Annotated in this window: 34 protein-coding genes (1 of these 34 running past the window's edge); 18 read left to right on the forward strand and 16 right to left on the reverse strand. The window is 64.7% G+C overall.

Features of this window, described 5'->3' with window-relative positions:
• Both GEV06_05770 and GEV06_05775 read left to right on the forward strand, forming a co-directional pair.
• On the forward strand, positions 1-1689 hold a 1689-nt coding region (locus GEV06_05770; protein MPZ17401.1), incomplete at its 5' end, for a prolyl oligopeptidase family serine peptidase.
• Positions 1690-2117: 428 nt separating this feature from the next.
• Positions 2118-4556, forward strand: a complete 2439-nt coding sequence (locus GEV06_05775; protein ID MPZ17402.1) for a TonB-dependent receptor — start codon at positions 2118-2120, stop codon at positions 4554-4556.
• Between the two features lie 66 nt (positions 4557-4622).
• Here the strand turns inward: GEV06_05775 and GEV06_05780 are convergent, their stop codons facing one another.
• The gene (locus GEV06_05780) at positions 4623-6032 is read right to left on the reverse strand and encodes a DUF839 domain-containing protein (protein MPZ17403.1); all 1410 of its coding nucleotides are present in this window, start codon (positions 6030-6032) and stop codon (positions 4623-4625) included.
• Positions 6033-6242: 210 nt separating this feature from the next.
• Between GEV06_05780 and GEV06_05785 the strand changes: the two genes are divergently transcribed.
• Positions 6243-7556: an amidohydrolase family protein gene (locus GEV06_05785; GenBank protein ID MPZ17404.1), complete on the forward strand. Its 1314-nt coding sequence runs from the start codon at positions 6243-6245 to the stop codon at positions 7554-7556.
• Positions 7557-7626: 70 nt separating this feature from the next.
• Here the strand turns inward: GEV06_05785 and GEV06_05790 are convergent, their stop codons facing one another.
• From GEV06_05790 to GEV06_05815, 6 genes are all read right to left on the reverse strand, one after another.
• A complete protein-coding gene (locus tag GEV06_05790) occupies positions 7627-8595 on the reverse strand; it encodes an ABC transporter permease (GenBank protein MPZ17405.1) in 969 nt (322 codons plus the stop codon).
• A gap of 202 nt (positions 8596-8797) precedes the next feature.
• Positions 8798-10282: an ATP-binding cassette domain-containing protein gene (locus tag GEV06_05795; GenBank protein ID MPZ17406.1), complete on the reverse strand. Its 1485-nt coding sequence runs from the start codon at positions 10280-10282 to the stop codon at positions 8798-8800.
• A 97-nt stretch (positions 10283-10379) separates the two neighbouring features.
• A complete protein-coding gene (locus GEV06_05800) occupies positions 10380-11375 on the reverse strand; it encodes a substrate-binding domain-containing protein (protein ID MPZ17407.1) in 996 nt (331 codons plus the stop codon).
• A 13-nt stretch (positions 11376-11388) separates the two neighbouring features.
• Positions 11389-12537, reverse strand: coding sequence for an alcohol dehydrogenase catalytic domain-containing protein (locus tag GEV06_05805; protein ID MPZ17408.1), 1149 nt, complete (start codon positions 12535-12537; stop codon positions 11389-11391).
• A gap of 5 nt (positions 12538-12542) precedes the next feature.
• A complete protein-coding gene (locus tag GEV06_05810; protein MPZ17409.1) occupies positions 12543-14150 on the reverse strand; it encodes an altronate dehydratase in 1608 nt (535 codons plus the stop codon).
• Positions 14119-15147 (reverse strand): NAD-dependent epimerase/dehydratase family protein, encoded by a 1029-nt coding sequence (locus GEV06_05815; GenBank protein ID MPZ17410.1) that lies wholly within the window; start codon positions 15145-15147, stop codon positions 14119-14121. Before GEV06_05815 ends, GEV06_05810 begins: the two co-directional genes overlap by 32 nt.
• A 365-nt stretch (positions 15148-15512) precedes the next feature.
• Here GEV06_05815 and GEV06_05820 point away from each other — a divergent pair, with 365 nt between their 5' ends.
• Positions 15513-18809 (forward strand): TonB-dependent receptor, encoded by a 3297-nt coding sequence (locus GEV06_05820; protein ID MPZ17411.1) that lies wholly within the window; start codon positions 15513-15515, stop codon positions 18807-18809.
• Between the two features lie 380 nt (positions 18810-19189).
• Here GEV06_05820 and GEV06_05825 read toward each other — a convergent pair whose 3' ends face one another.
• Positions 19190-19729 carry a transposase gene (locus GEV06_05825; protein ID MPZ17412.1) on the reverse strand — a complete coding sequence of 180 codons (540 nt, stop codon included), beginning with the start codon at positions 19727-19729 and terminating at the stop codon, positions 19190-19192.
• A 10-nt stretch (positions 19730-19739) separates the two neighbouring features.
• Here GEV06_05825 and GEV06_05830 point away from each other — a divergent pair, with 10 nt between their 5' ends.
• From GEV06_05830 to GEV06_05890, 13 genes are all read left to right on the forward strand, one after another.
• Positions 19740-21281 carry a hypothetical protein gene (locus tag GEV06_05830; protein MPZ17413.1) on the forward strand — a complete coding sequence of 514 codons (1542 nt, stop codon included), beginning with the start codon at positions 19740-19742 and terminating at the stop codon, positions 21279-21281.
• 17 nt (positions 21282-21298) lie between these two features.
• Positions 21299-21478, forward strand: a complete 180-nt coding sequence (locus tag GEV06_05835) for a hypothetical protein (protein MPZ17414.1) — start codon at positions 21299-21301, stop codon at positions 21476-21478.
• 152 nt (positions 21479-21630) lie between these two features.
• Complete coding sequence (locus GEV06_05840; protein ID MPZ17415.1) at positions 21631-23007, forward strand: gfo/Idh/MocA family oxidoreductase; 1377 nt, start codon at positions 21631-21633, stop codon at positions 23005-23007.
• Between the two features lie 45 nt (positions 23008-23052).
• Entirely contained in the window at positions 23053-24489 is a 1437-nt protein-coding gene (locus tag GEV06_05845) for an NADH:flavin oxidoreductase (GenBank protein MPZ17416.1), read from the forward strand.
• On the forward strand, positions 24486-25763 hold the full coding sequence (locus tag GEV06_05850; protein ID MPZ17417.1) for an MFS transporter: 1278 nt from the start codon (positions 24486-24488) through the stop codon (positions 25761-25763). The genes GEV06_05845 and GEV06_05850 overlap by 4 nt, the downstream gene beginning before the upstream one ends.
• Positions 25764-26103: 340 nt before the next feature.
• Entirely contained in the window at positions 26104-29664 is a 3561-nt protein-coding gene (locus tag GEV06_05855; protein MPZ17418.1) for a hypothetical protein, read from the forward strand.
• 295 nt (positions 29665-29959) lie between these two features.
• Entirely contained in the window at positions 29960-33358 is a 3399-nt protein-coding gene (locus GEV06_05860; GenBank protein ID MPZ17419.1) for a hypothetical protein, read from the forward strand.
• Between the two features lie 142 nt (positions 33359-33500).
• Positions 33501-34142 (forward strand): hypothetical protein, encoded by a 642-nt coding sequence (locus GEV06_05865; GenBank protein ID MPZ17420.1) that lies wholly within the window; start codon positions 33501-33503, stop codon positions 34140-34142.
• Positions 34139-34951 (forward strand): hypothetical protein, encoded by an 813-nt coding sequence (locus GEV06_05870; GenBank protein ID MPZ17421.1) that lies wholly within the window; start codon positions 34139-34141, stop codon positions 34949-34951. The genes GEV06_05865 and GEV06_05870 overlap by 4 nt, the downstream gene beginning before the upstream one ends.
• Before the next feature lie 175 nt (positions 34952-35126).
• Positions 35127-38528 carry a hypothetical protein gene (locus GEV06_05875; protein MPZ17422.1) on the forward strand — a complete coding sequence of 1134 codons (3402 nt, stop codon included), beginning with the start codon at positions 35127-35129 and terminating at the stop codon, positions 38526-38528.
• A 101-nt stretch (positions 38529-38629) separates the two neighbouring features.
• The gene (locus GEV06_05880) at positions 38630-40030 is read left to right on the forward strand and encodes a tetratricopeptide repeat protein (protein MPZ17423.1); all 1401 of its coding nucleotides are present in this window, start codon (positions 38630-38632) and stop codon (positions 40028-40030) included.
• Positions 39940-41709, forward strand: a complete 1770-nt coding sequence (locus GEV06_05885; protein ID MPZ17424.1) for a hypothetical protein — start codon at positions 39940-39942, stop codon at positions 41707-41709. The genes GEV06_05880 and GEV06_05885 overlap by 91 nt, the downstream gene beginning before the upstream one ends.
• Positions 41710-41820: 111 nt before the next feature.
• Positions 41821-43329, forward strand: coding sequence for a M20/M25/M40 family metallo-hydrolase (locus tag GEV06_05890; GenBank protein ID MPZ17425.1), 1509 nt, complete (start codon positions 41821-41823; stop codon positions 43327-43329).
• 181 nt (positions 43330-43510) lie between these two features.
• Here GEV06_05890 and GEV06_05895 read toward each other — a convergent pair whose 3' ends face one another.
• The 8 genes from GEV06_05895 to GEV06_05930 form a co-directional block, all read right to left on the reverse strand.
• A complete protein-coding gene (locus GEV06_05895; protein ID MPZ17426.1) occupies positions 43511-45037 on the reverse strand; it encodes a peptidase S10 in 1527 nt (508 codons plus the stop codon).
• A gap of 108 nt (positions 45038-45145) precedes the next feature.
• Complete coding sequence (locus GEV06_05900; GenBank protein MPZ17427.1) at positions 45146-46294, reverse strand: aminotransferase class V-fold PLP-dependent enzyme; 1149 nt, start codon at positions 46292-46294, stop codon at positions 45146-45148.
• Between the two features lie 31 nt (positions 46295-46325).
• Positions 46326-47204 carry a DUF1080 domain-containing protein gene (locus GEV06_05905; protein MPZ17428.1) on the reverse strand — a complete coding sequence of 293 codons (879 nt, stop codon included), beginning with the start codon at positions 47202-47204 and terminating at the stop codon, positions 46326-46328.
• Positions 47205-47368: 164 nt separating this feature from the next.
• Positions 47369-48649 (reverse strand): gfo/Idh/MocA family oxidoreductase, encoded by a 1281-nt coding sequence (locus GEV06_05910; GenBank protein MPZ17429.1) that lies wholly within the window; start codon positions 48647-48649, stop codon positions 47369-47371.
• Between the two features lie 11 nt (positions 48650-48660).
• Positions 48661-49719: an SUMF1/EgtB/PvdO family nonheme iron enzyme gene (locus GEV06_05915; protein ID MPZ17430.1), complete on the reverse strand. Its 1059-nt coding sequence runs from the start codon at positions 49717-49719 to the stop codon at positions 48661-48663.
• A gap of 98 nt (positions 49720-49817) precedes the next feature.
• Positions 49818-53222 carry a TonB-dependent receptor gene (locus tag GEV06_05920; protein ID MPZ17431.1) on the reverse strand — a complete coding sequence of 1135 codons (3405 nt, stop codon included), beginning with the start codon at positions 53220-53222 and terminating at the stop codon, positions 49818-49820.
• Between the two features lie 441 nt (positions 53223-53663).
• Complete coding sequence (locus GEV06_05925; GenBank protein ID MPZ17432.1) at positions 53664-54506, reverse strand: TIM barrel protein; 843 nt, start codon at positions 54504-54506, stop codon at positions 53664-53666.
• A gap of 8 nt (positions 54507-54514) precedes the next feature.
• Positions 54515-55954 carry a twin-arginine translocation signal domain-containing protein gene (locus GEV06_05930; GenBank protein ID MPZ17433.1) on the reverse strand — a complete coding sequence of 480 codons (1440 nt, stop codon included), beginning with the start codon at positions 55952-55954 and terminating at the stop codon, positions 54515-54517.
• A gap of 415 nt (positions 55955-56369) precedes the next feature.
• On the opposite strand from GEV06_05930, the gene GEV06_05935 reads away from it, so the two are divergent.
• Positions 56370-57671, forward strand: partial view of a gfo/Idh/MocA family oxidoreductase gene (locus tag GEV06_05935; GenBank protein MPZ17434.1) — the 5' portion only. 48 nt of this gene lie beyond the right edge of the window; 1302 of the gene's 1350 nt are visible here — the first part of the coding sequence; it begins with the start codon at positions 56370-56372; the stop codon falls past the right edge of the window.

Here is a 57671-nt window from a genome sequence, read left to right on the forward strand (position 1 = left end):
GGCACACGCGTCGCGTTCACACGCGAGAGCGACCTGTGGGTGCGATCGCTCGCCGATGGCCGTGAGACGCGTCTGACGACGTCGGCGGCGGCCGAGTCATCGCCGGTGTGGTCGCCGGACGACCAGCGCTTGGCGTTTTTGGTCAGGGTCAGTGAGCGGCAATCGGAGGCCCCTGCGTATTCCGGGGCAAAGCTCGTGTTTGCGCGGTTCGACCGGCAGCCGCCGGATGTGGGCATCGTGAGCGTCAACGGAGGGCCACCGTCGATGGCTGCATCGCCCGGGTGGGAAGGCGCACCGCATTGGCTCGACCCCTCGCGCCTTTTACTTCAGCGCGTCACCGAAAATTTGAAGACGCGCGAGGTGGTGGTCGCCGAGGCGGAGACCGGCCGCACCGAGACGCTGCACCGCGACGTGGACGAAAAGTGGTGGAGCGTGACGTATCTCAGCCCGGAGCCAATCCCTTCGCCAGACGGACGCCGCATTGCATTCATCAGCGACCGCGACGGCTGGGATCACCTATACGTGATGTCCAGCGGCGGTGGACCGCCGGTTCAAGTGACGCAAGGCCAGTACGAAATCAGTCGAATCGCCTGGTCGCCTGATGGCACACGTGTGGCTTTCGACACGAACGAAGGGGGACATCCCGGCACGCGCCACATCGCGGTTGCGGCGCTCGGCGACGATCCGTCGGCGGCGACGATTACACAGCTCACCGATGGCCGAGGCACGAACACCGAGCCACGATGGTCGCCCGATGGCACTCGCCTGCTCTACCAGCACACTGATCCGAGCAACTCGGCCGATCTCTATGTCGTGGCAGCAAATGACACGGGTGCGCCGCCAGTCCGGCTCTCGAGCTCGATGCCCGCGTCGATCGCGCGCGATGGGCTCGTCGAGCCGGAGCTCGTGCGATATCGCGCGCCGGACGGCCAGCAGGTTCCCGCGTATCTCTTCGTCTCCTCCCGCCTCGACCGCTCTCATCGCCACCCGGCGATCGTCTGGGTGCACGGGGACGGCGTCACCCAGAGCTACGACGGATGGCACGTGCGGCGTGACTACGCCGTCTACTACAGCTTTCACCAATACCTCGCGCAACAGGGCTATGTGGTGCTGGCGGTCGACTACCGCGGAAGCATCGGCTACGGCAAGGCTTGGCGCCAGGGGCACTTCCGGGATCTTGGAGGCAAGGACTACGAGGACGTCGCGGCGGGTGTCGACTATCTCCGGAGTCTCGGTTACGTCGACGTGGGCCGCATCGGCATCTGGGGCCTCAGCTATGGCGGCTTCATGACGCTACAGGCGCTGACGGTCACGCCCGAGCTCTTCAAGTGCGGCATCAACGTGGCGGGCGTCGTGGACTGGCGTGACTGGTACAAAGATCCCGACGGTCCCTGGATCGAAGGACGAATGGGCCCGCCGTCGCAGAATGCAGCACTCTACGAGCGCACCGCCCCGATCGAGCGCATCGATCGCATCGTCCGGCCGCTGATGGTGCTGCACGGCACAGCCGACGTCAACGTTCCGTTTCTCGAATCAGTTCGCCTCATCGACGTGGCAACGAAGCTCGACAAGGACGTCGAGCTCATGATGTACCCTGGTGAGTTCCACTACTTCCATCGAGAGCACGTATTGAGAGACGCGTGGCAGCGCGTCGCCCGCTTCTTCGACCAGCATCTGGCAGAAGACTGAGGAAAACGGGGACAGCCCTCGTTATCGTGGTGAGAGTATGAACTACATGTCCGACCTGTCAAGTCCTATTTAACAGTCCCATTCAACACCGCGTCTCGCCAGACCGCTGTTCCGTCTCGGCCTCGGCTCGGGATCGACATATAGGTCTTGAAGCCGTGATCCGATACGACGATAAACGCGGTCGTCGCCGTGATGCCCGCGCGGCGGTAGGGCATCGACCTCCTGGCCAACCCTGGCATCCGCGAGCGCGAGCGCTGCGTGACCAGCGAGTTGATGGACCATCCTGCACTCTGGCAGCCGTGGCCGTCCACCACGCGAGCACGCCGACCAAGACGAGGAGTCTTCTCCACGTCTGCGAGGTCCTTTTCGCGTTTATACTAAAGCCCAGTACTCATCTAGTCAGGGCAACCTCAGAAGAGTGTAGCCATATGACGACAACGCAACGAGATTCGGGCGATCTTCAACCGTGCCTGCTCCCAACGACGCTCCACGCGATAGTGCTCGCTGGCGCACTCTTGTGTCTCGTAGGGCCCGCGCAGGCTCAACCCGACGACGCGGCGATCTCTGGGACCGTCGTTGACGCCTCCGGATGGGTCGTGCCCGGCGCCTCGGTCATCCTGCGGCGTCCCGCGGCCGGCTTCGAGCGAGTCCAAACGACCGACAGCGAGGGGCGCTATCGCTTCGACCGCGTGCCGGATGGCACCTATAGCCTCACGGCGCGGCTGCCCGGCTTCTCCGTCGCGCGAAGAGAGCTGGTGCTGGGCCGAGAGCCCACGGTCGTCGACTTCACGCTGCGGACCGGTTCCTTTACCGAGGATCTCACGTCGATCGACTCGCGGCTCGTCGGCTCCGAAGAAGCGCTGCGCCAGACGCCGGGATCGGTCGACATCCTGATTCGAGACGCGCTGACAGCCTCTTACGTCTTCACGAGCAACGAGGCGCTTCGCAAGGTGCCCGGTGTGTACTCCCGTGACGAAGAAGGGCTTGGGCTGCGCCCGCACATCGGGATCCGCGGCTTGAACCCTGGGGCCTCGACCAAAGCCCTGCTGCTCGAGGACGGCGTCCCGACCTCCTATGCTCCCTACGGCGACAATGCCAGCACCTATCACCCTCCCATCGAGCGACTGTCGCGAGTGGAGGTCCTCAAGGGCTCTGGACAGATCGCCCATGGGCCCGTGACGGTCGGCGGCGTGATCAACTACATCACGCCCGATCCACCGGCGCGCCGCTCGACCGCCGTGTCGCTCGCCGGCGGCAGCGGCGACTACTTCAACGGGCATCTCAGCTTCGGCGGCACGTTCGGCTCGACCGGCCTCCTGCTCGACGTGATGCGGAAGCAGAGCGACGGCGCCCGCGAGAGCCAGCACGCGAACCTGAACGATCTCACGTTCAAGGTGGCCTCTCAGCTCACGCCCGCCCAGAGCGTGTGGTTCAAGGTGAACTACTATCGCGAGGATGCACAGCTCGGCTTGAGCGGCCTCCGCGATCTCGAGTATCTCGACGATCCGCGCCAGAATCCCTTCAGCGACGAGGAGCTCGAGGCCAACCGCAGCGGCTTCACCGGCGCGTATCGTGCGCTGCTCCAGAACCATATCGCGTTCACGACGACGGCGTACGTCCAGGTCTATCGGCCCGAATGGTGGTACCAGTCGAGGCACTCGGCCCAGCGGCCGCGCCCGGATCCTCTCTGCGTCGATGAGACGGACTTGAGCCCGCAATGCGGGAACGAGGGGCGAACCTCCCGGTACACGGTGCTTGGGCTCCAGCCCAGGGTGCGCATCGATCACGCCTTCTTCGGCCTCGCCCAGGAGACCGACCTGGGCGTGCGGATCCATGGCGAGATCCAGGAGCGGGATCTGGTGAAGGGCCTGACGCCCACCGCGCGCAATGGCGTGCGGCTCGAGGACAACCGTCGCACGACCAATGCGGTCTCGGCCTTCTTACAACATCGCTTCCTGCTCGGGCGATGGACGATCACGCCAGGCGTGCGCGTCGAGCACATGCAGCACGAGCGAACCAACCGCTTGGCGAACGACAGCACCGGCGTGACCGGCAACACCAGCCTCACCGAGGTCGTGCCCGGTCTCGGCGTGGCGTACTCGCTGGGAGCGCGAATCACCGCGTTCGCAGGCGTGCATCGCGGCTTGGCGCCGCCGCGCGCGGAAGATCTCATCAACAACGACACGGGCGCCGCCGTGGACCTCGAAGCGGAGCGGAGCTGGAACAGCGAGGTCGGCGCGCGCGCCCTCTTGGCTCCCGGCGTCCAACTGGACGTGACCGTCTTCCAAATCGATTACGACAATCAGATCATTCCGGCCAACCAAGCTGGCGGCACCGACACCACGTTCGTCAACGCAGGCTCTGCGCTGCACCGCGGGCTCGAGACCGGTCTCAGCTTCGACAGCGCAACGCTCACCCGCGGATCGAACAACGTCTATGCTCGCCTCGCGGGTCTCTGGCTGCCGGTTGCACGGTTGACCGGCGCGCGCTTCGCCGTCGTTCCCGACGGTGAGCCCGTGAGCGTCGATGGAAATCGTGTCCCCTACGCACCCGAGACGCTCACGACCTTCACGGTTGGTTACCGGCGCACTGCCCTCCTGGATGTTCAGCTGGAAGCCCAGCAAGTGGCCGAGCAGTTCGGCGACACGCTCAACACCGTCCCCAGCAGCGTGAACGGGCAGCAAGGGCTCATCCCCGGCTATACGCTGTGGAACGCCGCCGCCACCTGGTATCTGAGCCAGCCCCGGCTCTCGCTCTTCGTTGCGGTCAAGAACCTCGCCGACCGCACCGTCATCGTCGACCGATCGCGGGGTATTCTGCCGTCGGCGCCGAGGTTGGTGCAGGCGGGGATGTCCTGGCGATTTTGAGTGACGAGTGACGAGTGACGAGTGGGCGGCACGCGCAACTCACTCGTCACTCGTCACTCACAGGTACTACAACGCCCCAGCCCGCCACGGTCCGGTAACGGCGAAGGTGATGCCCGGTGACTGGATGTTGAAGAACAACCAGCGGCCGTCCGGGCTGAACGTCGCGCCCGCGAACTCGGAGCCGGTGAAGTCGCCGCTGATGCCGTTGCGCTCGCCGCTGAGGATCACGTTGTTCTGTGCAAAGCGGAAGACGTAGCCGTCCGTGGTCAGGCCGTGGAGAAACTCGGTGCCGCCGCCATCTTCGCAGAGCACCAGCCCTCCCCGCGGGCTGACACAGATGTTGTCCGGCGCGTTGAGTACTTCGGCGCTGGGCGATTCGAATACGAGCCGCAGCGTCTCGCTCATCGGCTCGTATTCCCAGATCTGGCCTTCTTCGGCGTCCCCGCCGCTCGTCGAAACGAAGAAGACACTGCCGTTACCGTACCAGGCGCCTTCGAGGCGCGCGAAACGTGCGCCCCCTTTCGCCCAGCCCTGCTCGAAGACCTGCGGTTCGTCGGGCAGGTTCGGATCCGGCCGATCGATCGTCACCCATTCCGCGTCGAGCTGCTCTCCCTGCCGCTGGCCGGTTGCGGTGTCGTATTGTGGCCGGCCGGCAATCGCCAGCATTTGGAGGGTGCCGCCCGCAACCAAGCGACCGCGGCTATTGGGAATGAATCGATAGAAGCCAGACATGCCGGAATCTTCGGTCTCGTACACGATGCCCGTGTGCGGATCGACCGCGACCGCTTCGTGCACGAGGCGGCCCATCGCCGTGAGCGGCTCGGCCGTTGCCGCGCCGAAGACCGGTACCTCGAAAATGTAGCCGTGCTTCAGCGTCAGGTCGTTCTCCTCGGTCGGCTCGTCCAGCGTCTCTTCACATGTGAGCCACGCTCCCCACGGCGCGGGGCCACCGGCGCAGTTACGCACCGTGCCGCTCAGGCTCGGCCAGCTGCCGACGAAGCGGCCGCGCCTCGGGTCGAACTCCACCGTCGTCGTGCCGCCGCCCGCCCCCGGGTCATACGTCAGCCCCGTGGCAAACGTCTCTTCGCTGGAACCAACCTCGTGGTTCCGTACAAGTCGCACACGGCCGCCACGCGAGCGAAACGCGGCCATGCCGTCGTGCGCTGCCGGCGTTGGCGTGCCGTCACTGAGGAGGTCCCCGGTCCACCCGTAAGTCAGATATTGAAACCCCGCCGGTAACAAGAGGAGCGGCAGGCCAGTGGTGGCGTCGTTCGCCGGTTGGAGCGGGCCATAGTCTGGACTGCAATCGCGCCGAGGCGGACGCTTCCCCATCTCCTGCCGTCCGTTCGGCTCGGCACGCGCCAAGAGGGCGTGAAGTGGTGCAGTGACCGCGGCGCCAACCAACGCTCCTTGCGTCAAGAACCGCCTGCGATCGACGTTGGTGTGCTGATGACCGTTCGACCCATGATCCGACATAATCTGCTCCTCCCAGGCTGACGCGAGTCGGCCGTCGAGCGCCCCGCCACAGTTGCTCGCGCTGATTTGGCGGCTACTATGACCGGCCCACATGTCGGCCTCGTGAAGACAGTCCAACGATCCTGCAAAACCGACGCGGGTCAGCCGCTCTTCGGGGAAACGCCCTACCGATCGCTTTGGTGGATGGCCGCTCTCGGATAAGCTCATCGCATGCGATTCCGATGTGTGGCGCTCTTGCTGCTCGCGACGGCGGGCCTCGCGTGCTCTTCGTCGCCACCGCCCGGGGACACGGCCAGTGCAGCGGAAAGTGGTGCGCAGGCATTCGTCGGTGCGCGGATCATCGACGGAAGCGGCGGTCAGCCCATCGAGGAGGGGGTGCTCGTCGTGCGCGATGGTCGGATCGAGACCGTTGGAGCGCTGGCCAATCAATCTTTGCCAGCGGACGTGCATCGGATCGACGTGCAAGGCAAGACCATCATGCCTGGCATGATCAACGCGCACGGACACGTGAACGACGTCCGAGGCCTGGAGTCGGGACCCGAGCTCTACACGCGGGAGAACATCACGCGCCAGCTCGGGGTCTATGCGCGATACGGCGTGACAACGGTCTTCAGTCTCGGCGGAGGCGGGGCCGCCGGCGTGGAGGTACGGAACGAGCAGGAGGCGGATAGGCGCGACATGGCCCGGTTCTTCCTGGCCGGTCCCGTTGTCACCGCCACGGATCCGGACGACGCAAGACAGGCCGTCGACGAGCTGGCCGCCATGAACGTCGACCTCGTCAAGATTCGCGTGGATGACAATCTCGGCACCAGCAAGAAGATGCCGTCCGCCGCGTACGAGGCAGTCATCGAGCAAGCGCACCAACAGGGCCTCGAAGTGGCGGCACACGTCTTCTACCTCGAGGACGCCAAGCAGCTGCTCGCCGCGGGAGCCGACTACATCGCGCACAGCGTGCGCGACGTGGCGGTCGATGATGAGTTGATCAGCCAGCTAAAGGCGCGCGACGTCTGTGTCTGTCCGACGCTCATGCGCGAGGTGTCCACCTTCGTCTATGAGACGCGGCCGGCATTCTTCGACGATCCCTTCTTCCAGCGTGAGGTCGACCGAACGACGATGGAGAGCCTGCAGGCGCCGGCGTATCAAGCGTCGATACGACAGGACCCGGCCGCCGAACGCTACAAGCGCGCGCTCGACGTCGCGGAAGCGAACCTCGAACGGCTGGTGGAGGCTGGTGTTCGTATTGCGTTCGGAACCGACACCGGCCCACCCGGACGCTTCCAGGGCTACTTCGAGCATCTCGAGCTGGAGCGCATGGTCGAAGCGGGGCTCACGCCGATGCAAGCGATTGTCGCGGCCACAGGAGATGCCGCGCGCTGCATGAACATCGCGGATCGGGTGGGCACGTTGAAGGCTGGCCTGCAGGCCGACTTCCTCGTGCTTCAGCGCGATCCGCTCGAGGACATTCGCAATACACGCACGCTCGAGTCGGTCTGGATAGGAGGCGCGCAGGTGAGGTCACGATAGCGAGCTCCGTGAATCCTGCAGCACCGTGCTCGATGTTTCCCAGGGGCAGCGCCGAGGGCCAAGGTGATTGCTACTGCGCTGCGCGGGACCTGCGCAGGCCGTCGACCGCCACGGCGAGGACGATGATGACGCCAATCATGATCTCCTGCACGAACGTCGGCCAGCCCATTTGTTGGCTGCCGTTGCGCAGAAACGCCATGATCAGCGCGCCAACCATGGAGCCCAAGATGCTGCCCTCGCCGCCGCTCAGACTCCCCCCACCGATCACGACCGCCGCAATGACGTCGAGCTCGCTCCCGATGGCGACCGTTGGGTCGCCCTGCCGGAGGCGCGACATCTGCATCACGCCCGCGAGACCAAAGAGCAGCCCGGCAACCATGTAGATCCAGACCTTGATCCGATCCGTCGCCACGCCGGACGCCCGCGCAGCCGCCTCGTTCGATCCGATGGCAAAGATCCGGCGGCCGAACACGGTGTTACGTAAGACGAAGGCGGCAGCAACCGCCAAGAGCAGCGCGAGCCAGACCCCTGGCGCCACCACCAGCCAGGCGGGATCGGGAAAGGTGACCGCCAGCTCGTTGACCCAGGTGTCGGGGAAGTTGACGGTCTGCTGCCCCGCCAGCCACTTGGCGACGCCACGCGCGATACCGAGCATTCCGAGCGTGGCGATGAACGGCAGCACCTTCAACCGCGTGATCGCGAGACCATTGACCGCACCCACGACGCCACCGACGATGACCCCGGCAACAACCGCCGAAAACGGCGACCATCCAGCGCGGAGCGCGGTGGCCGTCACCACGCCGGTGAGCGCTACGACCGACCCGACCGACAGGTCAATCCCGCCGCTCACGATGATCATCGTCATCCCGATCGCACCAAGGGCCACGATGACCGTCTGCGCGGACACGATCCGAAAATTGCGCGCCGACAGGTAGTTGGCCGGCGAGTCGCTCAACAGCGCAAAGAATAGGATGACGGCGGCGAGGCCGAGGAACGGGCCAAGCCGCGCGAGCCATTTGGGTTGTGAACCGCCTCGCAAAGTCGCACCTCACGACAGGGTGATAGGGCGACAAGGTGACCGGGTGACAGGGTGACGAGGCAGGAACGACAGCGTGGGCTTCGACCGAGTCTGCTGCCCTCCAACGCGCGGCCACGCTACATACGCTGAAACAACCTTGTCACCCAGTCACCCAGTCACCCAGTCACCTTGTCACCTTGTCACCTTGTCACCCTTCGCTTCGCTAGCTTCCAATAGCCACTTCCAACACCCGTTCCGGCGTCCATTCGGCAATCGAGCGGACCGATGACAACCGGCCGCGTGACATCACGGCGAGCGAATCGCAGATCCCAAACAGCTCCGGCAGATACGAGCTGACCATGACGATCCCCTTCTTCTCGCTGGCGGCCTCATCAATCGCCTCGTAGATCTGCACTTTACTGCCGATGTCGATACCCTTGGTCGGCTCGTCCAGCAGCCAGATGTCGGCGTTCTGGTGACGCAAGCGGGCCAGCGCCACCTTTTGTTGATTTCCACCCGACAGCGTGCGCGCCCGCTGCGCGGGACTGTGCGCGCGGATGCCGAGCGCACGCATTTGGTGGTCGGCCTGGCGCGCTTGTGCCGGCCGCGCGATCCAGCCGTATCGCGCACAGGTCGCGTACCGCGTGCAGGTGATGTTATCCGCGACCGAGAGCGCCAGCGCGAGCCCCTCACGCTGGCGATCCTCGCTCAGGAAGCCGATGCCGCGGGCCAACATCTCCCACGGGCGGACTGCGCTCACGGCAACGTCGCTGCCCTCGACACGCACGCGCCCCACGCTCGCGCGGTCGAGACCGACCAGCGCGCGCAGCATCTCCGTGCGTCCCGCGCCGACGAGCCCCGCGATCCCGAGCACTTCGCCGCGTCGCACCGCGAAGCTCGCGTCGCTCAGCGCCGGGGGTGCCGCCAAGTGCTCCACGTCGAGCAGCACCTCCCCAGGGGCCGGTCGATGGCGACGCGGAAAGACGTCATCGACCGAGCGCCCGACCATCGCCCCAATGATCTGGGCGTCGCCCGTACTGGCGAGCTCGCCGGAGGCGACGCTCCGCCCGTCGCGCAACACCGTGAAATCCTCCGCCACCTCGCGGAGCTCCTCGAGAAAGTGGCTGATGTACACGACGGCGACCCCATGGTCGCGAAGCCGCCGCACGAGGGCAAACAGCCGATCGACATCGGCGCGCGGCAAGCTGCTCGTGGGCTCGTCCATCAACACGACGGAGGCATTCGCGGCGATGGCCCGGCTGATTTCGACCATCTGTCGCGCGGCGATGGGGAGATCCGCCACACGCCGGTCTGGCCGCAGCTCCGGATGATGGAACTGTTCGAGGACTTCAGCGGCACGGCGGCGGAACTGTTCCCAATCGAGCAGTCCGCCGCGCGTCGGCTCCTGGCCCATGAGGATGTTCTCTGCCACCGTGAGGTGCGCGCACAGTGACAGCTCCTGATGAATCAGCGCGACGCCGGCCAGCCGGGCGTCGAGCGGCGAGCTGGGCGCGTAGCGCCGGCCGTCGAGGCTCATCGTGCCCGCATCCGGCGCGAGGGCGCCGGACGCGATGTTCATCAGCGTGGTCTTGCCGGCCCCGTTCTCGCCAATCAGCGCGTGCACGCGCCCAGGGCGGAGCTCCAGCGACACACCATCGAGTGCCACCGTCGGCCCGAAGCGCTTCTTGATACCAGAAAGGGCTAGCACGACTCAGGGATCAGGGTCAGGGATCAGCAGGCATCAGCTATCAGGCATCAGCAGTCAGCTTTGTCACTCGTCACTCGTCACTCGCCGCGACCTGCCATTACCGTAAGTACTCGTCGATTGGCGGGTGGAGCAACGCTTGGGATTCTGGAGTCTCGAGGTTCTCGCTCGTCACGAGCGTCACGCCGGTGTCGATGCGCCGCGGCACCTCCTTGCCCTGCAGATGTGCAACCATCGTCATCACGCCTCGGTATCCCATCTCAAAGGGATCCTGTAAGACCACGCCGTGCAGCTGGTCGCGCTGCATGGCCCTGACGAACGCGTCGCTTGCATCGAAGCCGACAAACCTCACCTTACCGACACGCCCGAGGTCCTGCAGCGCCAGCAACATCCCGTAAGTGGAGTTCTCGTTGACCGTGAACACGCCGTCCAACCGTGAGCCGAAGCGGTTGAGGAGATTCTCGGACGCCCGCTTCGCCGTGTCGCGCGTCGGACCGGCGTGTTGGTCTGACGAGATGAGCTCGATACCAGGGTAGCCTTGCTTCAGACGCTCGACAAAGCCTCGCTCCCGCGCCTCGGTGCTGGCCGACCCTTCTTGATACCGCAAGAGCAGCACGGTCCCCTGGCCCTCGAGCAAGGTGCCGAGCCGGTCGGCTGCCAGCACACCGCCTTCGTGGTTGTTGGTTGCCACGAAGCTGACGGTGTCGTCCGACGCAAGGTCCGAGTCGATGATCACCGTCGGCACACCGGCGCGCCGCGCCTCGTCCACGGGCCGCACGAGGGCACGGGCGTCGAGCGGCGCGAGCACCAGCCCGTCGATGCCCTCACTGAGAAAGCCCTCGACGACCTGGATCTGCTGCTCGCGGTCGTCCTCGCGCAGCGGTCCCTTCCACGTCAGGCGCACGCGCACGCCCTGCTTCCCGAGCTCGCGCTCGGCGCGAACCGCACCGGCGTGTATGCTTTGCCAAAACTCGTGCGTGGTGCCCTTCGGGATGACGGCAATGTGGAACTCGTCGGACGAGCCGCCTCCGCTGCACGCGCTCGCAAAGAGCGCACCAGACAAAAGCATCGAGACGAAAGCTGCGAGCGGTCGCATGACGGACATCCTCTCAATCCAGCTCCAGCACGGCCTTGATGTAATCAGGCGAGTGGCGGTCGGGACCGCCGAACGCCTCCGGCACCTGCTCGAGCGAGCGATAGCGGTGCGTCACGAAGCGGCTCACCTCGATCGTGCCCTCGTCGATGAGCGCCAGTGCCCGGCGGTAGACAGTGGGCCGGCCGTCCGCGTCGAAGCCTCCCGAGCCGCCAGCGGTCGCCACGAGCGTCGGCTCACGAAACTGGAGCTGGTTGAGCACGCTGAGCTCGACGTCGGTCTGTCCGTGCGCATAGAGCAGGACCGTCGCCTGCTTGCGCGTCAGCAACGGCATCTGGCGAAATAGTGCGCCGACCCCCGCCGCGTCGATCAGCCACTCGACCCGCCGGCCGCCCGTCCGGTCGAGCATCAGCTCGACAACGTCCACAGCCCCAGGATCGATGACCTCGGCGCCAAACGACGACGCAAGCCTCCGGCGGGCGGGGTTCGGCTCGGCCACGAAGATGTGACCATCGTAACCGAGCGCCCGGCGGAGGTATTGAAGGAACAAGAGCCCGGCCGGGCCGGCGCCCGCCACGAGCAGGCTCCGGGCGCGAGCCTCACCTCGCCGCGGCATCAAATGATAGCGTCCCCGTGCTTGCTGCGCGACCTCCATCGCATGCACCACGCAGGCAAGCGGCTCCACCAGCGCCGCTTCGGCGTTCGGCACGCCACCGTCGCAGCGAACGCAGTTCACGGCCGGGATGACCAGCTGCTCGGCCATGCCGCCCGGCAACCCGGTCAGACCATGCTCCTGGTAGCGCTCACATTGATGAGAATCGGCCGAGGCACAGTATTCGCAGAGCGTGGGGCGTCCTGCGCTCACACAGTTGATCCCTTGATCGACGATGACCCGGTCGCCCGGCTTCAGATCGTGCACGTCGCGGCCGACCGTCTCGACGACCCCGGTGTTCTCGTGGCCCAGGATCTGCGGTGCTCGACTCAGGGGAATCGGCTGTCCGAGACGGTCGGTATTGTAGTTGCCGCGCCCCTCGTAGATGTGGAAGTCGGTTCCGCAGAGGCCAACGGCCGTCACGCGAATGACCACATCACGTGGTGATGGGTCGGGCGTCGGGACATCACGAATCTCGAAGCGGCGGACATCGCACAGGACGGCGGCTCTCATCGGCGCTACAGCGAGATGGCCTGCTCCGCCCACACCTGGAACTCACGATGCTTGTTGCGCTCGGCGCAGGCGCGCTCGCCGCTGGCAACGGCGATTATGTGCTCGAAGACTCGTCGCCCGACGCTCTCCGGGCTCTCCGTGCCGTCGATCACACCACCCGCAGACAGATCGAGATCTCCCGACAGGCGCTCGAAGATAGGAGTGTTGGAGGCCAACTTGATCACCGGCGCAATGGCATTGCCAATCGTCGTGCCGCGTCCGGTCGTGAAGACGACAACGGTTGCGCCAGCCGCGACGAGCCCCGGTGTGGACTCTTGGTCATACCCTGGCCCTTGCATCAAATGCAAGCCAGGCCCCTCGGGCGGCTCCGCGTAACCGGTGACCCCCTCGACACGCGTGGAGCCTGCCTTGGCAATGGCGCCCAGCGATTTGATCGTGATGTTGAGGAGGCCGCCCGCGACGTTGCCCGGGCTGGGATTCTCGCCCAGGATCGTGCCGAACCTGGCCGCAACGTCCTTGTACCAGTCGACCATGGCGTACACGGCGCGCCCCGTCTCCGCGTCTTTGGCGCGCTGCGCGAGAATGTGCTCGGCGCCACAGAACTCCGGCACCTCCGTGATGAGCACCGTGCCGCCGCATCGTACGAGCCAGTCAGCGCCGTGCCCGAGGCTGGGATTGGCCGAGAGGCCCGAAAAGCCATCCGACCCGCCGCACTTGACGCCCAGCACGAGCTCGCTCACCGGCGCTTCGATCCGGACGTGTTGGTTGGCGACCGGCAGCATGGCTTCGACGGCCTCGAGCCCGCGGCGGACCGTGGCTTCGGTTCCGCCGGCCTCCTGAATGCCGATGCGTACGACCGGCTTGTTGAGCAGGCGGTCATGGTCACCGAGGTACCGCTCCAGCACGGTGTGATTCGTCTTCTCGCACCCGAGCCCCACGAACACTACGCCGCCCACGTTGGGATGATCCGCGTAGTTCGACAACGTGCGCAGCAGGATGTCGAGGTTCGTGCCGTCGGAGCAACCGCATCCCTTGTTGTGCGGAATCGCGACGACGCCGTCGACGTTCGGGAACGCCTCACGCGTGCAGAGCGTGAATTCGGCGATGGTGGCAATCTGCGACGCTTCGTGGCTCGCGCACATGCTCGTCGGCACGATGAGGACCCAGTTGCGCGTCCCGACGCGACCATCCGGACGACGAAACCCACGAAACGTGGGACGCTCCTTCTCTGGCAGGTACTCGGGCGGAGGCGTCGAGAGGTGCTGATCGAGATCGCGCACCACCGGGACGTCGTTCGACATGTTCAGGTGTGTGACCCATGTCCCTTCGCCCATCCCCCTGGACGTGCCAATGGGCTCCCCATACTGGCGCACCAGCGCACCGGCCGGAATCTCCCGCAACGCGAATCGGTGGCCCGCCGGCACAGCCTGCCCGATTTCCACCACGTGCCCATCTACCGCCACGCGCGTCCCAGCGGGCACATCTCGCTTGACGACGGCGACGTTATCGCGCGGATCGACCACGATCGCGTACGCGCTGAGCAGCGGGACCTCTGTGTCTATCTGGTTCATTGAGCGCCTTCTATGGTAGGGCGCGTTCGCCGAACGCGCCATCAGGACGCCTCGGCGAGGCGTCGCTACTTGCTGCGGTTTCTCCGGCCCACCACCCTCGCCTTTTCAATTCCATGAACCGCTCGATCGTCTCTGCGATGCCGTCCTGCAGCGACGTGCTGGGCACACCGCTGACCGCGCGGCGCAGCGCCGAGTCGTCCAGCCTGGGCGGGATGGGTATCGGAGCGCCTTCGACATCGATGAGCCCGCGCGCTTTGGGCAGTGTCTCTTCGACGAGCTGGACGAAGCGCGCTACGGGGGCGGTCTCACCATGCATGTTGAAGACGTGGGCCCCCTCCGGCGCGCGATCCGCACAGGCGACGAAGGCTTCCGCCGCATCCCGCACGTAGACGAAATCCGTGTCGCCGCTGAAGCGAATGCGGAACGGGCGCCCGAGCACGGCGTGGCGGATGGCTTCCGTGGGATCACTCGTGACGCCCGTGTCGCGACCCACACCGTAGACGGCCAGCGGACGGAGGCCAGCGCTCGAGAGGCCGTGGTCGAGATAGTACACGCGCGCGTTCCCTTCGTTCGTCCGTTTGAACCATCCATAGTGCGTGGTCGGCTCGCCACCGCCCTCCTCGGAGACCGGCCCCTCACCATCGTCACTCTCGCCTATCACGGCGGCCGAGCTCGCGTACGCCACGCGCTCGACGCCAGCCGTGCGCGCCGCCTCGAACAGGTGCAGCGTGCCAACGACGTTGACCATCGCGCCGAGCACCGGGTTGGCACGGCACGTTGGCACCTGCACACCAGCCAGGTGGATGACGCGACGCGCGCCGGAGGTCGCCAAGGCGCGATGGACCGCGGCCCCGTCGGTGATGTCACCTTCGACGAAGTCGACAGCCGCAATCGCGTCGGCCGTCAAAATGGCCTCGAGGCGCGAGCGGTCCGATCCCATGTCGAAGACAATCGGCGTGTCGCCGCGCTGCACGAGGGTCCGAACGATCCAAGCGCCGATACACCCCAGGGCGCCGGTCACGAAGTAGCGTTCGCTCATTGGTCTAGCCAGTTTCGCATAAATTGCGCGCGTGGAACAAACCAGCTCTGCGGGTCTCCACCTCCAGCTTACATCAGCGTGGGAGGAGCAGGACGCCTCGGCACGATGACGGGCGCCTCGGCGAGGCGGCCCTCCCTCACGTGTTGACTTACGAAAGCCGCCTGCGTAGAGTCGAGATTACATGTTGCTCATGCGTCTGATCTGACGCCCGCCACGATTGCTTACACCACGCGGAAAGGCTGATGCTTACGCCACGGCGCCTTGCGGCGCGGCGTTTTGCCGCTTTTGCGTGTCGAGCTCCGGTGCGCGACCGCCGGTGCCTAGCACGCGGAGGCGGCTGAGACGAGGGAGAGGAGGAAAGCTCCATGCGGAGAGGACTCACCACGTATAGTTGCGGCGCGGGAATGGCGCTCGCACTTGCGGCGCTTCCCGTTGCATGGCCAGCGACTGTTCACGCGCAGGCCATGAAGGGATCACTGGTCGGCGCTGTCACCGACTCGACGGGCGCCGCGCTTCCCGGCGTCACGGTGCTGGTCACCGAGACTCAAACGAACCGTCAAACGACGGCGATTACCAACGAATCCGGCTTCTACACGGTGCCCACCATCGCGAACGGCCAGTATCAGGTCGAAGCAGAGCTGGAAGGCTTCAAGAAGACCCTGCGCGAGAACATTCGTGTGGACGTGAACACGACCGTTCGCGCCGATCTGGTTCTGGAGATCGGTGAGCTGACCGAGTCGGTGACCGTCGCGAGCGAGCCAGCGCTCCTCCAGACCGACCGTACCGACACGGGCCGGATCATCGAGTCGCGACAGGTCCAGGATCTCCCGCTCGGCTTCAACCGAAACTTCCAGGGCTTGTGGGTCACGGTTCCCGGCTCGTCGCGGCCAACGCGGCCGCACTCCGAGTTCTTCAATCCACAGGATAGCCTCGAAGCCAAGATCAACGGCCAATCACGAATGTCGAACAACGTCCAGATCGAAGGCATCGACAATAATCAGCGTACGGGTCTCCTGACCGTGCTGATCCCATCGCCCGAGGCCATCGAAACGGTGGGCGTGTCGACGAGCAACTTCGACGCGGAGCTGGGGCGCGCCGGCGGCGCCGTGACATCAGTGACGTTGAAGTCCGGCACGAATCAGTTGAGCGGCAGCGCCTTCTGGTTCGGCAAAGATGACGCCATGAACGCCAGGCCCTACTTCGCGGAGACCAAAGCGCCCACCACCTACAACCAGTTCGGCTTCACGCTCGGTGGGCCAATCGTTCAGAACCGTCTCTTCTACTTCGGCGACTATCAACGGACCAACGACGATCTCGGCAAGGTCCATCGTCTCACGGTGCCGCCTGCGGAGTGGCGCAACGGTGACTTCAGCAGCGCCCCGACGACCATTTACGACCCCGCCACGGGGAATCCGGACGGCAGCGGGCGCGCGGCGTTCTCCGGCAATCGCATTCCGCAGTCGCGCATCAGCCCAATCGCCCAACGCTTGCTCGACCTGGTGCCCGCGCCCAACCTCGACGCGGCGCCCGGCCAGATCAACTACGAGGCCACGGCGGTGCGCGAGAAGCGCACCGACAACTTCGACACCAAGATTACGTACCAGGCCAGCCCGGCGGATCAGATCGCATGGCGCCTCAGCTTCATGCGGCCCGAGATCTTCGACCCTTCGCCGGAGGAGTACGGCCTGTTCGGCGGACCGAGCAACGGTGGGTTCAATGCGACCGGCTCCGCCACGACCTGGAGCACGACGTTCAACTGGACGCGCAGCCTGTCGAACACGTTGGTGCTGGACACACGGGCCGGCCTGAGCCGCTACCACAACATCGCCGACGCTCAAGGGCGGGGGCTGCGCTCGTCCGAGGAGCTGGGCATCACCGGTGCGAACCTCGACGATTACACGAGCGGTCTCACATCGATCAATCTCAACAACGGCTACTCGAATCCGGCGCTCGGCTTCGGTGGGTCGCTCCCATGGGATCGGTCGGAGCGGACCGTCCAACTGGCCTCCACGCTCACGAAGCTGCTGGGAAATCACGCGGTAAAGATTGGCGCGGACTATCGTTACAATCGCGACTTCCTCCTTCAAACGCAGGACAACGGCGGCCCGCGCGGCATCTTTCGCTTCACCGGCGCCGGGACGGCGATTCCAACGGATGCCGCCGCTACGGCTGGAGTCGCCAACACGCTGGCCTCGTTTCTCCTCGACCAACCCAACAGCATCGGCCGCGACAACCGCGTGGTGGATCCGGTGATGATTCACCAGGCGCTCTTCACGTTCATCCACGACAAGTGGCAGGTCACGCCGCGGACCACGCTCGATCTCGGCCTCCGCCACGAGTTCTACACCCCGTTCTATGCGGAGGAGGCCGGCGGGTTGTCGAACTTCGACCCCGAGACCAACACGCTGCGCGTCGCCGGCTACGGCAACGTTCCGTCCGACGTCGGCGTGGAGAAGAGCTTCACGCACTTCTCGCCGCGGGTCGGTCTCTCCTATCGCATCGACGACCGCACGGTCGCGCGCGGCGGCTACGGGGCGACGACAATTCCGTTTCCCGACAACAAGTACGCGTGGGACAACTTCCCGGTGAAGCAGAACAACCAGTTCTCAGCCCCCAACGCGTTCCAGACGCCCGGCTTGCAGATGGCTGACGGCTTCCCCGCGCCGCTCGTCGCCGAGATCCCAGACGACGGGATCATCGACGCGAGCGACCCGGCGCTCCTCAACCAGGGCTACAACGTCGTCCCGCTGGATCTCGAGGAGGCGACGCTCCACACCTGGAACGTCGCATTTCAGCGCGAGCTGACATGGGGCTTTGTCGGAGAAGTGGCGTACGTCGGCAACTACGGCGATGGCGTGCTCTCGCGCCTGCAGGCGAATGCCGGCATGGTCCTCGGGGCCGAGGATGCCGGGCGGCCATACTTCGAGCGGTTCGGCCGGACGGCGGAGTCCAGGGTCTGGGTGCCGACGACGAGCCGGTACGACGGCTTGCAGGTGAAGCTGGATCGCCGCTTCAGCAACGGCTTCCTCATGACCAATTCGTACACGCTCGGCAAATCGACCGACTACTCGAACGACAACGCCTTCATCAGCACGCCGGCCGATCGCGAGCGGAGCAAGGGGCCGTCTGCGTTCGACCGCCGCCATGCCTACAGCGCCAGCTTCGTGTACGAGCTGCCGTTCGGGCGCGAAGACGAGGGGCTCGTTCGATGGTTGGCCGGTGGCTGGCAGCTTGCCGGCGTGTTCACCGCCATGACCGGGACGCCGGTCGACATCGATATGAGCGGCGCCACCCTCGGCGCGCCCAACAACACCCAGCGGCCCAACATGGTGAGCGAGCCGCGGATCATCGGCGACATCGGTCCTGAACAGCAATACTTCGATCCGTCGGCATTCGAGGCCCCACCTGCCGCCACGTGGGGCAATCTCACGCGCAATGGCAGCGGCGTGACCGGCCCGGCCTTCGTCAATCTCGATCTGACGCTGGCCAAGCGCTTCGCCTTCGGCGCGCGCTTCCTCGAGCTCCGGATCGACTCGTTCAACCTGACCAATTCGCCGCACTTCAACAACCCGGAGAACACGCTTGGCGACGCGGACTTCGGGCAGGTCACCGGTGCGTTCGGTGAGCGACAGTTCCAGCTCGGGGCCAAGTTCGTTTTCTGACGGTGAAGGACACGAAGGAACGACAACGAAGGGCACGAAGAATTCACCACGAAGGGCACGAAGATCACGAAGAAGAAGATCATCGATTGGTTTTCTTCGTGAGCTTCGTGTCTTCTATGTTGCGGGCCGTCGTCAAGCCCCTGTCGAAACCGTTCAAACACAGCGTCCGCCTCGATCCGTCTCACGCGGGTCCGGCGATGAGGCGTAAGTCGGTGACTCAGCGCTCGTCTTCTATCCGGGCTCGCGCGCATGCGCGCGGCCCCCAGAGACTGTGCAGTCTCAATCCGGACACGAGTGCTGCGGCACCCTCTTCGTGGCGGTCGCGCCAGGCGACCCAACAGAAACCGTCCGCAGCGCGCGTGAGGTGCGCAGACGTGAGCCTACGCGACTTTTACGATCGCGCCCGGCGGCACGACACGCGTCGTGACATATCGCCAGAGCGCGATCACCAGCTTGCGGGCCACCGCGACGATCCCGATCCGCCGGGCGCGTTTGCCCGCCCCAAACTTCGCCTGATACCACTGCGTCAGGGCGCTCTGCGGTTGCCACCGCACCCAATTCCACGCCAGTTGAATGCTGATCGCTTGCAGCCGCGCATTCCCCGCACGACTGATGCCTTGTTCCCGGACCGTCTCGCCGCTGTCGTACGGCGTCGGCGCGAACCCCAGCAGCCCGCCAATCTGGCGCCGATTCCGAAAGGCCCGCCACAGCAGCCCCTCGTCGAGCAGCACCGACGCACTCGTCGTCGCGACGCCTTTGAGCTGGGCCAGCTGGTGCAAGGCCGCGGTCGGTGCCGCGGCCGTGACCGCGGCGTGCTGCTGGGCGTCCAGCTCCGCGATCTGCGCCTCGAGGCCGTGGAGCCACTCAGCGGGCCAGTACCGCTTCCACCGTAACGACGTCCTGACGCGGCAGCTCGACAACTCGCCGTCGGTGACGCTCGGTCAGGATCTCGCCGCCCTGCTGCTGGGGTATCCGAGCGGGGGCGCCATCGACCGCAGTGCCGATCGGTTCAACCAAGTGATCTACCACGGTCTCTTCGTCCAAGACGACTGGAAGGTCAGCGACAAGCTGACGTTCAACCTGGGCTTGCGATGGGAGTACGAAGGGCCACCAACGGAGCGCTTCAACAGGAACGCGCGCGGCTTCGATCCCGACGCGCAGCTCGACGTCGCGTCCGCGGCGCAGACGGCGTATGCGGCAGACCCCATTCCGGAGCTCTCCCCGAGCGACTTCCGGGTCCAAGGCGGCCTGGGGTTCGCGAGCGACAGCGACCGCGGGAGCGTCGATCCCGACTGGCGCAACATCCAGCCGCGCCTCGGGTTCGCCTACCAGTGGAACGAGAGAACCGTCGTGCGCGGCGGCTGGGCCATCTACACGGTGCCGGGTCTCTTCGATTACAGGGGTATCTATCAGCCAGGCTTCTCGCAAGGCACGACGATCGTGCCGTCGCTCGATACGGGCGTGACCATCCGTGCGACGCTCGACGATCCGTTCCCCGATGGCGTGGCCGAGCCGCCTGGCGCGGCAAACGGTGCGAACACATTCGTCGGCCGCTCGCTCGGGCGATTCAACCACGATGTGGGCTACCAAAACGGCCAGTCCATGCGGTGGGCCGTCAGCATGCAGCGCGAGCTCCCAGCTCAGTGGGTGGTCGAGGCCGCGTACGTCGGCAACCGCGCCTACGACCTGACGATGTACCCGGGTAACGACTTCAACATCAACTCGGTGCCGCGCGAGTACTTGTCGACGAGCTCGGTGCGCGATCAAGCGACCATCGACTTCCTCACCGCGAATGTCGACAACCCGCTTGCCGGATTGCTCCCAGGTGAAGATCTCGACAGCAGTACGGTGCAACGCCAACAGTTACTGAGACCTTATCCACAGTTCAGCGGGATCAACACGCGCCCCTACGAGGGGTCCAGCTCGTACGCGTCCGGGCAATTCAGGCTCGAGAAGCGCTTCAGCACGGGGTTCACGATGCTGACGAGCTACACCTACGCGCACGCTCAGGACAAGTTGCGGTTCCTCAATGAGACCGACGCCGAGCCGGAGGAGCGATCCGCCGAAACGGATATCCGGCACCGCCTGGTGCTGAACGGAATCTGGGACGTGCCCTTCGGCCGCGACCGCCGCTTCGGCGCGGACGCGCACCCGGTGCTGAACGCGATTGCCGGCAACTGGAGCGTGTCGCTCATCTGGCAGTGGCAGAGCGGCCGGGCCAACCTGGGAGGGTTTGGCGGCCTGGGCAACGTCTACTACGACGGTGACATCAACCAGTTGAAGACGGACTATTCGGGTGACGTCTCGGAGCCCGTGTTCGACACGAGCGGCTTCTACTTCCAGGACGAAGCGGTCCAGACCAACGGCGTCGTGGATCCGGCCAAGCAGCGGAGCGACGAGCGGATCCGGCTCGCGAACAACATCCGGACGCTGCCCACGCGTCCCGACCAGTTCGCGGACCGCGCTACGTGAACTGGGAGATGTCGTTCGTGAAGCGCTTCGACCTGGGGCAGGTGCGCGCGCAACTCCACCTCGAGTTGTACAATGCCTTCAACGACGTCTTCTACAACAACCCAAACCTGGATCCGCAGAACGCGAACTTCGGGATGGTGACGAGTCAAAACAACCTCCCGCGGAACCTCCAGCTCGGGTTCAAGCTGCTGTTCTAGGTGGGGACGCCCCGCCGAGCCGTCCGCACGGCGCGTTCGGCGAACGCGCCCTACCACCATCGGAAGGTAGGGACGCCTCGCCGAGGCGTCCTTACCGTAGTATCTACAGACGTGCTACAGTTCACCCACGTCGACAGGAGGAGACTCGGTCCATGAAGGTGAATCGTCGAACCTTTGTCGCCTCGACTGCGGCTGGCGTTGTCGGAACGACAACCGCGCTCGGCGCACGAGAGTCTGGCCTCGTGCAAGGCGCCAACGACCGCATCCGGCTGGGATTCATCGGCGTCGGAGGCATGGGGCGCGGTCACCTCGGCAACTTCATGGAGATCCCCGAGGTGGAGATCGTGGTGGTCTGCGACGTCTGGGGGCTCGCTCGAGACAGGGCCCAGAAGATGACCGAGCAGCAGCCGCGCGGCCCGGCCGAGGTCGAGAGTGACTTTCGTCGCGTGCTCGAGAGAAAAGATGTGGACGCGGTCGTGATTGCCACGCCGGATCACTGGCACGCGCTGCCGACCATCATGGCCTGCGACGCCGGCAAGGACGTCTACGTCGAAAAGCCCATCTCGCACAACATCGTCGAGGGACGGAAGATGGTGGAAGCGGCGCGTACACACGAGCGCATCGTGCAGGTGGGCACGCAGCAGCGCTCTGGGCTCCACTTCCAGGAAGCCGTGGACATCGTGCGCAGTGGGAAGATCGGCAAGGTGGCTCGGGTCCATACGTGGAACTACGAAAACGAGTCGCCACGAGGTATCGGAAGCCCGGCGGATGGCACGCCGCCACCCGATCTCGACTGGGACTTCTGGCTCGGCCCGGCGCCGAGTGTGGCATTCAACCCGAACCGCTTCATTGGATCCTTCCGATGGTTCTGGGACTATGCGGGCGGCATGATGACCGACTGGGGCGTCCATCTGTTGGATATCGTGCAGTGGGCCATGAAGGTCGACGCGCCCTCCACCATCTCCGCGGCAGGCGGCACGTTCGTCTTGCAAGACAATCGCGAGACCCCCGACACGCTCGACGTGCTGTTCCAGTATCCGGAGTTCGTTGCCACGTACGCGAACCGCAAGACCAACGGGTACACGCCGGGCGGACAGGGCTACGGCATCACCTTCTACGGCACGGATGGCACGCTCTTCGTCGATCGGTCGGGCTACGACCTCTATCCGGAGCTGGGTGGCGTCGTCGAGGAGCCGGAGCCCGCATATGTGCGCTTACAGCAGACCGGACGCCCTTCCTGGTCGCGCGGTCGCACGGTGGACGTCGGTCGCGCACAGCGGATGGCGGGACCTGGCTCGGATCAGAACGGCCCCCACATCGAGAACTTCCTCGAGTGCATGCGCACGCGGAAGCTGCCGATGTCGGACATCGAGATCGGTCACCGGTCGACCTCGACGTGCCTATTGGGCAACATTGCTTACCGAACGGGACACACGATCACCTGGGATGCGACGCAGGAACAGGTTGCAAATGACCCGGAGGCGTCGAAACTGCTCTTGCGTGCGTATCGCGCGCCCTGGAAGATCTGAATTGGTGGTTGCGCGGCGGCGGAGAATAATGTTCATATATGATATATGCCGTCGTACGCTCGGGTAGCCGCACTCAAGACGCCAGAGCTCTTTCTCGCCCACACTGAGAGTCTCGGGATCGAGCTGGCCTTCGATCCTACACTCCTGAGCGGACCGCAAAACCCACTCGCGGCGCCCTTGCCGCTCGACAGGCTCACGCTGGGAAACCGCTTTGCGATCCTGCCCATGGAGGGCTGGGACGGCACAGCCGACGGCCGGCCGAGCGAGCTGACGACCCGGCGCTGGACGCATTTCGGCCAAAGCGGCGCAAAGCTGATCTGGGGCTGTGAGGCAGTTGCCGTTCGATACGACGGGCGCGCGAATCCAAATCAGCTCGTGATCGGTCCGCATGCCGCAGACGACCTGACGCGACTGCGCGAAACCCTGGTATCGGCCCACGCCGAGCGCTTCGGCACCTCGTCTGACCTGATGGTCGGCCTGCAGCTCACGCACTCGGGCCGGTATGCCCGGCCGGAAGGTGCGGGGGAACCGCGGCCATTGCTTGCCTATCGGCACCCGCTGCTCGACAGGCGGCTGCCGCCGGGGACGCCCTTGACCGTGATGAGCGACCAGGACATCGAGCATCTCGTGGACGATTTCGTGTCGGCCGCGCGCGTGGCCGCCCGCGCGGGCTTTCACTTCGTCGACATCAAGCACTGCCACGGTTATTTCGCTCACGAGCTGCTGTCGGCGGTCGATCGTCCCGGGAAGTTTGGCGGCTGCTTCGAGAACCGCACACGATTTCTGCGACTGGTGGTCGAAGGCATTCGTGCGGTGGAGCCGCGACTCGGTCTTGGCGTGCGGCTGTCGGCGTTCGACAGTATTCCTTATTCCAAGAATGGCGACGGCTCCGGTGTGCCCGACGCCGACGCGCGGCGCTATCGATTCGCCTTCGGTGCGCTTCGAGACCCGGCAGCACTGCCAGAGCTCGATGATGCCCGTTGCTTTCTGGCGCTGTTGCGCGAGCTCGACGTGCGGCTCGTGTGCATCTCCGGCGGCAGCCCGTATTACAATCCCCACATCCAGCGGCCGGCCCTGTTCCCGCCCTCGGACGGTTACCTTCCGCCTGAGGATCCGCTCGTCGGCGTGGCTCGTCAGATCCAGGTGACGGCGCAGCTCAAGCGAGCCTTCCCGGATCTCGTCGTCGTCGGCTCGGCGTACAGCTACCTGCAGGAGTGGCTGCCGCACGTCGCACAGGCCGCGGTTCGGCAAGAGGCGGTCGACGTGGTGGGCATTGGTCGAATGGTGCTCGCGTACCCAACGCTTCCCGCAGACGTGCTCGCAGGCCGGCCGCTCCAGCGCAAGGCGATCTGCCGGACGTTCAGCGACTGCACGACGGCGCCGCGCCATGGCCTCGTCTCCGGCTGCTTTCCGCTCGATCGCTTCTATGCGGCACATCCACACGCCGCGCGCCTCAAAGAGGTGAAAGCCACGCTGTCATGACATCATCATCGCTGTCGCGCGCTCAGGTTCACGTCGCCTTCACTGCGTTCGCGGCGCTCTTCTCCATCGTCGGTCTCGCGTTGTACGGCCTTCCATTCTTCTACGATTTCATGGTGCGCGATTTCGGCTGGACACGCGCGCAAGTGACGTCCGGCAACGCGTATAGCAAGTTGATCGTGGGACCGCTGTTTGGGTTTCTCGCCGGATGGCTGGTCGATCGCTTTGGGCCGCGGCGGCTGATGCTCGTGGGCATCGCGATGGCTGGCATCGCCCTCATCGGTCTCGGCTTCATCTCGACGCTGACTGGCTTCTATCTCTTCTATCTCTTCAACGCCCTCGGCTATGTCTGCGGCGGTCCGTTGCCGAACCAGGTCCTGCTCTCACGCTGGTTCGATCGCGGGCGTGGCAAGGCGATGGGTTTTGCGTACCTCGGCATCGGCGTCGGTGGCGCGGTGGTGCCGCTACTCGCGGTCTTCCTCATCAACCAGCTAGGGTGGCAGCCGGCGCTGCAGATACTCGGCGTGCTCCTCATCGCGTGTGCGCTGCCACTCGCGTGGTTCGTCAAAGACAAACCCGATCCGGCACCTGAGCACCGCTGCACCCTGCACGCGGCCAACCTCGAACCTCGAACCTCGAACCTCGAACCTCAACGCCTGCCTCCTGCACACGCGGGCAATCCGGGCGCCAGCTTCTCCCCCGTCCTGCGTGCCTGGCCGTTCTATTTGCTCCTCATCGCGAGCATGTGCTCGATTGGCGCGGTCGGCGGGACGATGCAGAACCTCAAGCTCTATCTCAGCCTCGACCTCGAGTACTCGCAGCAGTCGATCGGCTACATCGCGTCGCTCGTGCTCGTCGGAAGCATCATTGGAAGGCTGCTCATGGGCTGGCTTGCGGACCGGTGGCCGAAGAAGTACGTCATGCTGCTCATCTACTCGATTGTTGCCTCCGCCATCCCGCTCCTGTTCTTCGCGCAGTCACAGCCGATGCTGTATCTGTTTGCGCTGGTCTTTGGAATCGGGCTCGGGGGCGACTACATGATCATTCCGTTGATGGCGGCGGAGCTCTTCGGCGTGGCGGTCCTCGGCCGGGTGATGGGGATAGTGCTGACGGCCGACGGTGCGGCCGAGGCGCTCGCACCAATGGCCGTCGCGGCGATTCGAGACCGCACCGGAAGCTACGGAGATGGCTTTCTTATCCTCGTGCTGCTTGCTGCGCTAGGCGCCGCAGCCGTCGCGCTGCTGCCACGGGGACAGCACGCGCGGGGAGAAGCGTAACGGTTCGACGTTCGAGCGGTCGAGACTCTCAGACAAGATCCGGTGCCGCCAGTCGCCGGCACAACTGTCGCGCCGGCAGGATCAGGATTCCATCGTCGGTGCGGGCCCGTGGTTCGCGACAGACGACCACACGCTGGCGGGTACGCGGATGATCTTTGGCGAGCTCGCGAAGCCCTTTGCGATCGTCACTGGGTCATGGCCTCTTTGCGCCTCGCCTCGGGTTCACCTACCGGCTGGGCGAGGACAGGGTCTTTCGGACCGCTACGCACTCCCTGCTACTCCCTGGTCTTGCGCGGTTTACGAGCTGCGCGGTGGTCGGGTCATGTAGCACGCCCGCCGCGTGTGCTCACCTGAGGCGCCCCTCGCCTCCGTCGAGCCATTGACAGGAGTGCGGCGAGGGGGTTACCTTTCTTGTGCTCAACCATTTCAGGTTGCATGCTCCCGTCGCCGACGGGTGCGGGCGATCAGCGTGCCTCGCATCCCGCGTCGGCGACGCCGGATCTTTGTGATTTGCCGCTTCCGATGCGGCTTGACATGGAGGTATGGTGTGAGGCCCCCTAACGTCCTTGGGAGGATTGGGATCAATGCACTGGTTATAACCGGTGCGATCAGCTCATGGAGCCCGCCGGTGAACGCCCAGGTCCTGTACGGCGGCCTGGTGGGCACGGTCAGGGACTCGTCCGGCGCGGCGGTCCCGGGCGCGAGCGTGACGGCAGTCAACACGAATACCGGCCTGGTGCTCGAGACCGTGAGCAACGAGACCGGCACTTACTCCATCACGAATGTCCAGCCTGGCCCCTACGACGTGAAGGTGGTGCTGCAGGGCTTCAAGGAGTTCGTGCGGACCGGCGTGCCGGTCACCGTGAACACGATCAGCCGCGTCGATCTCACGCTCGACGTAGGTGGCCTCGCGGAGACGGTCACGGTCGCCTCCGAAGCGACCTTGCTTCAGACCGACAAGGCCGACGTGCACACGGAGCTGAAGTCTGCCGAGATCACGAGCCTGCCGCTCAACCAGTTTCGCAACTACCAGGCGCTCGTCAACCTCGTGCCTGGTGCGACGCCGGCGATGTTTCAGAACGCCGAGACCGACTCACCCGCGCGCTCGCTGACCACGAACGTCAACGGTCAGAACCGCAACAACAATGCCAACCGCACCGACGGCGCGACGAACTTGAACATCTGGCTTCCACACCACGACATGTACGTGCCGCCGGCGGAGACCATCGATACTGTCAACATCTCCACGAACAACTTCGACGCTGAGCAGGGGATGGCGGGTGGCGCCGCCCTCACTGTCATCACCAAGTCCGGGACGAACGAGCTCAGGGGGTCGGCGTTCGAGTTCTTCAACAGCGAGGCATTGAACGCGAGACCATATTTCTTCGGAACGGCAGATGCCAAGCCGGAAAAGCTGCCTATCGACCAGAACGTCTTCGGTGGCACGGTCGGCGGCCCCATCAAGCGCAACGCGCTGTTCTTCTTCGGCTCGTTCGAAGGCTACAGGCGATCGCAGAACCTGTTCAACTTCTTCACGGTACCGGATGCGGCACTCCGAAACGGCGACTTCCGGAACGCGCGCAACACGGACGGGTCGCGTCAGATCATCTACGACCCGATGACCGGCAACCCGGATGGCACCGGCCGCCAGCCGTTTCCCAACAACGTGATTCCATCCGACCGGATCCATCCGATCGCGCGCCAGTTGCTGGATCTGTATCCGGAGCCGAACACTACGGGCTTCGGCGCCGGCGGCTTCACGGACAACTATCAGCGCCAGGAGAAGCGCACGACGGACCGATACAACTACGACGCGAAGATCAACTGGAACCGGACATCGGCGCACCAGATCTGGGGGAAGTTCAGCTACATGGACGCCGTTGTCGACGACCGCACCTACTTCCTGGGTCCCGACCCGAATGCGCAGGGTGACGGCGGCGACACCAAGGTCTACCAGTTCACCGCCGGTCAGACCTGGACGCTCAGCCCAACGGTCGTCGTCGACAGCACGTTCGGCTTCGCGCGTCAGGACCAGTCGGTGCTGGGACCAGATCTCCAGGCCGGCAACTTTGGCCTCGATGTACTGGGCATCCCGGGCACGAACGACCAGGGGCTCGGCGATTCGCGGTACGCCGGCTACCCGCGCTTTGACACGGGCTTCAGCCTGCTCGGCAACTACGAAGGATGGATGCCGATCTTCCGCGACGAGCGCACCTACTCAGTCTCGACCAACCTCACGAAGGTGGCGGGTCGCCACGAGATTCGCGCCGGCTATCTCGTGAACTTCCTCTACCTCGATCACTGGCAGCCGGAGATCGACAACCCGCGCGGTCGCTTTCAAATCGCTACGAACGCGGCGGCGCTCAACGCCGATGGCGCGCAGACCGGTAACTTCTACAACCGGTACGCGGCCACCTTGCTGGGCCTGGTGGGAACAGCCAGCAAGAGCGTGCAGAACGAGCTGATGACCGGGCGCGAGTGGCAGCATGGGGTGTTCGTCCGCGACCGCTGGGCGGTGAACAACAAGCTCACGCTCGACCTCGGCGTCCGCTGGGAGTACTACCCGATCATGCATCGGGCAGACCGCGGCCTCGAGCGGGTCGATCTTGAAACGCTCGATGTGCTCCTCGGCGGCCTCGGCGGCAATCCCGAAGACGTCGGTCTGGACGCGAGCGCGAACCACTTCGCGCCACGCGTCGGGATCGTCTATCGATTGAACGACGACACCGTGGTGCGCACGGGCTACGGCGTCACCTACAACCCGATGCCCTGGTCGCGGCCGCTGCGCGGGTTCTATCCGCTCACGATCGCGGCCAGCTTCTTCCAGGACGAGCCGTTCGGCTTCGCCAGCACCCTCGATGAAGGCATTCCGCTCATTGAGGGGCCGGACCTCAGCAGCGGCCGGGTTCCGCTGCCCGCTGAAGCCGCGATGCGGACACCTGAGCCCGGCAACGTGGATCGCGGCATGATTCAGTCCTGGAATCTTTCCTTCGAGCGGCGTCTGCCTGGGGATCTCTCGGTAGATCTTGCCTACGTCGGGACCAAGGGCGACGGTGGGTATGCCGACCTCGATATCAACTCGCCGCAGGAGGTCGGGACCGGCAACCAAGGCCGGCCGTTCGCGTCAATGGGCCGAACCAACGATCTCAACCTCTGGGGCGGGCGCTTGAAGACGCGGTATCACGCCCTGCAGGTGGCCCTGAATCGCCCCTTCACGGGCGGGCTGATGCTGAAGGGCGCCTACACCTGGAGCAAAGCGATGAACATGGCGGACGATGACGGCTGGGTCGGGCTCACCTGGGACATGCCGAGTCAGCTTCATCGCAACTACGCCCTTGCCGGCTACGACCGGACGCACAACTTCCAGCTCGGGTTCCTCTATCAGCTCCCGTGGCGCAACGATGGAGGCTACAGCAGCATCGCGAAGGCCCTCGTCAGCGACTGGCAGATCAACGGGGTCTTTGCGGCGTTCACCGGCACGCCCTTCACGGTGACCGCGAGCGGCGCTGTGCTGGACACGCCGAGCAACACGCAGACGGCCGACCAGGTTAGCGACGCCCAGAACGTCGGCGAGATTGGCGCGAGCGGGACGTACTACGACACAAGCGCCTGGGCACAGCCGGAGGGGGTCCGCTTTGGCAACTCGGGCCGAAACTCGGTGCGCGGCCCCGGCGGCGTCAACCTCGACCTCTCGCTGTTCCGGGCCTTCCCAATGGGCGGCACACGCCGGCTGGAGTTCCGGGTCGAGGCCTCCAACGTGTCCAACACGCCAAAGTTCAACAACCCGAGCAACAACGTCACGAGCGGGACGTTCATGCAGGTGACGAGCCTGCTAGGAGGCAACGCCACTCCCGCTTACCCGCCACGGCAGGTTCGCCTTGGCCTGAGGTTCAGCTTCTGAGCCCGGTGTCAGGCGTGCGACAGTCGTAGCCCTCCACAAGGGCCTGGCGAGTGATCGCTGGGCCCTTTTGTATCACGCAGCACCACCCTACCCTGCTACACCTGTGCGGCTGCACGCCGCGCAGCCACCTCCGCTGTCACCTCAGTGTCATCGTGGTGCGCTACGCTGATCGTTATTCGTGTGCGCACGTCTGGCCGTTGACACAAGCCCGGTAAGCGGATTACCTTGGTGCTGCTCAGCCAGTTCGGTTGTGCGCCCCCGCTGTCTCATTGCGTGTCGCCCTGATTCTCGTCGCATGGTGTGCTCGGTGATGAAGGGCTTTTTATTGTGTGCCCCGCGTTGGGGGCACGGTTGGAGGTGTGGAGTGAGCCCCCCTAAGGCAGCAGCAAGGAGAATTGTAGCCATTGCGCTGGTTATAACCGGTGCGACCATGCCATGGGCTCGGCCAGCCGACGCCCAGGTCTTGTACGGCGGCCTCGTCGGCACCGTGCGCGACAGCTCCGGCGCCGCGGTGCCGGGCGCGACGGCGACCGCGACGAACACGAATACCGGCCTCGTGCTCGAGGCCGTCTCCAACGAAGCCGGCAACTACAACATCACGAACATCCAGCCTGGCGCCTACGACGTCAGCATCTCACTGCAAGGATTCAAGGAGTTCGTGCGCACGGGCGTGCCGGTGACCGCCAACAGCATCAGCCGCGTGGACGTCACCTTGGAGGTCGGTGAGCTCCAGGAGACGGTGACCGTTGCCTCCGAGGCGGCCCTGCTGCAGACCGACACCGCGGACGTGCACACCGAGCTGAAGGCGAAGGAGATTACGGACCTTCCGCTACCGAGCTACCGGAACTACCAGAGCCTGATGAACCTCGTGCCGGGGGCAACGCCGGCGGTCTTTCAAAATGCGCTTACCGACTCGCCAGCGCGTTCGCTGCGGACATTCGTCAACGGCCAGAACCCGAATAGCAACGCGACGAAGACCGACGGCGCCACGAACGTGAATCTCTGGCTACCGCACCACGTCATGTACGTCTCTCCGGCCGAGACGGTCGACACGGTCAACATCTCGACCAACAGCTTCGGCGCCGAGCAGGGGCAGGCAGGTGGCGCGGCGATCACGGTGATCACCAAGTCCGGCACGAACCAGCTGTCCGGTTCCGCCTTCGAGTTCGTCAACAGCGACGCCCTCAACGCCAGAGAGTTCTTCGACCCCGAGAAGCCGCCGCTCGATCGCAACATCACGGGCGGCACGCTCGGCGGTCCCATCGTCCCGAACAAGCTGTTCTTCTTCGGCTCCTATGAGGGCTTCTTCGACCGCAGCTCGGACTTCGGGTTCTACGATGTCCCCACCCCAGCCCTGCGCACCGGAGACTTCGGCAACGCGCGGAACGCAGACGGCACCCTGCAGGTCATCTATGATCCCATGACCGGCAACGAGGATGGGACTGGCCGCCAGCCGTTTCCCAATAACGTGGTCCCTGCTGATCGGATCAACCCGGTCGCTCGGGACGTCCTCGACCTCTACCCACTGCCCAATGCAGGTGACGATGCCCACGACGCGACGCGGAACTTTACGCGTGAGAACAACACCAACGTCGATCGGCACAACTTCGACGTCAAGATCAACTGGAACCGTAGCTCGTCTCACCAAATCTGGGGCAAGTACAGCCAGATGAACGCCACGGTGGGCAACTTGTTCTACCTGGGTGTGGACGGCAACGGCAACGGCGACACCAAGGTCTATCAATCGACCTTCGGCCATACCTGGACGCTCAGCCCCACCTTGGTGCTCGACTCGACGTTCGGCTTCTCACGTCAGGATCAGAACGTTGCAGCGTCGGACTTCGAGCTCGGATTCTTCGGGCGCGACGTGCTGGGCCTGCCTGGCACCAACGGCGGGAATGGGGCATTCGCAAACGACGAGCGCTACTCGGGATTTCCAGAGTTCAATCCTGGCTTCAGCGCCCTGGGCAACAACGCCGGCTGGAACCCGCTGTTCCGAGACGAGCGCACGTACGCGATCTCCACGAACCTGACGAAGATGGCCGGCGACCACGAGCTGCGCTTCGGGTACTCGGGCAACTATCTGTACCTCGATCATTGGCAGCCGGAGGTCGCCAATCCACGCGGCGAATTCAACTTCGCCGCCAACGCCACCGGGCTCAACGGCGGCCAGACCCCCAACTTCTACAACACGTACGCAGCCTTCATGCTCGGCCTCGTCAGCAGCACGAACAAGAGCATCCAGAACGAGCTAATGACGACGCGCGAGTGGCAGCACGCGCTGTACCTCAACGATCGCTGGCAGCTCAACGACCGGATGACGGTCAACCTCGGGCTTCGTTATGAGTACTATCCGCTCATGACGCGCGCCGGGCGTGGCATCGAGCGGCTGGATCTCGAGACCATGGAGGTGCTCCTCGGCGGTGTCGGCGGCAACCCGGATGATCTCGGCGTCGATGTGGGCAGCGGCCTGTTCGCACCGCGCCTCGGGTTCATCTATCGCGTGAACGACGAGACGGTGTTCCGCAGCGGATACGGCATCACGTACAACCCGCTCGGGTTCGCCCGGCCGCTGCGCGGGTTCTATCCGCTGTCCATCGGCGACAACTTCTCACAGGACAATCCGTGGGGCTGGGTCGCCGAGCTCAACGAAGGCATTCCGGAGGTGCAGCAGCCGGACACGAGCAGCGGCCGCGTCCCGCTGCCGCCGACGGTTGACATGCGCACGCCGGAGTCGGACCTCACGCGCGGCTACATTCAGTCCTGGAACGTCGCCATCGAGCGGCGCTTCCCGGGCGACATCTCGGTTGATCTCGCCTACGTCGGCACGAAGGGCACCGACGGGTTCGCCGACCTCGACATCAACGCCTCCGACACACCGGGAGGCGGCAACGAGAGCCGGCCGTTCTTCGAGGAGTTCGGCCGCAACCGCGACCTCAAGAGCTGGGGACCGCGCCTAAAGACCGAGTACCACGCCCTGCAGGTCGCCGTCAATCGGCCGTTCAGAAACGGCCTCATGCTCAAGGGGGCGTACACCTGGTCCAAGGCGATGGGCGAAAGCGCAAACGGCGAAGACGGCTGGGTCGGCCTCCGATGGAACGCACCGAGCCAGCTCCACCGTAACTACGCCTTGCAGCCCTTCGATCGCACGCACGTGTTTCAACTCGGCTTCCTCTATGAGCTGCCGTTCGCGAGGAACACGACAGGCATCACCAAGGCGCTCGCCGACGGCTGGCAGTTGAACGGTATCGCGTATGCCTATTCCGGTGTTCCCTTCACGGTCACGGCAAACAGCGGGATCTCGATCAACATGCCAGGCAACATCCAGACGGCCAACCAGGTGGCGGACCCCGTCGTGCTCGGCAACGTCGGCGATGCCGGAACGTACTTCGATCCGAGCGCCTGGGAGCAGCCCGAGGGCGTAGAGTTCGGCAACTCTGGTCGCAGCTCCGTGCGCGGCCCCGGCGCCTGGAACCTCGACCTGTCGGTGTTCCGCGCCTTCCCGTTGGGTGCATCGCGCCGGCTCGAGTTCCGCGCCGAAGCGTTCAACATCCTCAATCATCCGATCTTCAATGGACCGGCTGGCCTTGGCGGGAACCAGGATGAAGGCGTCACTGCCAGCGACTTCATGCAGATCTTCAGCACGGCGAACGCGCCGCGGACCATTCGACTCGGCCTGCGATTCAGCTTCTAGCCTCTCACGCAACGCGGTCGACAAACACACGCCGGCAGGCCTCACGCCCGCCGGCGTTCTTATTTGCAGATGCGCCCCCCGCCGATGTGGCGTCTGAAGCCAATCTGTTTCAGTTACTTACCATTAGTGGTATGTTATGTGAGTGACATTTACCGGACTCCTGCAAGTCGTGGGGCAGGAGCCCGTTTTCGACACAGGGCTGCTCCTTGCAGGGACCGCCTCTGTGGCGGACGTCGAGCGGCAGCTCAGCCGATGGAAGCGCTCCCGCCGCATCGTACAGATTCGCCGTGGTCTCTACGCTCTTGCCGCGCCGCACCGTAAGGTCGAGCCCCACCCATTCCTCGTGGCTAATCGGTTGGTTCCGGGCTCCTACGTCAGTTGTCAGGCTGCCCTGGCGTGGCACGGGCTCATTCCGGAGCACGTCGCGGTCGTCACGAGCATCAGCACACGGGGAACGCGCCGTTTCCAGACATCGCTGGGCTCGTTCCTGTTTCGTCACGTCAAGCCCAAGCTGCTGTTTGGCTACCGCGTCGAGCGCGTCACTCCTGGGCAGGATGCGCTGGTGGCATCTCCAGAGAAGGCCCTGCTCGACCTTGTACACCTCGAACCTGCAGGCGACACGGAACCTTTCCTCGAGAACCTTCGCTTGCAGCACCTCGATCAGCTCGACCTGGAGCTGCTTCGTCGCTCCGCTCGGTCCGCCGAATCACCAAAGCTTGTCCGAGCCGCGTTGGTCGTCGAGACACTCGCCGAGACGGAACGAGCAGATTACGAGGCGCTGTGAAGGAATACATCCGCCACCTATTGGGACCCGACACCTCCGGACCACGCGGCGTGAATGTCGTGCGCGAGTATCTACAGGCGCGCATCCTCTCGGCTTTGCAGCGTGAAGGCGCGATGATGGCACTGGCGTTTCAGGGTGGCACCGCTCTGCGTTTCTTGTACGCGTTGCCGCGGCACTCGGAGGATCTCGACTTCACGCTGGAACGCCCCGAGAAGCCATACGATCTCCGGCGCTGCGCAGAGGCGGTCCGGCGTGAGCTCGCTGCGGAAGCGTACGACGTGGAGATCCGGGTTAGCGATCGACGCGCAGTGCACTCAACCTTCGTCAGGTTTCCTGGTCTCTTGTACGAACTGGCTCTTGCCCCTCGGAGGCAGCAGGTGCTGTCCGTCAGGATCGAAGTGGATACCCGGCCACCTCGCGGCGCACGACTCGAAACAACGGTCGTCCGGCGCCATGCCATCCTGCAACTTCAACACCACGACCGGGCATCCCTCCTCTCGGGCAAGCTGCACGCCGTTCTCCAGCGCCCTTACGTCAAGGGACGCGATGTCTATGACCTGCTGTGGTACCTGAGCGACCGTACGTGGCCCGAGCCGAATCTCGACCTTCTCCGCGAAGCGCTCCGGCAGACTGACTGGAGCGGCCCCCTGCCCGATCAGATCACTTGGAGAGAAGTGGTTCGCAGTCGCCTCGAAGACATGAACTGGAGTCGTGTTGTCTCCGACGTGACTCCCTTTCTCGAAGTGCCGACGGAGGTCACGATGCTCACGCGCGAGAACCTGCTCCAATTGCTGGATATGTCCCGATGACGACCTAGATTGCCGCTGCGTTGACACCAGCGCCGCAAAAGGATTACCTTCCGTTTTTGCTCCACCATTTCGTCGTGCGCGGGTCGACCGCGCTGGAAGCGGCAACGGCTGCGCGTCCCACGATGTGAGATCCGATGCCAGCCCGTCGCCGCGATGAGCTCGGAGGGAGGAAGGCATGAGACCCGCTCGCGCAGTCGGGACGATGGTCGTGACCGTCCTGGTCATAACCGGTGCGATCGCCTTGTCGAAGCGGCCGGCCGTGGCACAGGTCTTGTACGGCGGCTTGGTCGGCAGCGTCACCGATAGCTCCGACGCCGCCGTGCCCGGCGCCACCGTGACCGCCACCAACACCAACACCGGTCTCGTCCTCGAGACGGTGAGCGGCGACAACGGCAACTACTCCTTCACGAACGTGCAGCCGGGCCCGTACGATGTGCAGGTGGTGCTGCAAGGGTTCAGAGAGTTCCTGCGAACCGGCGTGCCCGTCACCGTGAACACCATCAGTCGCATCGACGTGAGGCTCGAGGTCGGCGCCCTCACCGAAACGGTGACGGTCGCCTCGGAGGCGTCACTCCTGCAGACCGACAAGGCCGACCTTCACACGGAGCTGAAATCAGACGAGATCACGAGCCTGCCGCTCAATCAGTTCCGCAACTATCAAGCGCTGGTCAACCTCGCACCTGGCGCGACGCCCGCCACGTTCCAGAACGCCGAGACCGACACGCCCGCGCGGTCGCTCCGCACCTTCGTCAACGGCCAAAATCCCAACAGCAACGCCACGCGCACGGACGGGGCCACGAACGTCAACATCTGGCTGCCGCACCACGACATGTACGTCTCCCCGGCGGAGACGATCGACACGGTCAACGTCTCCACGAATACCTTCGACGCCGAGCAAGGCATGGCCGGCGGCGCCGCCATCACCGTCGTCACCAAGTCGGGCACGAACGAGCTCAGGGGGTCGGCCTTCGAGTTCTTCAATAGCGACACGTTGAACGCGCGGCCCTATTTCTTCGGGACCGCGGACGCCAAGCCGGACAAGCTCCCGGTCAACCGCAACATCTTCGGTGGCACGATCGGTGGGCCGATCAAGCGCAACACGCTGTTCTTCTTCGGCTCGTACGAGGGCTACAAACAGTCGCAGGACCTGTTCAACTTCTTGAGCGTGCCGGATAGCGGGCTCCGAAACGGCAACTTCGGCAACGCGCGCAACGCCGATGGCACTCGTCAGGTCATCTACGACCCGGCCACGGGCAATCCGGATGGCAGCGGCCGCCAGCCGTTCCCGAACAACGTGATCCCGGACGACCGCATTCACCCGATCGCGCGCGAATTGCTCGAGCTGTATCCACTGCCAAATACGACAGGCTTCGGGGCCGGTGGCTTCAGCCAGAACTACCAGCGGCAGGAGAGCCGGACCACGGACCGGTACAACTACGACGGCAAGATCAACTGGAACCGGACCTCCTCGCATCAGATCTGGGGCAAGTTCAGCTACCTGGACGCGGTCGTCGACGACCGGACCTACTTCCTCGGGCCCGACCCTGACGCCGAGGGCGATGGCGGCGACACCAAGGTGTACCAGTTCACGGCGGGCCAGACCTGGACGCTGAGCCCGACGGTCGTCCTCGACAGCACGTTCGGCTTCTCGCGTCAGGACCAGACGGTCCTCGGCGCAGACTTCGAAGCGGGGAACTTCGGTCTCGATGTGCTGGGGATTCCCGGGACGAACGACCAGGGTCTCGATTTGCCCAACAGAGACCGCTACGCGGGTTACCCGCGGTTCGACGTTGGGACGAGCGCCACGACGACCGGTACTCCGCCTCTCACGAATGCCGCGCCGTTTTCAGTGCTGGGAAACTTCGAGGGTTGGATGCCGATCTTCCGCGACGAGCGGACGTACTCATTCTCGACCAACATCACCAAGGTCGCCGGGCGGCACGAGTTCCGGGGTGGTTACCTGGTGAACTTCCTGTCCCTGACGCATTGGCAGCCGGAGCTCGACAACCCGCGCGGCCGCTTCGACTTCACGACACGCAGCACGACGGCGCTCAGGGGCGGGCCGCAGACGGCAAACTTCTACAATTACTACGCCGCGTTCTTGCTCGGCCTCCCAGGCACCGTCAGCAAGAGCGTGCAGAACGAGCTGTTGACCGGCCGGGAGTGGCAGCACGGCCTCTATTTCCGCGATCGCTGGAACGTGAGCTCGAAGATGACGCTCGACCTCGGCGTGCGATGGGAGTACTACCCCATCATGCATCGGGTCGACCGTGGCATCGAGCGCGTGGATCTCGAGACGCTCGACGTGATGCTCGGCGGGCGCGGCGGCAATCCCGAGGACGTCGGCCTGGAGGCAGGCAAGGACAACTTCGCTCCGCGGGTCGGGTTCGTCTATCGGCCCAACGAGGACACCGTCATCAGGAGCGGTTACGGCGTCACGTACAACCCCGTCCCGTGGTCGCGCCCGCTTCGTGGCTCGTACCCGCTCACGATCGCAGAGCAGTTCTTCGACAACGAGACATTCGCACCGTATGGGCCGCTCGACGAAGGCATCCCGCTGATCACGGGGCCAGACCTCGAGAGCGGTCAGTTTCCGCTGCCGCCTGGGGTCGCCATGCGAACGCCGGAGCCGGGCAACATCGACCGCGGCACGATTCAGTCGTGGAACCTCGCGGTCGAGCGGCGTCTGCCCCTCAACATGTCGCTGGATCTCGCCTACGTCGGGACCAAGGGCGACGGCGGCTATGCCTGGATCGACATCAACGCGCCGCTGGAGATAGGCTCCGGTAACGACGGGCGGCCCTACGCTTCGCTCGGGCGGTTCCGGAATCTCGACTCCTGGGGTGCCCGCTTGAAGACGCGGTACCACGCCTTCCAGGTCGCCCTCAACCGGCCACTCAGCGATGGTCTGATGCTCAAGGGGGCCTACACGTGGGGCAAGTCGATGAACATGTCGACCGGCGACGAGGACGGGTCGACGGGTGTTCATTTCAACACGCCAAGTCAGTATCACCGCAACTATACGGTCGCCGGCTTCGACCGGACGCACAACTTCCAACTGGGGTTCTTGTACCAGCTCCCATGGCGAAGTGACGAGGGCTATGGCAACGTCGCGAGGGCGCTCATCAGCGACTGGCAGCTCAACGGCGTCTTCGCCATGTTCAGCGGTACACCGTTCGACGTGACCGCGAACGGGGACACCCTGAACACGCCGAGTAACCTCCAGACCGCCGACCAGATTGGAGACACCACGCGCATCGGCGATGTCGGCGCAAGCGGGACGTACTACGATCCGAGCGCTTGGGCACAGCCGGAGGGCGTGCGCTTTGGGAGCTCGAGCCCGAACTCGGTCCGCGGCCCCGGAGGCGCCAACCTGGATCTCTCGGTGTTCCGGGCCTTCCTGCTAGGTGGGCTCCGGCGGCTCGAGTTCCGGGTCGAGGCTAACAACGTGACCAACACGCCGAAGTTCGCGAACCCGAACGGCGATGTCAACAACGCGAACTTCATGAGGATCACGAGCACGCTCAACGGATACGGCGAGCGTCAGATCCGGCTTGGTGTGAGGTTCGCGTTCTAGCACAAGAGGAGGAGGTAGGGCGGGGCTTCAACCCCGCCGCTCAGGGCGGCCCTAAGGGGCCGCCCTACCAGAAACGCGATCATCCCACGAGTTCACGAATAGTGCCCCTTCCGTACCTTCGGGTGATCGCGCTGCTCGTGGCCGTGGGATCGCAGGCCGTCGGCGCACGGCAGCCGCTGCCTGTGCCGGAGCTCTCCCTCGAGGCCTATCCGCCCGAGGCCAGGCGCGCCATCGAGCCGGCGTATCGTGAGGCGGTCGCCAACCCAGAGGATGCGGGAGCCGTGGGCCGTTTGGCGATGACGCTGCATGCGTGGGAGCAGTGGGACCGAGCCGCCGCAGCCTACGCGCGCGCCGCTGCCCTCGCACCCAAGACGTTCGACTGGCCCTATCTCGCAGCTGTTGTTGCCGCGCGCACCAAGCGCTCTGCCGAAGCCGTCCCCTGGCTCGAGACGGCACTGACGCTGCGTCCCGATTACCTGCCTGCTCGCCTCAAGCTGGCCGAAGCGCTGCTCGAAACGGCGCAGCGCGAGAAGAGCGCTCGGCACTTCGAAGCGCTCGCACGCGAGCCCGAAGCCGCCGCGCCGGCAGAGTACGGCCTCGGACGAGTCGCTGCAGAGGATGGCCGCACCGAGGCCGCCGTCGCGCATTATCGCCGCGCCTGCAGCCTCTTTCCGGAGTTCGGTGCCGCCCACTACGCGCTCGCCATGGCGTATCGCGACCTGGATCGGCGAGACGAAGCGCGCGGTGAGCTCGAGCTGCATCACAAGTACGGTACGCGCTGGCCCGGCCTAGACGATCCGCTGCTCGCCGGTGTCCACGCGCTCAAGGTCGACTCGCGATCGCAGGCGCAGCGAGGCCTCGAGTTGGCCAAAGCGGGACGTCTCGAGGAAGCCGTGCAGGCGCACGAAGCCGCCCTGGCAGCAAATCCCGAGCTCGTTCAGGCCCACGCCAACTTGATCTCACTCTACGGCCGGTTGAAAGAATGGCAGAAGGCCGAGGCACACTACCGGGCCATCGTCGACGCCGGCCGGGAGTCGGACGAGGCGCACTACAACTATGGGGTACTCCTCGGACTGCAGAAGCGCTACGCCGAAGCCGCGGAGGCCTATCGCAAGGCGATCGAGGTCAACCCGCAGCGCGCATCGGCGCACAACAATCTCGGCCAGCTACTCGAGCAAGACGGCCGTGTGGACGAGGCGTTGGACGCCTACCAGCGTGCGGTCCGCGAGGCACCGACGTTCCGCCTGGCGCGGTTCAATCTCGGGCGGATGTTCATTGGCTCGCGCCGGTTCGACGAGGCAATCGCCGCGCTGTCCAAGCTGACGACGCCGGTGGATGCCGAGACGCCGCAATACCTGTTCGCACTGGCCACGGCGTACGTACACGCGGGTCAGCGCGAGGTTGGCCTCGAATGGGCGACAAAGGCCAAGCAGCTCGCCGAGTCGCACGGCCAAACGGCGCTGGCCGCAGCCATCGAGCGCGAGCTGGCGGGCCTCCGATGACACCCTCCCTGCTGACGCGTTGTGCTGCCGCTGCGCTGCTGCTGCCACTCGCCATCGACGCGCCCCTCTTTCGCGAGGCCGCGCGTGATGTCGGCCTGGCATTCACGCACGTGAACGGCGCCTCCGGGCAGTACTACATGCCCGAGGTCATGGGCGCGGGTGTGGCCCTGTTCGACTACGACAACGACGGGGACCTCGACGTCTACGCCGTGCAGGGGCTCGACGACCTCCGTGACGCCCCATCGGCCCCCGTGTCCAGCCTCTTTCGCAACGACCTCACGACATCGTCCGACGGCCAGCCGACACTACGCTTCACGGAGGTCACACAGAAGGCAGGCGTTGGTCTAGCCGCGTATGGCATGGGGACCGCGGTGGGAGACTACGACAATGACGGCAACCTCGACCTGTACGTGACGACGTTCGGGTCGAACGTGCTCTATCGCAACAAGGGCGACGGTACGTTCACCGACGTGACGAGAACGGCAGGGGTCGACGATCCGCGTTGGAGCACGAGCGCCGCCTTCCTGGATTACGACCGCGATGGCGATCTCGATCTCTTCGTCGCAAACTACGTGGCCTTCACGATTGCGAGCAACAAGATCTGCTACGAGGCGCTCGGTGCCCGCGACTACTGCGGTCCGCGCGCCTATAATCCAGTGCCAGACCGCATGTTCCGCAACAATGGTGACGGCACCTTCACCGACGTGACCGAGCCCTCCGGCATGGCGAGCGCCTTCGGTCGCGGCCTCGGCGTCGCCACGGGTGACTATGACGGTGATGGCTGGATCGATGTCTACGTGGCGAACGACGCCTCCCCCAACCAGCTCTGGATCAACCGTAGCGACGGGACGTTCGAGGATGCAGGCCTGCTGTCTGGCACCGCCGTCAGCGGTGACGGCCGTCCCGAAGGCAGCATGGGCATTGCCTCCGCGGATTACGACGCAGACGGTGATGAGGACCTTCTCGTCTCGAATCTCACGGGCGAGACCTTCGTGATCTACACCAACGATGGCACGGGTAATTTCGAGGACAGCCGCCGGGCGGCCGGTCTCGCGATGCCGACCGCGGGCATGACGGGGTTCGGCACCGACTGGTTCGACTACGACGCCGACGGCCGGCTCGATCTCTTCGTCGCCAACGGCGCGGTCAATATCATCGGCGAGCAGCGGGGACACGCCCAGCCGTTCCGACAGCGCAACCAACTCTTCCACCAGGAAGCACAGGGACGCTTGACGGAGGTGACCGCCAACGCTGGCGCAGCTCTAGCGCTCATCGAGGTCAGCCGCGGCGCCGCGTTCGGCGACATCGACAACGACGGTGATATCGACCTCCTCGTGACCAACAATGCGGGCCCGCTGCGCCTGTTGCTCAATGAAGCACGGGCAGAGCGGCACTGGCTGTCGGTCAGGTTGGACAACGGGGCACGCAACCGCTGGGGTGTCGGCGCGCGCGTCGGCGTTGCGCGCCAGGGGCAGCCGACGCTCTGGCGGCGCGTCCGCAGCGATGGCAGTTATCTCTCGGCCTCCGATCTACGTGCCCACTTTGGTCTTGGCGCGAATGCCGCAATCAGCGCCGTCATCGTGGAATGGCCAGATGGATCCCGCGAACGCTGGACCGATGTCCGTACAGATCGCCTCGTTGTGCTAACGCGTGGTGAGGGAAGCCGGCCGGGCCGCTAGGCGCGCTCAGTGGAATCCGAGACAGACCCCAAACGGACACCTCGGCGAGAGAACGGCCTCCTCGGCGAGGCGGCCCTACCGCGATGGTAGGGTGTGTTCGCCGAACGCGCCGTGACCATTGATAGAATCTTCCCAGTCAAGTGCGGCGGTCAGCAAAGCCTGACGGAGATGTTTCCGGATATGCACACTCACTCCTCCTCTCGCCTCGTCCATCGGTTGGCCCTCCGCTCGGTGATCTTCGTGGGGCTCGTCATCGCGGTCGCGCTGACGAAGGGCGCCTCGACGGCCGGCCAGGAAGCACGCGACACGTGGCTCGAGCCGTATCGGCCGGCGGTCCAACGCCTCATCGACACATCGCTCGGGTCACCGTTTGCATGGCGCCGCCTGGCGACGCTGACCGATACGTTCGGTCCACGCCTCTCGGGCAGCGACAACCTCGAAAAGGCCATACGCTGGGCGGAGTCCGAAATGAAGCGCGACGGTCTCACCAACGTCCGCCTCCAACGCGTGCAGGTGCCGCGCTGGGTGCGCGGTCGCGAGAGCCTGGAGATCGTCGAGCCGGTGCCCTCCTCGCTCGCGATGCTTGGCCTCGGCGGCAGCGTGGCGACAGCGGCTGACGGCGTCGAGGCAGAGCTGCTGGTTGTCAGCAGCTTCGAGGACTTGCGCAGCCGCGTGCCGCAGGCACGCGGCAAGATCGTGCTCTTCAACGCACCGTTCACGAGCTACAGCGAGACCGTGACGTACCGCACGAACGGCGCGGCGGAGGCGGCGCGCGTCGGCGCTGTCGCAGCGTTGGTTCGCTCGGTCGGTGGCATGGGGCTCCGAACGCCGCACACCGGCATGATGACCTACGTCGAGGATGTGCCGCAGATTCCCGCGGCCGCTGTCAGCGCGGAAGACGCCGAGCGGCTCGCGCGGCTACAGGCACGCGGTCGGCCGGTGGTGCTCCGCTTGCGAATGGAGGCACAAATGCAGCCGGACGCGGAATCCGCCAATGTGATTGGTGAGATCCCGGGACGCGAGCGGCCGAACGAAATCGTGCTCGTCGGCGGCCACATCGACTCGTGGGACGTCGGCACCGGCGCGTCGGACGATGGGGTGGGCTGCATTGTCACGTGGGAGGCGCTGCGGCTGATGAAGGCGCTGGACCTTCGCCCCCGCCGGACCGTCCGCGTTGTGTTGTTCACCAACGAGGAGAACGGGCTGCGCGGCGCCCTGGCGTATCGAGACGCGTATGCCGCCGAGGCAGGGCAACACGTGCTAGCGCTCGAGAGCGACTCCGGCGTGTTCGCGCCACTCCGTCTCGGTTACACCGGACCGGATCGCGGGCTGCAGACGTTGAGCGAGATCGCGACCTTGCTCACACGGCTCGGTGTCGATCGAGTCGGCGCTGGGGGCGGTGGAGCCGATATCAGCCCCATTGCCCGCGCCGGCAACGTGCCCATGATGTCGCTCGGCGGCGATCCGTCGCGCTACTTCACCATCCACCACACGCAGGCCGACACGATCGAGCGCATCACACCGGGGGAGGTCTCACGCGCCGCAGCCGCGATTGCCGTGGTGACCTATCTCGTTGCGGACATGCCGCAGCGTTTCGCGGCGTATCCGGCGACGAATTAAGGAGGGATCAAGGGACCAAGGGGTCAAGGGGTCTAGGGATCAAGGGTCGGGAGGGCTGCTGGCCAGGCCGACCCCAAGGCCACGCTATTGTCGGTCAGTGCAAAATGGCCTCTAGGTTTGAAGCTCGTGCGCTTGGACAAGCCCATCCCTAGATCCCTAGATCCCTAGATCCCTTGACCCTTTACTTCCCTCCCTCCGACGTGGGCACCGGTGCACGGCTTGCACCGGTGATGAAGCGCGCCAGGTTTCCCTTCAATTGTTCGAGCGACGGGCCGTGGATGTACATCATGTGCCCGGCCTCGTAGTACGTCATGCTGACACGTTGACGGTAGTCTCCGTCATACGCGAGATGGTTGAAGGTGTACTCCGTCGCGAAGAACGGCGTTGCGAGATCGTAGTAGCCGTTGGCTACCAGGACGCGCAGGTGCGGGTTCTGGGCCATCGCTGACCGCAGGGCCGGCGCGACGTTCGTGTACCTGCCTGGCTCCTCGGGCTTCCAGGGGCGCACCTTGTCGGTGAGAATCTCGTAGACAGCGTCGTTCTCGTACTTCAGCTCTCGACGGACGTACGCGTTCAGCGCCGCGGTGTACGGTCCAGAGATGGCGACCATGCTGGGGTCGTATGCGGTGTGCTCGCCCGCTGCATCCTCGTCGCGGCCGGTATATCGGCTGTCGAGGCGGCCAACCGTCACGCGCGCGTCGCGCAACAGCTCCTTCCTGAACCGAGAGATCTCGACGCGCAGGTTGGCCTGCTCGACGAACGCCGCCGAGAGGCCCGTCAGGCGAGCGACCTGCTGCGCCACTTCCTGCCGCGCGGTGTCGTTGAGCGTGTTGCCGGCGAGCAGCGCTCGTGCGTACTCACCCATCGCGAATTCACGCACCTCATCCAGCGTCTTCCCAAGATCTGCTTGGAGCTCGGGCGCCAGCTTCTTGTGGTACCACGCCGTTGCGGTATATGTCGGCAGGAACAGCAAATACGGCAGATCGTTGCCCTCGTCGAATCTGGCAGTCTGGAAGTTCAAGATCGACGAGACGAGCATGATGCCGCTCAGATGGATACCGTGGCGATCCTGCAGATAGTCCGACAGCCCCGCGGCGCGTGTGGTGCCGTAGCTTTCGCCGATGAGAAACTTCGGTGAGCTCCAGCGCTGGGCGCGGGTGAGGTAGAGCCGGATGAAGTCGCCGACCGACTCGACATCCTCACGGACGCCGTGGAACTGTCCGGCATCTTCACCCGCCGCCGGCCGGCTATAGCCGGTGGACACCGGGTCGATGAAGACCAGATCCGTCACGTCCAGAACCGACGATGCATTCTCGACGAGTTGGCCGGGCGGCGCGGCCTGGGTCGGATCGTCAGGCATGAAGACGCGCTTCGGTCCGAGCAAACCGAGATGCAACCAGACCGACGAGGAGCCAGGCCCGCCGTTGAACGAGAACGTGAGCGGCCGCCGTGACACATCGTCGACATCGTCCCGCGTGTACGCAGTGAAGAAGATGTTCGCCTTCGGCTCTCCGGCGTCATCCTCGAGCGCCAGCATCCCGGTTGTTGCCGTATATGCGACGTCGACGCCGCCGATGCGTGCACGATGTCGTGTCTCGACCGGCGGCGACAGCTCGGATGCCTTCGCCAGCTCCTTCCTCTCTCCAGTTTCTGACTTGACCTCCTTGCTGGCCAGCTGGGCCGCCGCTCCGCGCTGTTGCGCCGGCATTGCGGAGGAGCCCAACAGCAGCGCGAAGACCAGTGCGCTCATCTGGCGTACCATTCGCATCTACTTCCTCATCGCGCGGTCTGGAGGCTGCGCTCCTCGCCAGCGGTCCTATGCACGGGTGCCGGCCAACGCACGGATGCAGCCAATCGTGTAGTCGATCTCCTCGCGGGTCGTCGGCCGACCGAGGCCGAAACGCAAATGCGTCATGCCCTCGGCTTCGCGTCCGATTGCCTTGAGCACGTGAGAGCCCTCACCAGACGCACTGGTGCAAGCGGAGCTCGTCGAAACAGCGACCTGGTCGAGCGCCGCAACCAATGCCTCACCCTCCGCGCCGGGAACGCTGATGTTCAGGTTGTTCGGGAGCCTGAGCTCCCCTCTCTCCAGTGGATCCGGTCCGTTGACCAGCACGGTCGACATCGACTCGCGGAGCGCACGCCACAGGTCGTCCCGCCACTCGCGCGTTCGCGCCTCTTCCTCCCTCATGGACTCTGTGGCAACTTCAACCGCCTTGGCCAGGCCCACGATGCCTGGCACATTCAACGTGCCACTCCGCAAGCCGCCCTCATGGCCGCCACCGGTGATGAGCGGCGCGCAATCGACAGAGCGACGAATGAAGAGCGCGCCGGCTCCTTTCGGTCCGTAGAGCTTGTGACCGGACAATGACAGGAGATCCACGTTCAGATGCCGGACAGAGAACGGCAGCTTACCGATTGATTGTGTCGCGTCGGTGTGGAACAGGACGCCACGGTCACGACAAAGCGCCCCAATCGGCGCGATGTCTTGGACGGCGCCGATCTCGTTGTTCGCGTGCATGATGGTGACGAGGATCGTGTCTTGGGCCAGCGCTTCACGCACGGCATCCAGCGACACACGCCCCTCGACATCTACGGGTAGCACCGTGACGCGAAACCCATCCTCCTCGAGGGCCAGACAGGTGTTGAGCACGGACTTGTGCTCTGCCGCCGCCGTGATGATGTGCCGTCCGCGCTCACGGCAGAAGCGCGCCACACCCCGAATCGCCAGATTGTTCGACTCGGTGGCCCCAGAGGTAAAGATGATCTCCTCGGGCTCCGCATCCAGGCCGTCCGTCACCTGACGCCTGGCCTGTTCGACCGCGGCGCTCGCCTGCCAACCAAAGACGTGGCTGCTGCTGGAGGGGTTGCCAAAGATCTCGACGAAATAGGGTTGCATCGCCTCCAGGACACGTTGGTCGACGGGAGTCGTGGCGTGATAGTCCAGGTAGATCGGAAGCTTCATGAGGTTCGAGGAAGCAGAGGCCTTGCCCAATTCAATTCAATTCGTGAACCTTGATGTTGCGATACCACACGTCGCTCTCGTGATCCTGGAACACGATGTGTCCCGTGCTCGCCACGGCGAACATCGGCCACTCCGTGAACTTACTCGCCTCGAGGCGCTGGTTCCAATCCGCGCTGTCACGCTCGTACTCGACCACCTTTTGACCGTTCAGCCAATGTTCCACATGGTCACCATTGACGACGATCTTCGACCAGTTCCACTCTCCTGCTGGCTTCGACGCATCCGTTGACGGGGGGTAGAGGTCGTAACAGGCGCCAGCAGTGCGATTGCCATTCGACCCCTGCTTGGCGTCGGGGTGACGGACGTTGTCGAGGATCTGGTACTCGGGACCGCTCCAATACGTCTCGTCTCCCTCCTCCGTCACTTGATACATCACGCCGCTATTCCCGCCAGGCGCAAGCTTCCACTCGAACACGAGCTCGAAGTTGCTGAACTCCTGCTCCGTCACCAGGTCCGTGCCATCTCCCACGTAACTGATCGCGCCGTCTGCCACCTTCCAGCTCGTGGTCGCTGACGCCGACTTGAACCCGCGGAAGCCTGTCAGATCCTTCCCATTGAAGAGCAGCTCCCAGCCCGCGTCCCCTTCTTCGGGACTGAGCGTGTTGAGCGCAGGCGCGCCACCGGCGGCCGCGACTCCGGTCCAGCCCTCCCTGGCACCTTTCTTCGTTCCTGTCACCACTCCGCTTGCAGCAGCCGCGCCTGTCTTGACGCCCTTCTTCGTTGCATCAACGCCCTTCCTTATCGCCCCCGCGGTCGCCTTGCTCGCTTTTTTGGCCACTGACTCACTCCCTTTCTTCGCCTTTTCGGGAGCGCTTTGGCCTGACTTCTCACCGCCCTGCGACTGCGCCATGGCCGGCAACATCATCGCCCAGGCCAATGCAGTGGTCATCGTCATCAGCATCAAGAAGCGCTTCATGACTGACTCCTTTCGTCGAGCGAGGCTGGCCTCGCTTTTGAGCATCCTGCCGCATCACCCTGTCACCTCTCTCACCGTGTCACCCAACCCTCGCCCTGTCAAGAAAGGTCGTACTGGCCTGGCATCGCGACCGCCGGCGTGGGCATCGGCCCCAGCTCCAACGTCTCAGGCACCAGCGACTGCTGCGCATCGAGCGCCTGCTCCCAGGTCACGAGCTGGCCGCTGTACCCGGCCATCCGGCCCATGATCGCGGTCAGCGTTGACTCGGCCACCTGTTTGAGCTCGTTGAGCGGTGTTCCTTTACGAATGCTCTCGATGAGATCCGTGTGCTCCTGCACGTACGGGCTGATGGGATCCTTGGTCCCAGTCCAGGCCTGTGCCCCTTTGATCTCGTACCGGTTCGGATCCGTATCGCAGGTCCCTTTGGTGCCGACGAGGGCCTCGGCGATGCGGTTGGCACAGTCGTCGATCTGCCGGCACATGCTCAGCGCGTGGACACCGTTTTGGTACTCGAAGTCCACCGCGAAGTGGTCATAGATGTTGCCGAACTCCGGCGCGGTGCGGGCTTGCCTGCCCGCCAGTGCGACGGCAGCTACCGGATGCCCCTGCATTGCCCAGTTCACCACATCGATGTTGTGCACATGTTGCTCGACGATGTGATCGCCGGAGAGCCAGGTGAAGTAGAGCCAATTACGCACCTGCCACTCGACGTCGGTCCAGTCTGGCTGCCGCTCCCGGTTCCAGAGAAAGCCCTGGTTCCAGTAGCACCGCGCGGCGACGACGTCGCCGATGGCACCGTCATGGATCCGCTTCATCGTCTCGATATAGCCATGTTGGTGGCGCCGCTGCGTACCGGCGGCAACCGCCAGTTGCTTCTGTGCCGCTTGGTCCGCAAGCGCCAGCACCTTGCGAATGCCAGGCCCGTCGACCGCCACCGGCTTTTCCGTGAACACGTGCTTGCCCGCCGCGATGGCCGCTTCGAGATGGAGCGGTCGAAAGCCGGGAGGTGTAGCGAGGATGACGTAGTTGATGTCGCTCGCGAGCACCTTCTGGTAAGCATCGAGACCGACGAAGCAGTGATCGTCCGCGACGCTCGCGGTCTCGCCGAATTTCTTCGCCAGCATCTTGCGGGATTGGTCGAGACGGTCGGCAAACGCATCACCCATGGCCACGAGCCGAACCCCCTCCGCACCACGGAGCGCGTCACCCGCAGCACCCGTGCCGCGGCCGCCGCAACCTATGACTCCGATACGAATCTCGTCGGATCCTGCGGCGTACGCACCGGCCAGGCTGGCCGTCGTGGCGAGGCTGGTCCCCACGGCCGCTGCGGTCGCGCTCTTGAGGAAATCGCGACGCGAAAAGGAGTCGTGCTCGCTCATGATTGTTCTCCTCACATGCTGTCTTTGGTCACCTTCGACCGAATAGCACGCAGCTCCGGCTGCTCTTCGGCTGCGCGAACGATGCGCAGGCCGACGAACGACTCGTCTGGATGCCACCAAATGCTCTGCGGCTGCTGCGGATCACTTGCGCTCCACTCCTCGCTCGATGCGAGGCGCGCCGCGTAACGTACCTCCTCGGCGCCATCCAGATACGACCCGCCGCGCACCACGTGCGGATAGCGCCGGTCGTCCGGTACCAAGACCGGGCGCTCGAGCGGCTGCGGCAGCACGGACAGCTCTTCGTATCGCTCGGCATCGTACTGATCGAGGACCCACTCGGCGACGTTGCCCAGCATGTCGTGGAGTTGCCAGGCATTTGGCGCCTTGTCACCCACGGGCTGCGGCCGGCCGTTGGCGTTCTCCTCGAACCACGCGTGCTCGCCCAACCCCTTCGGCGCCGCGCTCGTATCCCCAGCCCGAGCAGCGTACTCCCACTCGGCCTCGGTCGCCAAGCGATACGCCTTCCCGGTCACCTCCGAGAGCCAGCGGCAGTATTCCATGGCGGCGTGGTGAGTCATGGCGATGGCCGGCTGCTGCCCCTTGGCAAAGCCCCGCGCTTCATCTCCGTACGGGCGAGACGGCCGGCTGATTGCATCCGTATCACCCGCACCGGAATCGACCGTCCGCAGGCCCTTGGCGCCCTGCGCAAAGGCGTACTCGTCGAACTCGTCCCACGTCACCTCATGCTTGCTGATCCAGAACGGCGCGAGCTCCACCTGCACCTGCGGCCCCTCGTCTTCACGGCGGCCCGGCTCGCCTGCCCCGAGCGAAGTCGCGGCACTGCCCATCGTGAGCTTGCCGCCAGGGATGGCGACCATCTCGAAGCTCACGCTCGTCTCGGGAATCTTCTCGATGTAGGTAGTGCCCGCCTTGAAGGTGTCTGCCGCTCCTTGGGTTGGCGCGCTCGGCGCGGCGAGCAGCGTTGCCATTGGTGTGGCGAGCACCGCTGCCAGGGCGCTGGCAACGATCTGCGTCCGTTTCACCAAGCGTCTACACTGCGGGTTGAGCATCTGTCTATCATAATGCCCGAGCCCCCAGGGACGCGACGGCGGGGCGTGTAACGAAAGTGGGAGCGAGGGGCCGCGAGGCCCCTCGCCCTTGCTCGTTATCAGAACTGGAACCGCAGGCTGAGCTGCACGTCGCGCTGACCGCCCTTCGAGACCACACGACCGAAGTCAGCGTTCGTGGGATCGGTAACCACGCCGCTCAGGTTAGGGTGGTTCGGGAAGTTGAAAATCTCCGCCCGAAACTGTACCCGCCGCGCGCCTCCGAGGTTGAAGTTCTTGAACAGCGCGATGTCCCACTGCTGGTTACCCGGATGGCGGAACAGGTTCCGCGTCTGGTTGCCGAACGTTCCCGCCGCAGGGTCCGCGAACGCGTCGGGATTGATGAAGAAGTTGTCATCCTCCCCGTCCGAGAACTCCCGGCTGGTGCCTGCTTCTGGATCGCCAACGACATCGATCGGCTGGGCGAAGCTGTCGCCGACGCCGGCAATGTCGTTCGAGCGCGTGACAGAGAACGTGTCGCCCGTTCGCAAGAACGTCGCACCGGAGATTTGCCAGCCGCCGAGCAAGCTCGCCATCACCGAGCCCCCTTCGCGGAAGAAGGGGAGATCGTAGATGTATTGGAACGTGAGCACGTGGCGCCGGTCGTAGCTGGACGGCCCATAGAAGCTCGTATCGTCGAAGCTGTTCCAGATGACGTTGCGCTTGTCACTGCCGTTGTCCTCCGATTTGCTCAGCGTGTACGCCACCGCGACCTTCAGGCCGTTGCTGTAACGACGCTCGGCGCTGAGCTGGAGGCCGTGGTAGATCGATTTCCCCGCGTTCTCGGTGATACGGAGTGCGCCGTACCCTGTAAACGGCCGCAACGCTGCGGGGTTGACGTCAGGATTGGCCAGGAGCGTGCCAGCGGGCATCTGGTTGAGATTGCGCTCGCGTTGCAGATAGAGTCCCCGGCGGCCGACGTAGGCGACATCCAGGACGAACCCATAGGGGATCTCGCGCTGCACGCCGGCCGACCACATATAGGCCGTCGGATGCTTGAAGGCAACGTCCTGGGCCTGCATGCCAAACGGCAGATCCGTGGCGCCACCCGAGCCGCCCCCGGGGTTATCCGCGCTGCCGTTCGCCACGGTGACCATCGGCTGGAACGGCGGGTTGCCGCCGAGCAGCGACGAGTCGTTGAGCGTCACGCGGTTGTGGAAGATTCCACCGCTCGTGCGGAGGATGGTCTTGTCGTCGATCGCGTACGAGATGCCGAGCCGCGGTTCGATCGCGTTTGAGTGGGTCTCGGAGAAACCGCGCGGCTCGCCGAGGAACAGCGCCTGCACTCTCGGGTCCTGCGCCACGACCAGATCGTTCCCCTCGCCGATGAAGCCGTCACCCGGCAGGACAATCCCGTTGAACCGGTCGCCTCCGACAAGGCGTCCGGTGTTGGGGTCGATGACCGCCGCGCGTGAGGGATCGAAGAACCGCGGGTCGAAGTTCGCGATGTTGTTCGTCGTCGAATGCCACGGCGGCCAGACGACCCAGCGCATCCCCCCTTCAATGGTGAGCTGGCTGGTCGGCCGCCAGGAATCCTGGATGAAGAAGTCGGTGGCCAAGGCACGCCACTTGGTGAAGGCACGCTCGCCCAGCTCGGCATAGTTCGTGAAGAGCCCGAGACCCATGTCCGAGATCGCCAGACCGGTGCCGCTCGCTCGGTCGTCGCGGAACTCGAACCGGCCGTTTTGATTGTTGGTGCCGCCCGGGATGGCGGCGACGTTGATCTGGTCGAAATCGTCCTCGCCGGAGTACTCGACGCTAACGCCGCCCTTGAGCGTGTGCCGGCCCTTCACCCAGGTTGTGACGTTGGACCACGTGTGGATCGGCCCTGCGGAGAAAGCCGGATACGGTCCGCCGTCGATATCGGCGAAGCCGTCGATCGAGATGGTGGGAATCTTGTCGTCGATCTCCTTGCCGGGAAAGATGTACGGATAGTTGATCCCCGTGCGGCTCCGCTGATGGAGACCTGACTCCGTGAAGACGTCGATGAAGACCTCGTCGAGCGAGTGCGTATAGGTGAACTCGTTGATGAGATTGTTCGTCAACGTGCCGGTCCAACTGAAAACCTGGGTCCGATTCGGCCGCTCCCAGTCGGTGCGCGCAAACGGGAACGAGCCGCGGAACGGATCGACCGCGACCCAGTTCGAGCCGGAGTAGCGGTAGGTGAACTGGTTGCGCGCGTTGAGCCGATAGTCGAGGCGTAGCGTGTCCTTCCGCTGGTCCTGCGGGTTGTCGCTCGTCTGAATCAGGTTGTCGCTGCCCTGCTGAAAGCCGGGCGTCGGCTCTGGATACAGGTTCAGAAACGCGAGACCATTCGCCGAGAGCCGGTCCTGCGGGATCACGTTGCCAGGGAATGGCCGGCCAGTCCGCGGGTCGATGATCTCCCGGCGCTCGTCGAAGAAGGGGTTGTTCGAATTGAGCAGCTCGCTGAAGTCGCCCCGGCGCATGGCCGCCGTAGGTACGGTGTCGGTTCGCGTCGCCACCTGGAAGAAGTCCACCCACTCTTGTGCACCGAAGAAGAAGAACTTGTCCCTGAAGACCTCGCCCGGTACCGGACCGCCAAAGGCGTACCCGTACTGTTTGTAATCGAACGGCGCAGGCCCCGAGTTCTCGTCCTCGTTGGGGCTCCGGTTGCGGCTCCAGCTGTTGGCCTGCAGCGCTTCGTCGCGGAGGAAGTACGACCCGCTGCCGGTGTACCGACTGCTGCCGCTCTTGGTCACGAAACGGATCTGTCCGCCGCTCGCACGGCCGTACTCCGGCATGTAGTTGGCCGTGAGCACCTGCACTTCCTGGATGGCATCGACGTTCTGGACGGCGATGATGGTGCCCGCCGATCGTGTGCGGACGGCGACGGCACCGTCGATGCTGATCGTGTTCTCATCAGACCGGCTGCCGTTGATATTGAACCCGCCGTTGGTCAGGCTGGAAAAGCCGGCGTTGTTGAAGTTCCCGCCGCTGACGCCTGCCTTCAACGCCGCCACCCCAATGGGATTGCGGCCATTGAAGGACATGAGCTCGATGTCCTTGGCTTCGACCGTCTTTCGCACGGCGACGTCCGTCTGTAGCGGGGGCGCTTCCGCGGTCACGGTGACTTCCTCCGTGATCGCACCGGTCTCGAGGACGAAGCCAATCGTCAGCGACCCCGCGGCGTCGAGCTGCACGCCTGGGCGACTGACCCGCTTGAAGCCCTGAAGCTCCACCGTGATGTCGTACTGCCCCGGCCGAAGGTTTGGAAACGTATAGAAGCCGCTCTCGTCGGTCACGGCGACCTGCACCTGCTGCGTTTGTACGCTCGTCGCGGTCACCGTCACGCCCGGGATCATGGCGCCCGTCTCGTCTCGGACGGCGCCGGAGACTGTCCCTCGATCGAGCTGGGCTAGCGCAGGCCCGGCGCCCACGAGAACTAGCGCCACAAGCTGACATCCTCTGTGGAACACGCTCCTCCACATATTTGTCCCCGAGTTCATCTCATCCTCCTCCCAAAAGTCGCACCGCCGAACGTGGCGGCCTCATTCAAAAGGCTCAAAGCTGCAATACGCTCGCCGTGATCCGACGACGCTGTCGGTCCCTGATCGCGACCGGCTGAAGGTTGGAAAAGGGGTAGAACCGCGGTGCCGGCCATGACTAGGGCCAAGCCCCAACATACCGGTCGAATGAGGCGCGCAAGCCTCCTCATGCGTGAGCACATATCCTCCCCCTCAAAGACCGCTCAATAAATGGCGGTCGAACTTTCACACTACAAGAAGTGTGAAACATCGGCGTGAATCCCTCACGCACGCAAGACCACGAAGGGTCAACCACGAAGAACACGAAGAGCTCACCACGAAGTTCACGAAGAAGAAGTTCAAATTGTTTACTTCGTGATCTTTATGTCCTTCGTGGTTGATTTTTCGTGTCCTTGGCGACCATCAAGACTCGAGCGCCTTCCGACAATAGTCCAAGCACCTCCTCACTTCTGCGACCGTATCCGTGCCCTTGTACTCGTATTCGATGTTGGCCTGGATCGGCCACCCACCTTCGCGCACCAACTGCAGCACCTCGGTGATCGGCGTGTCCCCCTCGCCGAACGGCACGTTGTCGCCCTGGTCGCGCCTCCGATCCTTGATGTGGAGCGCCAGGACGTCGGCGTGATGCTCCTCGAGGAACGCCACCGGGTCGAAGTTCGCCGCCACGAAATGCCCGATGTCGAGGTTGATCTTGATGGCATCCCCGCCGAGCTCCTGCGCGCGCGCGAAGTCATCCGGCGTCGCCGTCTCGTCGTTCCCGATCCGCGAGTGATTGTGATAGGCGACGACCATGTCGGCCTTCCTGGCCAGCGGTCCAATTCGCCGAGCCAGGCTGACCTTCGTCGACGTGGTCACGAGCGTCACGCCGAGCGCACGGGCAAACTCGAACGTGCGCGCAAGCTCCTCGTCTGTGGCATCCGGCGAGAACTGCCCGTTGAAGGCGTGAATCGCCACGCCCGCCTTGTCGAAGAGCGCCTTGGCCTGCTGAAAGTCCTCGGCGGTGGCCGGCTCCTTGTTGGGTCGCTGGACATGCCCAGCCCACAGCTCGCAGGTCTCGATCCCGAGCGTGGCCATGGCGTCGACTGCCGCCGCCAGCTCCAGGTCGCGAAAGCTGTAGCTCTGCACCCCAAGCTGCACGCCGCGGATGGCCGCGGTCACCACGGAGGAGGCAGCCCCGCTCCAGCCGACGAGTGCCGTCCCTGCCGTCGTCGCAGCGAGCGTGTGCAGAAAGTCACGACGATTCATATGAGCTCCTACCGTGCAGCGACGCGCGCACTCGTGCGCGCTGTGTTCTCGCCGTCCACTTCGACCATCTTTTCTGGATCCCACGAGACCGGACGCTGTTCGAAGTAGCTGACGTTCGACAACACGGCCGGTCCGGCCGCCCGCAGGCCAAAAGTCGGATCCTCGACCACGGGCTTACGCGTGCGCACCGCGTTGAAGAAATTCGCGAAGTGATCGTAGCTGTCATCGTACCCACGCGGCGCCGTCCATACTTCCTCGGGCTGCTCTCCCATGGCGGCGTGGGTCCGGCTGAACGAGGGCTCCTCTTCCGGATACTTCTGGTAGTACTCCTCGAGGAACGCTTCCTGCACCGCTTCGGGGAACGTGTCGATGGTATGGCCAGGCGCTTTGGAGCGCGCGCTCTTGGCCACCCGCACCTCGTCGCCCTCGAGCGTCAGCATGCCGTCGCTCCCAACGAATCGAAATTGAGAGCCTCCGCCACCGCCAGCCGCGAAGTCGACCCTGAGCGTGAGGTTGAACGCGGGATGTGTGGCCGTCTTGGGATAGTCGCACACCGCGATCATCACGTCCGGCACATCCCGGCCATCGTTCCAGAAGCGCAGGCCGCCGGCCGAGAGCACGCGCGTCGGCCCGTTCGACGCGAGAATGTAGTGGATACCCGAGAAGAGGTGAACGAAGAGGTCGCCCGCAACGCCGGTCCCGTAGTCGCGATAGTTGCGGAATCGAAAGAGCCGCATGGCCTCGAACGGACGCTTGGGTGCCGGTCCGAGATAGCGGTCCCAGTCGATTGTCTGAGGCGAGGCGTCGGGCGGCATCGAATACTGCCACGCCCCAAGCGCCGAGTTGCGATCGATGTACGCCTCGACGAGATTGAGATCGCCAATCGCCCCGGCCTCGATCAGCTCACGCGCTTTCGTGTACACGATCGAGCTCACCCGCTGGCTGCCCACTTGCAGGATGCGCCCCGTCTTCTTGGCCCCATCGATGAGCGCCTGCCCCTGGTCCGCGTGCTGGACCATCGGCTTCTCCACGTACACGTCTTTGCCCGCCTTCATGGCGTCGAGCGCGATCTGCTGGTGCCAGTGATCCGACGTGGCGATGATCACGGCGTCCACATCCGGGCGCGCGAGAATCTCCTCGTAGTGGCGGGCGGTCACGAGGTCGTCGCCCCACCGCTCCTTGCAGCGGGTCATCCGGCCGTCGTAGCAGTCGGAAGCCGCCACCAGCGCAACGCCAGGAACCTGAAGCGCCACCTCCGCATCGTGCTGCCCTTGCCCGCCCGCGCCAATCAGCGCGACCTGGATCTTGTCGTTGGGCGACGGCGCGGGAGGCGGGGCTTGTCGAAGCGGCAGGACGCGCGCCTCGGCACGACCTGGGTCGAACGCCGCCGCCCCGAACGCGAGCGAGCCGGCAGCAGATACCTTCAAGAAATCTCGACGGGAAGCCATTCGGTCAGCCATGATGGTTTCATCTCAGCGCTGGAGGGAGGAGCCGCACCGTCCAAGCTAGGCTCATACTGGTGTGACCATTGAGACAAACGACGATGTATCAGCTCCCGAATCAGTGGATTATCGAATTGTAGCATGGAGCCGATCCGCCGGTTAAGGCAAGATCAGGAATCAGGACACGGGAATTAGCAATCGGCTTGCCATGAGCGAGCCTAACGGCTCGCCGAAGGCGGGCCGTCAGGCGAGTCGAATGGAAAAAGCGTGATAGGATTCGCTCGAATTGCACCAGTGCTGACCACAAGAAGATCAGGGTCCAATGTGGTCCTACCAACATTGCCTCGGTGCGCTAACGGCCGCCTCGGCGAGGCGGCCCTACCGAGGATTGTTGGTTCCGGTCAGCAAGGAGACGCAACCCATGGCAACCGATCGACGAACGTTCATTCGCATGGCGGGGGCTGGCGCAGCCGGTCTGGCCGTGACGCCAGCCTCGAGCTATGCGCGCATCCTCGGGGCGAACGACCGCGTGCGCGTCGGCGTCGTGGGCTTCTCGGATCGCTGCAGGGGCTCGCTCCTCCCGGCGTTCCAGAGCCACGCCAACCCACTCAACTTCGAGCTCGTCGCCGTCTCGGACATTTGGAGCCGCAGACGCGACGACGGTGTGGCAGCGGTCGAGAAGCTCGCCGGGAGAGCGCCCGCCGCCTGCCGGAACAACGAAGAGCTCTACGCGCGCAATGATGTGGATGCCGTGATCATTGCAACGGCCGACCATCAGCACGCGTATCACTGCATCGAGGCGGTGACCGCGGGGCGCGATTGCTACGTCGAGAAGCCCTTCGCGCACACGATGAAGCATGCGCGCGACGCGCGCCAAGCGGTCAAGGAGTCCGGCAAGATCATGCAGGTCGGGACGCAACGCCGGAGTGCCGCGAACTATCAGGCGGCGGCCGACTTCATTCAGTCCGGCAAGTTTGGCGACCTCGTCATGGTCGAGATGACCTGGAACGTCAACCAACCGGGCCGCTGGCGGCGGAAGGAGCTCGTCCAGGAGATCCGCCCTGAAGAGACGGACTGGAAGCGGTTCCTCATCGACTACGAGGACGAGCCGTGGGATCCGCGAAAGTATTTGGAGTTCCGGCTGTTCTGGCCGTATTCCTCTGGGATTCCGGATCAGTGGATGGTGCATCAGATCGACACGGTGCACTGGTTCACTGGCCTGCCCCGCCCGCGCAGCGTCGTTGCCAACGGGGGCGTCTACCTCTGGAAGGACGGCCGCGTGAACTGGGACACCTTCACCGGCGTCTTCGACTATGGTCCGCTCGACGATCCCTCCAAGGGCTTCCAGGTGGTCTACGCCTCACGTATGACCAACTCGGCGGGCGACGTGAAGGAGATCTATCGGTCCAACGGTGGCACGCTGGATCTCGACCAGAACAAGGTGACGCCCGAGGGTGGCCTCGAGCAACGCCGCGCATCCGCCATGGGCATGGACGCCAATCTCTTGTCGGAGGCGTCACTCTCGGCGGCGGCCAAGATGGAGACGGGTGCCGACACCGGCGCCGACAACGCCACTTCGGCCAACATGCGGAACTGGATGGAATCGGTGCGAAGCCGCAAGACGCCGAATGCAGATATCGAGGCTGCCTACAACCATTCGGTCGCCCTCTGTATGACCATTGCCGCCATGCAGACGGGCCAGCGCATTTCGTTCGATGATGAG

It is taken from the genome of Luteitalea sp. (assembly GCA_009377605.1).
Lineage (GTDB): Bacteria > Acidobacteriota > Vicinamibacteria > Vicinamibacterales > Vicinamibacteraceae > WHTT01.

Bases quoted from the DNA above. Each gene is read 5' to 3' on its own strand.
- GEV06_05775 (MPZ17402.1), top strand. From the start codon at position 2,118: ATGACGACAACGCAACGAGATTCGGGCGATCTTCAACCGTGCCTGCTC.
- GEV06_05780 (MPZ17403.1), bottom strand. From the start codon at position 6,032: ATGTCGGATCATGGGTCGAACGGTCATCAGCACACCAACGTCGATCGC.
- GEV06_05785 (MPZ17404.1), top strand. From the start codon at position 6,243: ATGCGATTCCGATGTGTGGCGCTCTTGCTGCTCGCGACGGCGGGCCTC.
- GEV06_05800 (MPZ17407.1), bottom strand. From the start codon at position 11,375: ATGCGACCGCTCGCAGCTTTCGTCTCGATGCTTTTGTCTGGTGCGCTC.
- GEV06_05805 (MPZ17408.1), bottom strand. From the start codon at position 12,537: ATGAGAGCCGCCGTCCTGTGCGATGTCCGCCGCTTCGAGATTCGTGAT.
- GEV06_05810 (MPZ17409.1), bottom strand. From the start codon at position 14,150: ATGGCGCGTTCGGCGAACGCGCCCTACCATAGAAGGCGCTCAATGAAC.
- GEV06_05815 (MPZ17410.1), bottom strand. From the start codon at position 15,147: ATGAGCGAACGCTACTTCGTGACCGGCGCCCTGGGGTGTATCGGCGCT.
- GEV06_05820 (MPZ17411.1), top strand. From the start codon at position 15,513: ATGCGGAGAGGACTCACCACGTATAGTTGCGGCGCGGGAATGGCGCTC.
- GEV06_05840 (MPZ17415.1), top strand. From the start codon at position 21,631: ATGAAGGTGAATCGTCGAACCTTTGTCGCCTCGACTGCGGCTGGCGTT.
- GEV06_05845 (MPZ17416.1), top strand. From the start codon at position 23,053: ATGCCGTCGTACGCTCGGGTAGCCGCACTCAAGACGCCAGAGCTCTTT.
- GEV06_05850 (MPZ17417.1), top strand. From the start codon at position 24,486: ATGACATCATCATCGCTGTCGCGCGCTCAGGTTCACGTCGCCTTCACT.
- GEV06_05860 (MPZ17419.1), top strand. From the start codon at position 29,960: ATGGTGTGCTCGGTGATGAAGGGCTTTTTATTGTGTGCCCCGCGTTGG.
- GEV06_05875 (MPZ17422.1), top strand. From the start codon at position 35,127: ATGAGACCCGCTCGCGCAGTCGGGACGATGGTCGTGACCGTCCTGGTC.
- GEV06_05885 (MPZ17424.1), top strand. From the start codon at position 39,940: ATGGGCGACAAAGGCCAAGCAGCTCGCCGAGTCGCACGGCCAAACGGC.
- GEV06_05895 (MPZ17426.1), bottom strand. From the start codon at position 45,037: ATGCCGGCGCAACAGCGCGGAGCGGCGGCCCAGCTGGCCAGCAAGGAG.
- GEV06_05900 (MPZ17427.1), bottom strand. From the start codon at position 46,294: ATGAAGCTTCCGATCTACCTGGACTATCACGCCACGACTCCCGTCGAC.
- GEV06_05905 (MPZ17428.1), bottom strand. From the start codon at position 47,204: ATGGCGCAGTCGCAGGGCGGTGAGAAGTCAGGCCAAAGCGCTCCCGAA.
- GEV06_05910 (MPZ17429.1), bottom strand. From the start codon at position 48,649: ATGAGCGAGCACGACTCCTTTTCGCGTCGCGATTTCCTCAAGAGCGCG.
- GEV06_05915 (MPZ17430.1), bottom strand. From the start codon at position 49,719: ATGCTCAACCCGCAGTGTAGACGCTTGGTGAAACGGACGCAGATCGTT.
- GEV06_05920 (MPZ17431.1), bottom strand. From the start codon at position 53,222: ATGAACTCGGGGACAAATATGTGGAGGAGCGTGTTCCACAGAGGATGT.
- GEV06_05925 (MPZ17432.1), bottom strand. From the start codon at position 54,506: ATGAATCGTCGTGACTTTCTGCACACGCTCGCTGCGACGACGGCAGGG.
- GEV06_05930 (MPZ17433.1), bottom strand. From the start codon at position 55,954: ATGGCTTCCCGTCGAGATTTCTTGAAGGTATCTGCTGCCGGCTCGCTC.